Origin of the sequence: Cupriavidus malaysiensis (assembly GCF_001854325.1) — a bacterium.
GTDB lineage: Bacteria > Pseudomonadota > Gammaproteobacteria > Burkholderiales > Burkholderiaceae > Cupriavidus > Cupriavidus malaysiensis.
In genome coordinates, this window is record NZ_CP017755.1 from 509,763 (window position 1) to 567,172 (window position 57,410).

At 62.9% G+C, this 57,410-nt stretch carries 49 protein-coding genes and 2 pseudogenes (2 of these 51 cut by a window edge); 17 read left to right on the plus strand and 34 right to left on the minus strand.

The features are described from left to right. Both BKK80_RS36580 and BKK80_RS22180 read left to right on the plus strand, forming a co-directional pair. Positions 1-434, plus strand: partial view of a hypothetical protein gene (locus BKK80_RS36580; protein ID WP_157903303.1) — the 3' portion only. 562 nt of this gene lie to the left of the window's left edge; the window shows 434 of its 996 coding nt (coding positions 563-996); its start codon lies beyond the left edge, outside the window; its stop codon occupies positions 432-434. A 321-nt stretch (positions 435-755) separates the two neighbouring features. After that, positions 756-1,367, plus strand: a complete 612-nt coding sequence (locus tag BKK80_RS22180; protein ID WP_236903918.1) for a uracil-DNA glycosylase — start codon at positions 756-758, stop codon at positions 1,365-1,367. 1 nt (position 1,368) lies between these two features. On the opposite strand, the gene BKK80_RS35750 is transcribed toward BKK80_RS22180, so the two are convergent. Further along, positions 1,369-2,277, minus strand: a complete 909-nt coding sequence (locus BKK80_RS35750; protein ID WP_162287353.1) for a hypothetical protein — start codon at positions 2,275-2,277, stop codon at positions 1,369-1,371. A 503-nt stretch (positions 2,278-2,780) separates the two neighbouring features. Here BKK80_RS35750 and BKK80_RS22190 point away from each other — a divergent pair. Then, the gene (locus BKK80_RS22190; RefSeq protein WP_071071308.1) at positions 2,781-5,540 is read left to right on the plus strand and encodes an ATP-dependent helicase; all 2,760 of its coding nucleotides are present in this window, start codon (positions 2,781-2,783) and stop codon (positions 5,538-5,540) included. Between the two features lie 189 nt (positions 5,541-5,729). Here BKK80_RS22190 and BKK80_RS36585 read toward each other — a convergent pair whose 3' ends face one another. The 4 genes from BKK80_RS36585 to BKK80_RS36590 form a co-directional block, all read right to left on the minus strand. Beyond that, positions 5,730-6,602 carry a GIY-YIG nuclease family protein gene (locus tag BKK80_RS36585; RefSeq protein WP_157903304.1) on the minus strand — a complete coding sequence of 291 codons (873 nt, stop codon included), beginning with the start codon at positions 6,600-6,602 and terminating at the stop codon, positions 5,730-5,732. A 340-nt stretch (positions 6,603-6,942) separates the two neighbouring features. Next, on the minus strand, positions 6,943-7,824 hold the full coding sequence (locus BKK80_RS22200) for an SIR2 family protein (RefSeq protein ID WP_157903305.1): 882 nt from the start codon (positions 7,822-7,824) through the stop codon (positions 6,943-6,945). 5 nt (positions 7,825-7,829) lie between these two features. Continuing rightward, entirely contained in the window at positions 7,830-8,921 is a 1,092-nt protein-coding gene (locus tag BKK80_RS22205) for a ParA family protein (RefSeq protein ID WP_071071313.1), read from the minus strand. Positions 8,922-9,108: 187 nt separating this feature from the next. Then, positions 9,109-11,523, minus strand: a complete 2,415-nt coding sequence (locus BKK80_RS36590; protein ID WP_157903306.1) for a P-loop domain-containing protein — start codon at positions 11,521-11,523, stop codon at positions 9,109-9,111. A 987-nt stretch (positions 11,524-12,510) separates the two neighbouring features. Between BKK80_RS36590 and BKK80_RS36595 the strand changes: the two genes are divergently transcribed. Then, positions 12,511-12,687, plus strand: a complete 177-nt coding sequence (locus BKK80_RS36595) for a hypothetical protein (RefSeq protein ID WP_157903307.1) — start codon at positions 12,511-12,513, stop codon at positions 12,685-12,687. 34 nt (positions 12,688-12,721) lie between these two features. Continuing rightward, on the plus strand, positions 12,722-13,096 hold the full coding sequence (locus BKK80_RS22210; RefSeq protein WP_071071315.1) for a DUF1484 family protein: 375 nt from the start codon (positions 12,722-12,724) through the stop codon (positions 13,094-13,096). A 73-nt stretch (positions 13,097-13,169) separates the two neighbouring features. On the opposite strand, the gene BKK80_RS22215 is transcribed toward BKK80_RS22210, so the two are convergent. From BKK80_RS22215 to BKK80_RS22230, 5 genes and pseudogenes are all read right to left on the minus strand, one after another. Further along, positions 13,170-13,583 carry a cupin domain-containing protein gene (locus BKK80_RS22215; protein WP_084545696.1) on the minus strand — a complete coding sequence of 138 codons (414 nt, stop codon included), beginning with the start codon at positions 13,581-13,583 and terminating at the stop codon, positions 13,170-13,172. A gap of 80 nt (positions 13,584-13,663) precedes the next feature. Further along, positions 13,664-13,828: pseudogene (locus tag BKK80_RS35760) on the minus strand (helix-turn-helix domain-containing protein); the annotation flags it as partial. Then, a pseudogene (locus tag BKK80_RS22220) lies at positions 13,827-14,519 on the minus strand (IS256 family transposase); the annotation flags it as partial. The pseudogenes BKK80_RS35760 and BKK80_RS22220, both read right to left, overlap by 2 nt. Next, positions 14,485-14,697, minus strand: coding sequence for a hypothetical protein (locus BKK80_RS22225; protein ID WP_071071317.1), 213 nt, complete (start codon positions 14,695-14,697; stop codon positions 14,485-14,487). The pseudogene BKK80_RS22220 and the gene BKK80_RS22225, both read right to left, overlap by 35 nt. After that, positions 14,685-15,893, minus strand: a complete 1,209-nt coding sequence (locus tag BKK80_RS22230) for an MFS transporter (RefSeq protein ID WP_071071319.1) — start codon at positions 15,891-15,893, stop codon at positions 14,685-14,687. The genes BKK80_RS22225 and BKK80_RS22230 overlap by 13 nt, the downstream gene beginning before the upstream one ends. A gap of 75 nt (positions 15,894-15,968) precedes the next feature. Here BKK80_RS22230 and BKK80_RS22235 point away from each other — a divergent pair, with 75 nt between their 5' ends. Then, the gene (locus tag BKK80_RS22235) at positions 15,969-17,015 is read left to right on the plus strand and encodes an AraC family transcriptional regulator (RefSeq protein WP_084545697.1); all 1,047 of its coding nucleotides are present in this window, start codon (positions 15,969-15,971) and stop codon (positions 17,013-17,015) included. Between the two features lie 441 nt (positions 17,016-17,456). Beyond that, entirely contained in the window at positions 17,457-18,221 is a 765-nt protein-coding gene (locus BKK80_RS22240; RefSeq protein ID WP_071039385.1) for a class I SAM-dependent methyltransferase, read from the plus strand. 700 nt (positions 18,222-18,921) lie between these two features. Here BKK80_RS22240 and BKK80_RS22245 read toward each other — a convergent pair. Genes BKK80_RS22245 through BKK80_RS22255 form a run of 3 tightly spaced genes read right to left on the minus strand, consistent with a single transcriptional unit; the run spans position 18,922 to position 21,702 of the window. Beyond that, positions 18,922-19,908, minus strand: coding sequence for an NAD(P)H-quinone oxidoreductase (locus tag BKK80_RS22245; RefSeq protein ID WP_071071324.1), 987 nt, complete (start codon positions 19,906-19,908; stop codon positions 18,922-18,924). 14 nt (positions 19,909-19,922) lie between these two features. After that, complete coding sequence (locus tag BKK80_RS22250; protein WP_071071326.1) at positions 19,923-20,252, minus strand: carboxymuconolactone decarboxylase family protein; 330 nt, start codon at positions 20,250-20,252, stop codon at positions 19,923-19,925. A gap of 13 nt (positions 20,253-20,265) precedes the next feature. Next, complete coding sequence (locus BKK80_RS22255; protein WP_071016984.1) at positions 20,266-21,702, minus strand: NAD-dependent succinate-semialdehyde dehydrogenase; 1,437 nt, start codon at positions 21,700-21,702, stop codon at positions 20,266-20,268. 348 nt (positions 21,703-22,050) lie between these two features. On the opposite strand from BKK80_RS22255, the gene BKK80_RS22260 reads away from it, so the two are divergent. Next, the gene (locus BKK80_RS22260) at positions 22,051-23,007 is read left to right on the plus strand and encodes a LysR family transcriptional regulator (RefSeq protein WP_071071328.1); all 957 of its coding nucleotides are present in this window, start codon (positions 22,051-22,053) and stop codon (positions 23,005-23,007) included. 482 nt (positions 23,008-23,489) lie between these two features. Here BKK80_RS22260 and BKK80_RS22265 read toward each other — a convergent pair whose 3' ends face one another. Further along, positions 23,490-25,385 (minus strand): sensor histidine kinase, encoded by a 1,896-nt coding sequence (locus BKK80_RS22265; protein WP_071071330.1) that lies wholly within the window; start codon positions 25,383-25,385, stop codon positions 23,490-23,492. 11 nt (positions 25,386-25,396) lie between these two features. Further along, positions 25,397-26,104, minus strand: a complete 708-nt coding sequence (locus tag BKK80_RS22270) for a response regulator transcription factor (protein WP_071016978.1) — start codon at positions 26,102-26,104, stop codon at positions 25,397-25,399. Between the two features lie 509 nt (positions 26,105-26,613). Here BKK80_RS22270 and BKK80_RS22275 point away from each other — a divergent pair. Next, positions 26,614-31,395 carry a beta strand repeat-containing protein gene (locus tag BKK80_RS22275; RefSeq protein WP_071071332.1) on the plus strand — a complete coding sequence of 1,594 codons (4,782 nt, stop codon included), beginning with the start codon at positions 26,614-26,616 and terminating at the stop codon, positions 31,393-31,395. Between the two features lie 650 nt (positions 31,396-32,045). Here the strand turns inward: BKK80_RS22275 and BKK80_RS22280 are convergent. Then, entirely contained in the window at positions 32,046-33,284 is a 1,239-nt protein-coding gene (locus BKK80_RS22280; RefSeq protein WP_071016974.1) for a type II toxin-antitoxin system HipA family toxin, read from the minus strand. Continuing rightward, entirely contained in the window at positions 33,281-33,643 is a 363-nt protein-coding gene (locus tag BKK80_RS22285; RefSeq protein ID WP_071039390.1) for a helix-turn-helix domain-containing protein, read from the minus strand. Before BKK80_RS22285 ends, BKK80_RS22280 begins: the two co-directional genes overlap by 4 nt. Positions 33,644-34,186: 543 nt before the next feature. On the opposite strand from BKK80_RS22285, the gene BKK80_RS22290 reads away from it, so the two are divergent. Both BKK80_RS22290 and BKK80_RS22295 read left to right on the plus strand, forming a co-directional pair. Then, positions 34,187-34,438, plus strand: a complete 252-nt coding sequence (locus BKK80_RS22290) for an AbrB/MazE/SpoVT family DNA-binding domain-containing protein (RefSeq protein ID WP_071039391.1) — start codon at positions 34,187-34,189, stop codon at positions 34,436-34,438. Beyond that, positions 34,432-34,782 carry a type II toxin-antitoxin system ChpB family toxin gene (locus BKK80_RS22295; protein WP_071039392.1) on the plus strand — a complete coding sequence of 117 codons (351 nt, stop codon included), beginning with the start codon at positions 34,432-34,434 and terminating at the stop codon, positions 34,780-34,782. Before BKK80_RS22290 ends, BKK80_RS22295 begins: the two co-directional genes overlap by 7 nt. A 161-nt stretch (positions 34,783-34,943) precedes the next feature. On the opposite strand, the gene BKK80_RS22300 is transcribed toward BKK80_RS22295, so the two are convergent. The 8 genes from BKK80_RS22300 to BKK80_RS22335 form a co-directional block, all read right to left on the minus strand. Further along, complete coding sequence (locus tag BKK80_RS22300; protein ID WP_157903309.1) at positions 34,944-35,357, minus strand: cupin domain-containing protein; 414 nt, start codon at positions 35,355-35,357, stop codon at positions 34,944-34,946. Between the two features lie 80 nt (positions 35,358-35,437). Further along, positions 35,438-36,265 carry an AraC family transcriptional regulator gene (locus BKK80_RS22305; protein ID WP_071071334.1) on the minus strand — a complete coding sequence of 276 codons (828 nt, stop codon included), beginning with the start codon at positions 36,263-36,265 and terminating at the stop codon, positions 35,438-35,440. Between the two features lie 102 nt (positions 36,266-36,367). Continuing rightward, positions 36,368-36,784 carry an NUDIX hydrolase gene (locus BKK80_RS22310; protein ID WP_071071336.1) on the minus strand — a complete coding sequence of 139 codons (417 nt, stop codon included), beginning with the start codon at positions 36,782-36,784 and terminating at the stop codon, positions 36,368-36,370. Positions 36,785-36,907: 123 nt separating this feature from the next. Further along, a complete protein-coding gene (locus tag BKK80_RS36605; protein ID WP_157903310.1) occupies positions 36,908-37,357 on the minus strand; it encodes a hypothetical protein in 450 nt (149 codons plus the stop codon). Between the two features lie 59 nt (positions 37,358-37,416). After that, positions 37,417-38,235 (minus strand): hypothetical protein, encoded by an 819-nt coding sequence (locus BKK80_RS36610; protein ID WP_157903311.1) that lies wholly within the window; start codon positions 38,233-38,235, stop codon positions 37,417-37,419. 122 nt (positions 38,236-38,357) lie between these two features. Next, positions 38,358-39,176 carry a hypothetical protein gene (locus BKK80_RS36615; RefSeq protein ID WP_157903312.1) on the minus strand — a complete coding sequence of 273 codons (819 nt, stop codon included), beginning with the start codon at positions 39,174-39,176 and terminating at the stop codon, positions 38,358-38,360. Beyond that, complete coding sequence (locus tag BKK80_RS22330; RefSeq protein WP_157903313.1) at positions 39,163-40,320, minus strand: hypothetical protein; 1,158 nt, start codon at positions 40,318-40,320, stop codon at positions 39,163-39,165. Before BKK80_RS22330 ends, BKK80_RS36615 begins: the two co-directional genes overlap by 14 nt. Continuing rightward, complete coding sequence (locus BKK80_RS22335) at positions 40,317-42,971, minus strand: type VI secretion system Vgr family protein (RefSeq protein WP_071071345.1); 2,655 nt, start codon at positions 42,969-42,971, stop codon at positions 40,317-40,319. The genes BKK80_RS22330 and BKK80_RS22335 overlap by 4 nt, the downstream gene beginning before the upstream one ends. A gap of 101 nt (positions 42,972-43,072) precedes the next feature. Here BKK80_RS22335 and BKK80_RS36620 point away from each other — a divergent pair, with 101 nt between their 5' ends. Then, positions 43,073-43,435 carry a hypothetical protein gene (locus BKK80_RS36620; RefSeq protein ID WP_157903314.1) on the plus strand — a complete coding sequence of 121 codons (363 nt, stop codon included), beginning with the start codon at positions 43,073-43,075 and terminating at the stop codon, positions 43,433-43,435. Positions 43,436-43,609: 174 nt separating this feature from the next. Here BKK80_RS36620 and BKK80_RS22345 read toward each other — a convergent pair whose 3' ends face one another. Then, positions 43,610-44,191 (minus strand): hydrolase, encoded by a 582-nt coding sequence (locus BKK80_RS22345; RefSeq protein ID WP_231908175.1) that lies wholly within the window; start codon positions 44,189-44,191, stop codon positions 43,610-43,612. A gap of 101 nt (positions 44,192-44,292) precedes the next feature. Here BKK80_RS22345 and BKK80_RS22350 point away from each other — a divergent pair, with 101 nt between their 5' ends. Then, a complete protein-coding gene (locus BKK80_RS22350; protein WP_071071349.1) occupies positions 44,293-45,042 on the plus strand; it encodes a TetR/AcrR family transcriptional regulator in 750 nt (249 codons plus the stop codon). Between the two features lie 106 nt (positions 45,043-45,148). Here the strand turns inward: BKK80_RS22350 and BKK80_RS22355 are convergent, their stop codons facing one another. Beyond that, positions 45,149-46,561: a serine hydrolase domain-containing protein gene (locus tag BKK80_RS22355; RefSeq protein ID WP_071071351.1), complete on the minus strand. Its 1,413-nt coding sequence runs from the start codon at positions 46,559-46,561 to the stop codon at positions 45,149-45,151. Between the two features lie 223 nt (positions 46,562-46,784). On the opposite strand from BKK80_RS22355, the gene BKK80_RS22360 reads away from it, so the two are divergent. After that, on the plus strand, positions 46,785-47,738 hold the full coding sequence (locus BKK80_RS22360) for an alpha/beta hydrolase (RefSeq protein ID WP_071071353.1): 954 nt from the start codon (positions 46,785-46,787) through the stop codon (positions 47,736-47,738). Between the two features lie 84 nt (positions 47,739-47,822). Here the strand turns inward: BKK80_RS22360 and BKK80_RS22365 are convergent, their stop codons facing one another. From BKK80_RS22365 to BKK80_RS22375, 3 genes are all read right to left on the minus strand, one after another. Beyond that, complete coding sequence (locus BKK80_RS22365) at positions 47,823-48,239, minus strand: hypothetical protein (RefSeq protein WP_071016952.1); 417 nt, start codon at positions 48,237-48,239, stop codon at positions 47,823-47,825. 87 nt (positions 48,240-48,326) lie between these two features. Beyond that, on the minus strand, positions 48,327-49,007 hold the full coding sequence (locus tag BKK80_RS22370; RefSeq protein WP_071071355.1) for an HAD family hydrolase: 681 nt from the start codon (positions 49,005-49,007) through the stop codon (positions 48,327-48,329). Positions 49,008-49,095: 88 nt separating this feature from the next. Then, positions 49,096-49,857, minus strand: a complete 762-nt coding sequence (locus BKK80_RS22375; protein WP_084545700.1) for a GntR family transcriptional regulator — start codon at positions 49,855-49,857, stop codon at positions 49,096-49,098. An 89-nt stretch (positions 49,858-49,946) separates the two neighbouring features. Between BKK80_RS22375 and BKK80_RS22380 the strand changes: the two genes are divergently transcribed. Both BKK80_RS22380 and BKK80_RS22385 read left to right on the plus strand, forming a co-directional pair. Continuing rightward, a complete protein-coding gene (locus tag BKK80_RS22380; protein ID WP_071071357.1) occupies positions 49,947-50,717 on the plus strand; it encodes an SDR family NAD(P)-dependent oxidoreductase in 771 nt (256 codons plus the stop codon). A gap of 76 nt (positions 50,718-50,793) precedes the next feature. Beyond that, positions 50,794-51,984, plus strand: a complete 1,191-nt coding sequence (locus BKK80_RS22385; RefSeq protein ID WP_071071358.1) for an acyl-CoA dehydrogenase family protein — start codon at positions 50,794-50,796, stop codon at positions 51,982-51,984. A gap of 31 nt (positions 51,985-52,015) precedes the next feature. Here the strand turns inward: BKK80_RS22385 and BKK80_RS22390 are convergent, their stop codons facing one another. The 4 genes from BKK80_RS22390 to BKK80_RS22405 form a co-directional block, all read right to left on the minus strand. Further along, positions 52,016-53,131, minus strand: coding sequence for an AAA family ATPase (locus tag BKK80_RS22390; protein ID WP_232346464.1), 1,116 nt, complete (start codon positions 53,129-53,131; stop codon positions 52,016-52,018). A 302-nt stretch (positions 53,132-53,433) separates the two neighbouring features. Continuing rightward, the gene (locus BKK80_RS22395) at positions 53,434-53,934 is read right to left on the minus strand and encodes an enolase C-terminal domain-like protein (RefSeq protein WP_071071361.1); all 501 of its coding nucleotides are present in this window, start codon (positions 53,932-53,934) and stop codon (positions 53,434-53,436) included. A 183-nt stretch (positions 53,935-54,117) separates the two neighbouring features. Further along, the gene (locus tag BKK80_RS22400; protein ID WP_157903315.1) at positions 54,118-54,675 is read right to left on the minus strand and encodes a hypothetical protein; all 558 of its coding nucleotides are present in this window, start codon (positions 54,673-54,675) and stop codon (positions 54,118-54,120) included. Between the two features lie 72 nt (positions 54,676-54,747). After that, positions 54,748-56,556 (minus strand): peptidoglycan D,D-transpeptidase FtsI family protein, encoded by a 1,809-nt coding sequence (locus tag BKK80_RS22405; protein ID WP_071071365.1) that lies wholly within the window; start codon positions 56,554-56,556, stop codon positions 54,748-54,750. 432 nt (positions 56,557-56,988) lie between these two features. Between BKK80_RS22405 and BKK80_RS22410 the strand changes: the two genes are divergently transcribed. Further along, positions 56,989-57,410: the 5' portion of a flagellar basal body-associated FliL family protein gene (locus tag BKK80_RS22410; RefSeq protein WP_071016936.1), read on the plus strand. 79 nt of this gene lie beyond the right edge of the window; 422 of the gene's 501 nt are visible here — the first part of the coding sequence; the start codon lies at positions 56,989-56,991; its stop codon lies beyond the right edge, outside the window.

The window sequence follows — 57,410 nt, forward strand, 5'->3', positions numbered from 1 at the left end:
ACAAGGAGCCCCTTTGGCGCCTTGCGCCGCAACTCGCGTGGTATCCGCGTTTCATCGCGCAAAACAATATCTTCAAGAGCCAACACGATCTGGCCATGACGCTGACATTGACGGAGCCGGGTAAGGACACCGCTATCGCGTCGTTTCCGCTCGTCCAGAACGCCATCGAAGAAGGCGACCTGACGACAGAACGAGTTCGGTCGATCCGATACCCGTGGGTTCCCATCCCCAAGCCAGCGACCATACCTGCCGACGGGGGGGCGTTCTATCCAGTCAACCTCACGGTGAACTTCATCGAAACTCGTAAGCCAAATGCGTTCGCAAACGCTTTAGGTAAGGCTCTTGCGGACAACAAGAGTTCGGTGACAGGTGCCGTCAGTAGCGAGACGAACAAAGCGCTTGGGGGAGGCTCTAGTAGCGCTGGGAACAAGTAGCGACGGAAGATAAAACGTCCCGTGCAATGCGTGCGAATAGGTAAGTTGCACCAACGAGCAAGGCTCTTGCTGCATGCATGGGACTAGTTCTCCAATTACTGGCTCTGCTTCGTCCCAGAGGTCATATGGACCGCTTCTGGCCGGCCTCGGCCGACTGCTCTACCGGCAAGCCCGGCGGCCTCTACGTGGAACTGCCGTGGCCAGAGCGTACGTGCTGTGCATACCCGAATCGACCGAGGGCCCTGCTGCCTGATGACTCTCACACCCGACGACGCCCCTCGTACACTGCGACACCCGGAGGCTATCGCCAGCCGCCGCGCCATGCTCGCGGAGCCCCATATCGCTCCCTTGGCGTTGTACGTTCAGGGGCTGCGGGCAAAGCACCCGACCTGGGAGTTCCAGGACTTCGACCCGCTCGACGGGGGCATCCACGCGGACATGCTGTTCCTGCTCGAAAAGCCGGGTCCTATGACCTCGCCCAACGGCAAGAAGCGAGGTTCGGGGTTCATCTCGCGGAACAATGATGATCCGACGGCCGAGGCCGTGTTCGACTTCATGAAGGAGGCGGGCATCCCCCGGAAGCGGGCGGTGCTCTGGAACGTCATCCCGGGGTGGAATGAGACGATCAAGTTCAACGGAGCGGAGGTCCGTCGAGGGATCGAGGAACTGCGCGACCTGCTCCCGTTGCTCCCCAAGGTGCGGACCGTCGTGTTGGTCGGTGGGCAGGCGAGGCGTGCGCTTCCGCTGTTGCGGACGGTGCGCCCGGACCTGCGGATCTGTACGTCGGCGCATCCGGGGCGCCAGGTCCTTCGGTTCAACCCTGATCAATGGCACGCCATCCCGGAGCAGTGGAAGGACGCGGGGTTGGTACAGGAGGAAGCTTGGGCCGAACCGGCAGGCGGCAATGGACAGCCCAACGCCTCCGGCGTGTAACTCACGCGGCGCCCTGTTCGTCCCGATAGCGCGCTCGCGCCATCTGTACCACGGCTGCGATGGGGCGCACGGGGTCCGCAACCCACTGCGCCGGCGTGAGGTCTTGCAGGGCGTCTTGCGGGCGGTGCATGAAGCTGTGGATGACCCAGCAACTGGCACCGGCTTCCACGAAAGGCCCCAATGCTGCCGCGAGTCGGTTGCCATCGACAGTCAATTGCCACGACGGGTAGCGGAACCCGCGCTCGCGTCCGGGCAGGACCAACGCGTACACGCGGCCGGCCTGGCGGTCGAGGTTCAGCATGCGGTCGGAGCGGCCGGCCAGTGCGGCGGCTTCCTTCAGTGGCAGATTGGTCGGGCTCTCCCACTCCCGGATGGCTGCGAGCCGCCCGCGTTCTCGGGCGGAATCCAGCGGGTGAGCCAGATCGGATGGCTTGCTAACCGGCAGAGGGGTTGAGTAGCTGCCGGTCTCTCCTCCCGGTATCCCGGCGGCAGCGGCAAGGTCTGCCACGGCGCGGACGGCGGCTGCGTTCAGGTGGCCTGTGTTGGCGAGGATGCGCACCATCTTGCCGAGCAGTTCGTCGAATTCGCGTTCACTGTTTGCGAGCGGGGCGGTGCTGGCGAACGGCTCGTGCGCGTGGAGGATGGTGGTGCGAGGTGGTTCGTCGTAGGTCGGGTGGAGCTCGGATGAAGCTGCTTCGAACGGCGAATCTTCCTCTTCGAATGGGGGCTGCCCCTTGTTCGCCGTGGGCGAAGCTGCGACATCTGCTTGGTGCGTAAGGCGCGCGCCCGAGCGTGTGTCGCGCGGGCTTGGCGCTGAGGCGGGTAGGGCGCTCGGCGTGAGGTGCTTGAGGCTCTTCCGAGAGGGGCGTTTTGCGCTGGTCATGAGATCATGGTAGTTCATGAACTTCATGACTTCAAAGCTAAAGGGCATTCCTTTTTGGATGACTGGCTGCTCAGTACTCGTTCTGGTTGGTTGTCCCGAGCGGATGCTGGAGGCGGTCGAATAGCCAAATTGGCCGATGTCCAGCTGTTTGTTTGTCAGAGGCGGCGACCGACTTCGACCAAGTGCAGCCATACAGCCGCGCTACTGAGTTGTAATTTGAACTGCTGGTCCACCCCGAAACTCGCGACACGGCCTACGCGTGGAACTCGGCCGAAGCGGACGTTTAGGGGTTAAGCCATATCGGTCAGCAACGGGTGGGATACTTGCCGTTCCCATCCGATTGGGCATGCAATGGTTGATATGCTTAACAGATTGCGGAAGTACTTCCGGCTAGGGGCGCGCAAAAACTGCCGGCAGCGTGGGAAGTCCTACAAGCTGTTCGCGCGACTCAGGTAAGGGGTACACCACCCCCGATAGCGGCTTTCGAGCACCCACGAAAAAGCATGTTAGCAACCTGATAGGGGACGTGAATGAATCGGAACACCTACACAACCGCACAGCTAGCTGCAATTGATCACCTGGCGGGCAATCTCCAGCTGATTGCCTGCGCCGGATCCGGCAAAACCGAGGTGGTGGCACAGCGCGTGGTGAGTCTTCTCCGACCGGCGGCAGAAGGCGGTGGCGGCTGCAGGCCTGAAAACATTATCGCCTTCACCTTCACCGACAAGGCGGCCGCCGAGCTCAAGGAACGTATCCACCAGCGCTGTGCCGAGGCGTTTGATAGCCTTACTGGGCTGGCCGACATGTACGTGGGAACGATTCATGGCTTCTGCCTTGAGCTGCTGAAGTCCGAAGTGCCCGAGTACATGAAGTACGAGGTGCTCAACGAAGTGCAACAGACACTGTTTGTCGATCGCCATTCCCGGGCCTCGGGGCTGACGCAAAGCTCTACCCTTACGGGCATCGCACTCAAGCGCTATACCGACACCCGGCACTACGTGTCCTCCCTTTCCATCCTGCGCGAGGACAAGGCGGTCGATCCGACCAAGCTTCAGGGGAACACGGTGGTGAAGGGGCTCGGGACCTACGAGCAACTGCTGCACAACAAGGGTTACTTCGACTACTCGAGCATCCTCAGGGAGGCGGTCAATGAGTTGGGTAGCAATGGCGGGTTGCGTCAGCGCCTCGCGGATCGCGTCCAGCATGTAATCGTGGACGAATATCAGGACGTCAATCCGATCCAGGAGGCCGTGGTGAGCACGCTGCACACGCTTGGTGCCGATGTCTGTGTGGTGGGGGATGACGACCAGACGATCTACCAGTGGCGCGGCAGCGACGTACGCAACATCCTCGGTTTTGAGAATCGCTATAAGGACGTGACGCAGGTCAAGCTGGAAAAGAACTTCCGTTCAAGTGAAGGCGTTGTGGCAGTTGCACGCGATTTCATTCGGCAATTATTGCGACGTCTGCCGAAGGAGATGAAGCCGACAGCGGCGCAAGACTATGAAGCGGGGGATATTGTTGCGCTCGGCTTCGACTCGCCGGAGGACGAGGCCCGCTACATCGCCGAAACCTGCAAGACGCTGCATGGCTTGGCAATTCGCGAGGGCGATGAGACGCGCGGCATTTCCTGGTCGGACATGGCGATCCTGCTGCGATCGGTGCGACGTGACGGCGGCGCCCTTATGGCGGCGCTGGATGCGGCGGGCGTGCCCTACGTAATCACCGGCATGGACAACCTCTTCGCCAAGCCGGAGGCGGAGGCGGCGCGGCAGTTGTTCTATTTCCTCGCCGGGGAGATCGACGACAAAGCCCTGCGAACCAGCTGGCAGGCGGCCGATCTCGGGATTGCGAAGAAAGCCCTCGATCAGGCGGTCCAGGCCGCCGCGCAGGCCAGGAAGGACATGCAGGACGCCCAAATCGGACAGTTCAAGGTCTACAACCTACAGCGCCAGTACATGGCTTTTCTCGAGAGTGCCGGCATCAGAGAGGAGAGGGTGCCCAACGGTCGGGGCGAGGTGGTGTTCTACAACCTTGGCAAGTTCAGCCAAGTGATCTCGGATTTCGAAAGTATCCATTTCCACTCGAACCCGGTCGAGAAGTATCAGAGCTTTGCCGGCTTCCTGCGCCACCATGCCGAGAATGCCTACCCTGAGGGCTGGCAAGACAACGCCTTCGTCAGTCCCGACGCAGTCCGCATCATGACCGTGCACCAGGCCAAGGGGCTGCAATGGCCAGTGGTATTCATCCCGCAACTGGTGAGGAACCGATTCCCGGCCAAGGGCGGCGGCGGACGGACTGCCTGGCACCTGCTGCCAGACGCCGCCTTCGACAATGCAGTGCGCTACAAGGGAGGCGTCGAGGACGAGCGGCGCCTGTTCTACGTGGCACTGACGCGGGCGCAGAAGTTCCTGCACCTGAGCTGGGCGCCGCATGACGGCAACAAACTCGCGCAGCAACCGTCTGATTTCTTCAACGAAGTGCTGGCCTCGAAATTCGTCAAGCGCCGTGCTCAGGATTACGCCGGCCGCAGGCGACTCGCCGCCCGGCCGAAAGCCTCAGTCGCCAACGTCACGTTATCGTTCTCGGACCTCAAGTATTTCTTCGCTTGTCCCTATCAATTCAAGCTGCGCATTCTCTACGGCTTCAACGCGCCGCTGGATGAGGCGCTGGGTTTCGGCAAGTCGTTGCACGATGCGCTGGCGGAAGTTCATGCCCGAGCACTGCAGGGCGAGCAGATCAAACCCGAGGAAGCTGAAGTCCTCGTCGCGCGGCACCTGCGGGCGCCCTATGCCTACCCGGCCCTACGCGAGAAGCTCGAGGGGGCGGCCAAGCGGATCGTCGAGGGTTACATCAAGAGGAACGCGGCCGAGTTCAAGAACCTAGAGTTCTCCGAGAAAGCGATCGAGATCGCGCTCGGTGATGGCGTATCAGTGGCCGGCCGGATCGACCTCGTGCGCCGGATCGACAACGGCGAGGTGACGATTGTCGATTTGAAATCGAACGACCGCGCCCAGGCCGAGGCGGTCACCGAGACCCAGCTCCATATCTACTCGCTCGGCTACCAGGAGCTCACCGGCCGGCCGGCGGATTACGTCGAGATCTACGAACTCGATGAACAAAAACGGAAGCGTCGCTCGGTGGATGATGAATTCATCGCCGTCGTGAAGCGCGACGTGCGGACGGCAGCAACGGCGCTGCGAAGCAATGCGCTGCCGCCCAAAGCTCACAAGAAGACCTGCGGTCAGTGCGATTATTGCAACCTGTGCTCGGCCGCCATCGTGAAGTGATAACGGAGAATTCCATGAATCTCAAGCAAGCCCTGCTCGCCGCGTTGGATAAGGAACAATTTAAGGCACTCTGCGAGACATTCGAGCTTGAAGCCGATCGCCAATCTTTCTCATAGAGGTGGCCTCACACCGCGCCGTTATTTGCATAGTGACCAACTTTTTCTGGAGCAGCCGACGGGGCTGCTCCAATCACTTGCCGAAGCGCTCCATCTTCACGTTGAGAAGGTCATTTGCGAAGCTCCTGACGAGCAAAGCCTCCAACTCGTTAATCAGCGCATCGTCCACCTTATAAGCGGAAAAATATGTGGCGAGGTGACTCAGATGGCGTCTCGTCAGCCTAACCTGGCGGGCGTATTCATCCGAGGTCTTGAACTCGCCGCGTTCTGGATGCTGAACGCGGTACACGCGTTGGGTCGTGTCGCGGTCCCGATTGAATGCAAGATTCATCTCCTTCCACAGACTCTGGCGTTGCGCCTTGCCTACGTACAAACCACGCCCCCGCGAGTCGTAAAAAATGTAGATTCCGTGACTATTCTCCAAAGCGCTCTTGAGGCCAAGTAGCGCCTTGGTTGTGTTCGGCGCACGCGTTGGAAACAGCTCAGCAGTCCCGTTAGCTGATCTTCGGTAAGCCGAAAGCAGGAAATACTCAACGACCGGCGCAATCGCGCATTCATGCGCCGACTTGACTGCGCGTTGCCTTGCCTTCAGTAGCCCATCGGATAACTTCCTACCTGTTAGACCGTACTTCAACCAGTTGTTTACCGTCCCGGCGGAGATACCGAGTTCGTGACTGAATCGCCCGTTCGTGCCGACGTCGAACTTGTTGCGTAGGCTGGCAATTGCATCTGTCGCTATCTTGATGCGCTCATTCTGCTCACTGGACCGTAACGTTTTTACGATGGCACGCGCTAATTTTTCTTCAGTCAGCCCATTTGATTCCCAATCGCGGAAATTTGCCTGACTAAGACCTAATAGTTTCCCGAGTTCCTGTGTGCTTTGAACGTCAAGTTTGCGCTTGAGCGCGATAATAAGACGCTGTGCGTCTATCGAATTATTCTTCACTTTCTCGATTCTCGTCTGATCTCGGGTTTCTGGTGAATGCGAAGTGCGTCAACCGTCTTGTCATCGGTAAATTCCAGATGAAATTTAGAGAATGCTAAAAAACTTTTTCAATTACCTACTTCCAGCGCGTCCGGGTACGGGTGTTCGGTCAATTCTGATCTGGATCGAACGGCTGGTGAGGTTCGCAATCGAGTCGTTCACTTTTCTGCGCTCGACCAGCGGCTTCGGGGTGATCAGAGACGGTTGCAGGTGCGGCTATGCGACGATGGCCGCTAGCAGCCGGTCAAATGCTGGGGTAGGTACTCTCGGAGTATTGGATAGAGAGGCTGGCGTCGGTCTCTCAATAATCTAGCGCGGCGACGTTTGCTGCAATGATTTCGCGCCTCTTCTCATTTGCTGAGCGCGCGAGTTGGTCGATCAGTACAGGAAGTTTTGTGTGGTTTTCTGAGGCATCATACTTTATCATTGAGAGTTTTCGCAGTTTTTTATTGATTTCAGCAATATTCTCTCGACCACCTTCCGGTGCAAATATATAGTGTGGCCTTGCCCCTGGATAGTTGAGTGCATACATTTCCATTAATGATGATATCGCGGGGTCATCCATGGAAAAGCCAACAAACAAGATCGTGTAGTTGAGAAGAATTGCATCCAAGAATGTTGCGTATCTATTGTTTCCGAATGCAAGTCGAATATACTCGGAGCGCGAGAAGATTAGGCTCGATGTATTGTCAACGGACCCGTGTAACTTAATTAAGTAGGGTGTATCGTGATCTTTTAGGCATCTAAATACACTTTCTTCGATCTGCGAGATGACCTTAAAGCTTCTATTTCCTGTGGGGACGCATTGTGCCCAGGCAGTCTCCAGTAACTTATCGAAATTTGTGGTAATGAGGAGTCGCTGCTTGAGCGATATAAGTGACTTGTGGAGGCGAGATGGTTCGGCGGCTTTGCCATATTCTTCGGTTATCAGTTCTTGCCATTCGTCTTCGTAATCGTCTTGCAGCAACTGACAAGCTAGCAAGTAGTCTTTTGATTTAACTAAATCGATAACCTGGTCTCGCAGATGTTCCTGCCTAGATTTTGCTGCATCCTTTAGAAACTCGGGCCACCCCTTAAAAGCTGGGCTGCCGTCGATTGCCGAACTTGCGGAAACCCCAGCTCCCAAGAACAACACAACTCTTTGCTCGGCCAGATCGCGTAGAAGGTCATTGTTGAATATCACGATTATTAGTCGCCAAGATTTTCCAGATAGCGTAAAGCAATACCTCGATAGAGCTCACGAGCCTGCTTTCTCAATCTCGTGTAACTACCGGTGCCCCTAACGGAAATCATGGGGACGTGCTGAGTTTGTGACATCGGGGCCAAACTTCCAAGATGCCGAATATCCCCGAGGTGCGCGTTCATGTCATTGTTGACGAACATGCTTCCCAAACTATTAGAGACCTTCTCTGGGAAGGTTGCGCCGATACTTTCATATGCCTGTACACGGCGCCTAATTTTTACTTGCTCGCCTGTATCTTCCGATATTTCCTCGTCATATCCCGCCCTTTCTTTATGCTGTTGCGTGACGTAGCCAAGAAAGGCTAGCTTTCCCTTAGGTGACAGTTCGGATATCTCTCCGGGGTCTTCTGCCAAAGAGCAGCCAGTTTCAAGTTCCTTTTGCCATATTGTGACAGTTGTTCCAATATTTCGAATCGCCCAAAGTGAAAACACGTCGATGGACATCGGGACAACAAAGAAATCCATTGCGAGCAATACGGCACGGTTGATAGCACCTAGGGATGGCCCCATATCGAAAAATACGAAATCGTATTTTAGCTCTTTTGCGCGTCTTACTAGTTCTGCAAAAACGAATGTGGTGCGAATTCCGCGCATCCCCCCTCCTTTTGCATCTCGCCAATCGCCTGCTAGTAAATCCTCTTGTAACGCTAGGCGGGGGTCACCGATAATGATGTCAAAGCCAAAGTCCTGGGATTTACGGATCGGAAGATCGCTCTCGTAGCCTTTTCCAAGAGAGAGCGGTCGAATAACGCTATATATAGAATCCGGATTGTCGGATGAATATATTTCGTTGGTAAGATCCTCTGGAAGGACATATTGGGTCAGGTTGCATTGGGGGTCGGCATCCACTACCAACACTTTTGCCTGAAAACTTAATGCGAGTTCTGCTGCAAGATTTGCAACAAGCGTCGTCTTTCCTACTCCCCCTTTATTATTAAAAAAACATGTGGTCTTTGTGCCGACCTTCTTTACGTTGGCGAACAGCGTGAGCTGCTCTTTTGATGGCTTTGGATTGGGACTTACAGATCTTTTCCGCATTGAAAGCTGATGAATGATGCTAAATGGTTGTGCTGTCTAAACATGAAACGCAACTACTGCTGCATTCGAGCGTTCCCAAGCTTTTGGGGGGTGCGAGTTTTAGGTGGAAGATCTAAAAAATAAAACAAAGACTTTCGGATCTGTATTTTATAGCGGCTTGGCGTATAGATGCCTGATTTTAGAGTGATCAAAGCCCCCGCTCAAGGCTATCTGCCTCCGCACGATATTTCCACAGCAAAGGATCATGCTTTGGTTCGCTGGCCCTTGATTCGGCCAATGTTGCCCTGGCTAGCGCCTTGTTGGGCGGAGTGTCACGCATATGAGCGGACGCCATCTGAAGGAGGCACAGGTGTTTGGCTTTTCCAAGCGACATAGCGCGAGCGAGTGATATTAATGCATCTGTCACGTGCCTCTCACGCCCTTCAATGATTCCTCGAGTAAACCAAGCGTCGGCGTCAGATGGGATCAATTGCGTGGCTTTCTTTGCCCAATCTAGTGCTTCGGCTCGTCGTGCTGGATACTTCGCTGAAAGAAAAACGGCGTATCTATCGAAAAGCCATCCGTTATTGTTATCGGCGCCGACGGCCAATTCATAGAAAACCGCGCAATCCTCGTCTCGGCCTTCTCGGTAGGCTGTATATGCTGCACGAGCTAGAGCATGGCGATAGGCGCGATCGATACGGTCCGATATTTTCGCCGCACGACTTCGAAGAAACTCATTATATCGTGTTCGTACTTTATCCACCGAATTTGATGTCGGTACATCTGTGCCATCTACGTTGATTGTGCGACCACCACAGAATTTGAGAAACTCCGGTGAGAAGAGAATTTGCGTGTCGTTCTCGAATGTGGAGATTTGTGCAATCCCTCTACTTTCTTCGAGCGCTTCATATGCGGCGACGACGGCAACGCCAGTTTGTGCGCAGCACAATTTAAGTAGTGTATCATCGTGTATTTCCGACACCCGTGTCATCAGCAATAAAAGGTGCTGCATTGATGTCGAAATGCGCTGCCATGCATCTGCGTATAAAAATTCCCCGAGATCCTGAGAGTGCATCCGCTGAACTCTTTGGAAAGCATTTTCAAGCCCAATGCCATGCTCACCAAGTGCACCGACGAAAACCTCTAAGACGAGTGGCTTATTCCCAAGATTGTTCGAGTATTTTATCAACGTACGATCACCCGCATCGAGAATTGGCCTTCGATTGAGCACGGCGGCGCGCGCTCGAAGAAATTTAACGGAGTCGATTTCACTCAACTTCTTTATCTCTATCTGATGGGCCTCGATGGCTTCCCTTCGTCTCGACGTCAACAAGACACGGCCAACGCGCCGTGATAGTTCGCGCAGCTGACGCGCGAGAATTTTCACTTCCTCCGCATTGGAGGCCATCGTTTCCGTGTTGTCTATAACCAGTAGATGTGTGTCCCTGGTAATGCCCCACTCTGTTACCAGATAATTGGAAAGCTTTTGAATGACCTGTTCTGCATCCTTTGAGAACCAAGTCTTGTCGAGTGGTTGACCATCGAGTGCTCTCGGAATCAGTGTCGCTACATCAGCAATGCCAACTTCACTGAGGCGGATTATCTCAAGTCCATTTATTCCCCACCGAGTTTTCTTTGCTGTGTAGAAGGTAATTACTTCCGGGCGATAATTGGAGCGCAGAGATCCATCCAAGAGTCGATGAACAAACTCCACTGCCAAAGTTGTTTTTCCCATGCCGCCGTCGCCATATAGCATGCACGCGCGGGAATCGGTGTCGTTCGCCCAGTCTGCTAGCTCTTCAAGCTCTCCCTCCCTGCCTGTGAACTCAGCGGTAAGACGTCCTGGGAATAGGATAAAAGGCGACCAGTCGTCAAAGTAAGTCTTTGTTATTTCATATTTTTGTCCGGCGCCGTAACGAATCGAGTCAAACGGGTCATCAATCTCATATGAGATTTCCTGTCTACCAAAGGGGCCTTTTTCTATCTGAGCTACGACCATGCATTTCCCGGTCGCCACTCTCCTGATACTTCGATAGCAAATCAAATGACCAGAATAAGGCCTTAACGTCTTGATCGAGTACGCTGCCCCATCCGGCAGTGTCATGTAGAAAGAATCTCCCGAATCAGCAATGTTCGGTAAGACTGCTGATAAGGCGTCTAAGAGCAATCCAATACAATCACTTTCTGCTTCAGTGTCATTTTCTCCAAGTAGCCCATGTCCTTCGAGACCATCATTTCGGTGACTAACGAAACGGCTTAGGAGCCTCTCGACGGTTCGACTATCTGTTGGTTCAAGAAGGCGCCAGCAAGGTCTCTCGTCACTATGAACTTTCCAAAGAGGTCGACTAATTCCTTGGAAAAGTTCGTTCTCTGCAAGGATGGAAAGATCGCATAGCGTGGAAACTAAGGTGCCATCAGAAGGCGCAAGCAAATTCGCAATAGGTGGCTGCGCTGTACTATTGTCCCCTCTGTTGCGCCGGCCCATTGTAACGATTTCCGCCAGCACAATGCTTGCGTGCTGCAGAATTATACGAAAGAGGCCAACATATGCCATGTGACGTTCGATGACGGATTCCGCTGCGTCAACCTCGGCCCGGATAGCTTGAATTCGCTTCTTCACGTTTATAGATCTCCTTTGAACGTAAAGATGCCAGAGTTACTCTTCTTTTCTGCATCTTTCACAACGGATTTCGTGGATTTGTATCAGGAAATCCTGCTGGCACGCTCTTGACAACGTTTGAATCCTTTCGAACGCGGTCATCGACTGCTTGACGTGTTCATGGAGCTTAACGGACCGATTGCACAGCCATTTAGTCCTGCTAGGATGGTGCTGCACATCAAGTGGAGGTCATTGCCACGCCGATTTTTGGATACCACAGTGCATTCGCCAAGGCGTGAACTCCTTGTGCTGGCGCTTGCGGATCTTCTGCGTGAAGGCCCAACAATGCGAGTCGGTAGCGCCCTACTAGAAGAATGGCGTAGTATCGCAATCTGTTCCATCATCAAGCGACTCTCAATTTCGTGAAGCACATGCGATGACGTTGCATTATTGTTGATACGCATCGCGGTGGCGCACGCAACTCTGGTCGTGTGGGGTGCTTGGATTTGGGATTCCTAGGCTCGCTACCGCGGCAAACATCCGTGTCTGGAGCTCGCTTTCGCTGTAGCGGCACGCCTTTGAATCCTATCGATGGGGAGTCCAAGAATTGGACCCCAAGGAGGAGGGGCTTGACAAGCTGCGGCCATCCTTGCTTAGCCTTAATGGGTGTTCTAGCCGGAGCCAACCAGGGACCGGCTGATGCAGAGTGCATGCGGGCCGCCCGGTCAGAGGGGGCTTGATGTCCGAGAAGGCGGGCTGCCTTCCGGGCCTTCCAGCATCGGCGCCTAGTCGCTTCTTGGAAGAAGTCTATCGCGGGGTAGTTAGCTGCTGGCCATATCTTCTAGACGGCAACGGCCCTCTGCTGCGCATCTGGTTACTGGCTGTCCTGTCCGGCGAAGCTGATAGCAGGCAGCGGAGGTAGCGAGTTGTGGATCAGATTCGCCCGATTGACACCATATGACCCCTCCCCCAGACTCCCCAAGCCACCGCCAACAACGGTGACCGGGCGTGGAAACCCGAGATATCCAGACGGACTGCTACACTCGTAGCGATTTTGTGTCCGACGCGTTCGCGCGCGCCAATTTTTTCTACGGCGGGCCGGACGGGGCAGCCTTCGGGCTGGCCGATATCCTGGATCTCGGTTTCCACCCCCGTCGCGGGCCCGCCACCCTCACGTGGAAATGAGCGGCGGGTCTTTGATTTGATCCAGGAGGCCGCTATGACCAACAGCACGGCTCACTTCGAGCCAGATTCTCGTTCTACCCCACCGGCGCACCAATTCGCCATCACCCGCCAATCCCCCCTCATCGCCGACCTGATCGCGCTGACCTACCCCGCCAACGCCAGCGCCAAGGACAGCCTCCGCGCCCAGGAACTCGCCTACGAGCTCGGCGCACTCAGCAACACCATCCTCGACGTGACCCAGCAGGGCTGCGTGGAGCTTTGGCGCGTCAGCGCCGGCCTCGCGGCGGTGCTGCGCTTGCTGGAGGCCGATGAGGAAGCCGACATGGATACGGTGGGCATCCATTGCCTGCTGGCGCCGCTGAAGGCGCAACTGGATGAGGTGGTCAGCCGCGTGCAAGCGATGATCTGAGCGGCAAGCCGCGAGGGCCGCTTGCGGGCGGCCCTCGTGGGATCTTGGTGGCGGGGCGAGGGCGTCCGGTGTTTCAGATCCAGATGTCGTTGGCTGCTGTGCGCTCGCCGCCTTCGTCACCCGTATTCAGCACGCCGCGCGGTTCGATCAGCAACAGCTTGACCTCGGCCGCGGCGTACGGTTTGTGTTCCACGCCTTTCGGTATCACGGCCATTTCCCCGGCGCGCAGCAGCAGGTTGCGGTCGCGCAGGTCGATGCGCAGTTCGCCTTCCAGCACGATGAAGGTTTCGTCGGTGTCGGCGTGCTGGTGCCAGACGAAGTCGCCTTCGATCTTCACGACCTTGAACTGGTAGTCGTTCATCTCGGCGACTACGCGTGGTTGCCAGTGCCCGTCGATGCGGCGGGCCTTGTCCAGCAGGGGGATGGCGATGCCTTGGCCGCGCGTGGCGGGGGCTTGGGTGCAGGTGTCGATGTTGGTGTCGGACATGGGCTTCTCCTTGGTGGGGGATGGATGAAGCCAAGGCTACGCCGGGGCGCGGCGCCGGTCTTGAACGATCTTGCGTGGGCTCAGCGCCGGCGCGGCGCGCTGGCGATCTGCAGCCAGCGTGCGGGGGTGTGGCCGTAGGTCTTGGTGAAGTGGCGGGTCATGTGGCTCTGGTCGGCGAAGCCGGCGGATGCGGCCGCGTCGGCCAGGCTGAGGCCGTGCAGCATCAGCCGGCGCGCGGTGTCCATTGAACACCTTCATCCAGAACTTGGCGCCTTCGGTGGTCTCGATCCACAGGCCCAGGATGTCGCGCGTGCCGTCTGGCAGTACGCCCAAGGCCAGGTAGACGGCCTTGTTGCGCACCACCCCGTCCTCGCGCATCTTGACACGCAGTGCGTCGAAGAACACCACCGGGTACATCACCTCAAGCGGACGGGCCTGCCAGGCGGTCACCTCGTCCATGACCGCATCGGTCACCGAACTGATGAACTCCGGCGAGACCTCGGTGCCGTACTGTTCGGCCAGAAACGCCTGGATCTCTCGCACGGTCATGCCCCGGGCGTACATGGCGATGGTCTTGTCGTCGAAGTCGGTGAGGCGCCGCTCGTGCTCGGGGATCAGGATCGGGGCAAAGCTGCCGTCCCGATCGCGCGGAATCTCCACCCGCAGCGGGTCATCGTCGGTCAGGACGGTCTTGGCGGTCTTGCCGTTGCGCTGATTGGCCGTGCCGGCCGGGCGCTCAGCGCCCGGCGGATAGCCCAGATGATGGCCAAGTTCGGCGCCCAGAGCTCGCTCGATCAGGGCCTTCTTGAACGCCATCGAGGCATCCTGAACCGCCTCGGCGGTCATCGGGCCCTTTACGAAATGGGCAATCAGGTCCTCGGGAATGCTCGGCAGCTCGCGCTCAGCAGCCTGGTTGGTCTTGGTTTTGCGTGGCATACATGCTCGTTAGCGACATGTTATGCCCTAAACACAAAATTTCTGACATGCCCCCGGCATCGATCATGATCCGGCGAACACAAGCCTTGGAAATCTCAATGCTGTGCCGCTCGCGCAGCGTCTCGGCCTCCAGGGCCGGGCCGAAGTCGGCGTAGCTGTCGCGGGTCAGCCCGCGCACGCGCGACTCTCCACTCGTTTCGGCACGCCCGTCACGATCGTCGCAACCGCGATGGCCAGTACGACGGCGGCCCCGACGAACACACCAGCCGCGCCGTTTGCATCAAACATGACGCCACCTGCCGCTGCGCCGGTCGCGATCGCGAGCTGCACGGCCGCGACGATCAGGCCGCCCGCGCTCTCGGCTTCATCGGGTACGGTGCGCGTGACCCATGTCGACCATGCGACCGGCACGCCGCCGAAAGCCATCCCCCAAAGCGCGACAAGCACCGCATCGATCATCGGCGCGCGGCCGAGCGCTACGAGCCCGATCCCGAGCACGACCATTAGCGCGGGCATTGCGATCAGCATGGGCCGCAGCCGGTGCTCAAGCACGCGGCCGGCGAGCGACGTGCCGACGAAGTTCGCGACGCCGTAGCCGAGCAGGATCGCCGATAGCCCGTTTACGCCAACGCCCGCGACCTGTTCGAGGAACGGCCGCAGGTACGTGAAGAACGCAAAATGTCCCGTGAACACGAGCGTCGTCGCGAACATTCCGAGGCCGACGGTCGGCCGGCGCAGCACGTCGATCAGCGTGCGCAGGCGCGTCGTTCCACTCGGCGGCATCGACGGCAGCGTCGCGACCTGCGACAGAAACGCGACGCCGCCAAGCGTGGCTGCTAACAGGAACACGTTGCGCCAGCCGATCAGGTGGCCGAAGTAGCTGCCGAGCGGGGCTGCTGCGATCGTCGCAACGGCCACGCCGCTGAAGATAATCGACAGTGCGCGCGGCACCATCGCAGCAGGCACGAGCCGCATCGCGGTGGCCGTCGCCATCGTCCAGAAGCCTCCGAGCGCGATGCCAAGCACAATGCGGCCAATCAGAATCGCCATGAGGTTGGTCGCAAACGCAACCGCGAGATTCGACGCGACCAACAGCACCGAAAACGCGAGCAGCACGCTCCGCCGGTCGATCGTACGCGTCACGGCAGCGGTCAGCAGGCTCGCGACGAGCGCGACCATTGCGGTGGCCGTCACCGTCTGTCCGGCGACACCTTCGGTCACACCGAGGCTGCCAGCCATCGGTGTGAGCAGGCTCGCGGGCAGGAATTCGGCCGTGACGAGGCCGAACACGCCAAGCGACATTGCGAAGACCGCACCCCAGGCGGGTTCGCTGGGGGCCGCTAGCGGGGCGGCCTTGGAAATTCCGGGATTCATGCGTCGTTCCGTGAGAGGAAAAATCGGGAAAAGTGCAATGACGGCATATCGTAAGCAGCGATGGCAAGACGGTATATGACATACAATCCGCAATCATTGATCAATCGTCCGGATCCAATGTCCGCTTCCCTTCCTGCTCCCGTTCCCGACGTGCGCGATCTCGTCAGCGAGCTGCTGCTGGGGATGCGCCTGAGCGGCGTCCAATATCGCCGCATCCAGGTCCCGCGCCCGTTCGGGTTGAGCTTCGGGCACGTCCCGGGACGCGCGCAGTTCCATTTCGTCGGACGCGGGCCGGTCCTGCTGCGCGAAGCGGCTGGCGCAACGATGAGGCTTGAAACCGGTGACGCGATCCTGTTGCCGCACGGCAGCATGCACGCACTTGTGTCCGATCCAGACGCGCTGTGCCGTCCCATCGGTGCCTTCGAGACCGAGAAGATCTGCGACTCGATCGCGTCGGTCGGTACGCCACCGCCGTGCACGGGATCTGATCCGACGGGCGGCGACGCGCTGATCTTCAGCGCGTGCATGGAGTTTGATCTTGGCGGAATGCAGCCGCTCGTCGGCACGATGCCGGAGTTCATGCACGTCGGCACACTGCTCGCGCGCTACCCCGAAATCCGTCCGATGCTCGATGCGATGGAGCGCGAATCCTGCTCGGAGCGCGCAGGCTTCGCGGGGATCCTCGCGCGGCTCGCGGACGTAGTCGCCTCGTTCATCGTGCGCGGCTGGGTCGAGTGCGGCTGCGGCGACGCAACGGGCTGGGTGCAAGCGCTGCTCGACCCGAAGCTCGGCCGCGCGATCGTCGCGCTGCACCGCGATCCGGGCCAAAACTGGAGCGTCGCGGAATTGGCCGCCGAAGCGGGCGTGTCGCGTTCGGTGTTCGCCGAGCGATTTCTCGCGGCGACTGGGATGACGCCCGTGCGCTACCTGACCGAGCTGAGGATGCGGCTCGCCGCGCAATGGATCGCACGTGATCGCGAGGCGATCGAATCCGTTGCGTACCGGCTTGGCTACGGGTCGCTCGCCGCGTTCAGCCGCGCATTCAAGCGGGTGGTCGGGCGGCCACCGGGGGCGGTGCGTGCGGAGGCTGACGCGGCCTACGCCACGCGTGCCGTGCCGTAGGCCGAGCAGCCAGAGCAGCCAGCGGATACGGATGACGGCTGCGCGCCTCCGGCTCAGTGCCTGTTTTCGAGCCTGGAGCGGCGCTTGATGACGTGCCAACGGCTGTCGGATACTGACCGTCAGTCGCCATCTAAGGTGTCCGGCCAATCCGGTCGGAGTCAGCGAAAATGCCCGTCGCGCACCTTCTCCAGCGATGCCTTGTCGCCCGTCTCTGCTTCGATTTCTCCGATGCATACCCAACAATCGCCACTGCGACTCGCTGACAATCGGTCACCGTCTCGATTCAGCTCGCGCCCGCAAATCTGGCATTTCATGGTCAAACTCCCCTGGTGGGGACGCTTGGCTCCGATCGGTGGCGACCGGTCGGGTGCCGGCCGGGTTCGGCCACTAGCAGACATTGAAATGCTGATCTGCTACCGTAGACATTTCGCAGGAGGAAAGATGAATTTCTATGATGAAATTTCACCGTTATATCATCTGATTTATCCAAACTGGACGCGCAGTGTGGAGCTTCAAGGGAGGCAATTAGACAACATCATTCAGCAAAATTGGCCTGGCAGTACGCGATTGCTTGATGTGTCTTGTGGCATTGGGACCCAGGCTCTTGGACTGGCTGAATTAGGCTACTCAATTAGTGCGTCAGACCTTTCGGAAAAAGAGATTGAGCGAGCAAAAAAAGAAGCTGAGCGGCGCAAACTAGCCATTCAATTTTCTGTGGCTGACATGCTAAACGCTCATGCGCAACACGGGGCTGGATTCGATGTACTAATTTCCTGCGACAACAGCGTTCCACATTTGCTGACAGACGATGATTTGCTTAGCGCATTTCGGCAATTCTTTGACTGTCTGAAGCCGGGGGGAGGGTGCCTAATCACCGTTAGAGACTACGAAAAAGAAGAGCGAGGCAAGAATCTGGTGAAGCACTACGGAGCTCGCATAGAGGATGGCAAACGCTATGTGCTATTTCAGGTCTGGGACTTCACTGGAGTCCACTATGACCTGGCGTTCTTCATCGTGGAAGAGGAACTGACAACCGGCATCATCCATACTCACGTTATGCGCTCAAGGTACTACGCTGTATCCGCAACTCGACTGTGTGAATTGATGTTGAATGCTGGCTTCGAAGACGTTCAGCGATTGGATGGGCAGTACTTTCAACCCGTCATTGTTGGTACAAAGCCATCGGAAGATTTGCTTGGGATTTGACTGACTGTTTAGGGTCGATCTGTATGAAATCCGTTAATTGTGGTGCCCCAGAAACGTCTCTGGTACGTACTTGGCTGGTCCACGTGATGCGTGCGTTGTGCGCGACCGCAAGTCTGCTAAGCTGCCAGGAGTTTCGTTCTCGTGGATCTTCATAATGCGTCGCGCATCGATTGCAATCCGGATATTTTTCGCGTTGTGCTTGCTCGGCGCAACGTTCAATCATCTCAGAACGATCGTGCAACATGGGTTGCTTTGGGATTACGGCTACGGAGCCACAATTTCCCCACTCAGTAAGGTCTACTGGGATACATTGGCAGTCCTCGATCCGTTGGCTGCCTTACTTTTATTTCTCAAACCACGAGCGGGTGTGTGGCTGACGGTACTCATAATCGTGAGCGACGTTCTGCACAACACCTATTACGTTGCCGTGCACAATCAGTGGTCCGCTTCGTTCTATCTAGCGCAAGTCGGATTTCTTGTTGTTGTGCTTTGTCTCGCGCCTGTTGCAGCGCGAGGCGTATCGCCGCGTAGCCGAGTGACGGCGTTCAAGTATTCAACTGGTCGACGCTCCAGGGCGCACTAGCGTCCGACGACCGAGTCCGGCCAAGCTGCGACACCCAACCGGCAGCGATAGGTGGCTGAAACTCGACAAGTTCCAGCCATCCAAGCCGGAGCGCATCCGACAGCCTGTCGCCGCACCTTAACTCGTCGTCAGGATGATTTTCCCCACATTCCCCGCAGATTCCATGCGTCGATGGGCGTCGGCAGCTCGCGCCAGAGGAAACGTACTGTCGACAACGGGCTCGAGGCACCGGCCACCGGAAAAGCGGTTGAGCCAATGGTCACGGAAACGCCGCACCATAGCGTGCTTTTCAGCCGGGGCGCGCGACTTCATGACCGTGCCGATAATCTGGATGTGGCGGTACAGAATAGTCTCCATGTCGACACTTACCTGCCCGCCTCCACCCAGAATCCCAACTTGCACAAGACGCCCCCCGTGCGCGAGGGAAGCGATATTGCGTGCAAAATACGGCTCCCCGATGAAATCAATCACAACGTCGACGCCCCGTCCACCTGTCTTCTGGGCCACGACAGCTGCAAAATCCTGCGTGCGGTAGTCGATCACATGGTCGGCGCCCAGTTGAACAACGCGTTCGTGCTTCGTTGCCTCGGCGGTCGCGAACACAGTCGCTCCGGTCGCGTATGCGAGCTGAACCGCGGCGGAACCCACGCCGCCCGCCGCCGCATGGATGAGCACGGAATCGCCTTGCTTAAGCCGTCCGAGATGCATCATCGCTTCATGCGCCGTGACGAACACTTCGGGGATGGCCGCCGCGTGCACGTAATCGAGCGGCTCCGGAATCGGCATCGCCATGCGCCAGTCGATGCGCGCTAGTTCAGCATACGCGCCGCCGCCGACGACACCCATCACACGGTCGCCGACCTTGTAGCCTTCGACCAATGTGCCTACTTCCAGCACCTCACCGGCGATTTCCAGCCCCATGATGGTCGAGTCTCCGAAATTCGGGCGGCCATAACCGCCGCGTCGATGCGTGAGGTCAGCGCGGTTCACGCCTGCTGCGTGTACACGGACCAGAAGATCGTCGGGGCGCAGCTCCGGGTCGGGAACGTTGGCGAGTTTGAGAACATCGGCGTCGCCGAATTCGTTGAAGGTGATGGCTTTCATGAATGCCTGTCCTTTTATGCCTGTACTTCGCCGAAGGTCGATTGCGCAACGGCAGAAGCCGAGATAGCGGCCGGAAAACCTGCGTAGAACGCGAGGTGGGTAATGGTTGCTGCGAGTTCCTCACGCGTGACGTGGTTACTCAGGGCACGTCGCAGGTGTGCGGGAAGTTCGTCGTGGTGGCCTCCCATAATCAATGCGGCGACGGTCACAAGGCTGCGATCGCGCGGCGAGAGCGCTGGGTCTGCCCAGACCTGCGGAAACAGCACGTCGTCGATGAGTGCAGCGAGCTTCGGCGTGAACGCACGCGCGGCTTCGCGCGGGCTGTCGAAATTGACCTTTGACATGATTGGGCGCTTCTCACACTTGGCTGATGAATTTGTTCGTGAGATAGAACTCGATACCTTCGGCGCCACCTTCGGAGCCGATTCCACTTTCCTTGAGCCCGCCGAACGGAAGCTCGGTGGACACGATGCGGTACTGGTTAATGCCGATCATGCCGGCTTCCAGCCCGTCGCCCACGTCGATGGCGGTGCGCGCATTGCTCGTGAACGCATAGGCCGAGAGGCCGTACGGCAGGCGGTTCGCTTCGGCGAGACCGTCTTCCAGTTCGTCGAAACGCATCAGCACCGCAATGGGACCGAACGGCTCCTCGTGCATCACGCGGGCGTCCATCGGCACGTCGGCGAGCACGGTCGGTTCGAAGAAGTAACCATCGCCCGCAATGCGCTTGCCGCCGGCGAGCACCTTCGCACCGCGCGCAATCGCATCGGCGACGAGTTCTTCCATCTTGGCAATCTGGCGCGCGTTCGCGAGCGGGCCGACCTGCGTGCCGGGCTGCATCCCGTCGCCCACCTTGAGCGCCTGGGTGGCCGACACGAAGTGGCCGACGAACTCGTCGTAGACCTCGCGCTGAATCAGGAAGCGAGTCGACGAGATGCAGACCTGGCCGGTGCCACGGAAGCGGTTCGCAGCGCCTTCGACTGCGGCCCGTTCGACGTCTGCGTCCTTGAACACGAGCACAGGGCCGTGGCCGCCAAGTTCGAGCGTAATCGGCTTGACGCCTTCGGCGGCACGCGCGGCAAGCAGTCGGCCGATGGGAACGGAGCCGGTGAATGTCACCTTGCGGATAACCGGCGACGCAATCAGCGTCTTCGACACCTCATCGGGCACGCCGAAGACCACCTGCAGCACGCCCTTGGGCAAACCTGCATCGTCGAGTGCGCGGGCGAGCGCGAGCGCAGTCGCGGGGCTTTCCTCGCCCGGCTTGATGATGACGCTACAACCGGCAGCCAGCGCTGCCGAGAGCTTCCGGGCAGGCGTGATAGCCGGGAAATTCCACGGCGTAAAGGCGGCCACCGGCCCGATGGCCTGCTTCTTCACCAGTTGTTGGACGCCAGGGCGATTCGACGGGACAACGCGACCGTCGATACGACGCGCTTCTTCCGCGAACCATTCGAAGTACTCGGCAGCACGCAGCACTTCATCGCGGCTCTCGGCGAGCGGCTTGCCCTCTTCAAGCGTCAGCAGTTCCGCAATGCGAGCGGCGCGCTCGCGAATCAGGTCCGCGCCGCCTTTAAGAATACGTGCGCGTTCCGCCGGCACCGTATTGCGCCATACGTCGAACGCGCGCTTTGCCGTCCGCAGCGCATGGTCGAGGTCAGCCGCCGTTGCAAGCGGCACCCGGCCCAGTTCCTGCAGCGTAGCGGGATTGACGACCGGGGCAGTGCTGCGTTCGCTGGCAGCAATCCATTCTCCGTTGATGAAAAGATAGAGGGAGTCGTAATGAGCGTTCATTTTCCCAACCTCAATATAGTCAGTAAATCGAAGCAATCAGCTTTCATGCCCAGGCCGAGAACTGAGCTGGTCAGGCCCGGCGACACTGGAGGAAGCGGCCTTGGCTTGCGGCTGTCAGTAAATGTCTGTCTGCGGAACGCAGTCTAAGCGGGAAGCCCGGCCGGTTTTAGCCTGGGTAGAAGGAATGACTCTTTCCGTGAGAGGGAAAATCCGTGCGCTCCGACCGGTTACGCTTACCAACACACAAGGCGGCGATCGCCTATGATGGCCGGACGCCCGCGCACCATGGCGCGTGGACCGCGCGGCGCGGGGCCGAGACGATGAATTCAGACGAGTGGGACAGGTGGGATGGATAAGTTATATACCATGTCGGTATTTGCAAAAGTCGTCGAAATGGGGAGCTTCACTGCGGTTGCGAACCACCTCGATACGACTGTGGGAAACATCTCTCGCGCCGTTTCGGTGCTTGAGGGGTCACTCGACACCCGGCTCATGCAACGCTCGACCCGCCGCCTCGTCATCACCGACGCAGGACGGCGGTTCTACGACCGATGCGTGAGCATCCTGGCCGACTTGGAGCATGCTGAGGCCGAGGCGCGCGACGCGCTGCTCGAGCCCCGCGGCACGCTGCGCGTCCACTCGGTCCCTGGACTAGGACGCAATCTGGTGACTCGCGCCGTCATGGCGTACCGCAAGTCGTATCCTGAGGTCTCGGTCGACCTTCTGCTGTCCCAGCGCATGCCGAATCTGCTCGAAGAACAACTCGACGTCGGAATCGTGATTACACGGGCGCTACCCGACTCCGGATACATCAGCCAGAACATCGGCGCCAGTCATTGCATTCTCGCGGCATCACCGGCCTATCTGTCTGCGCATCCAGCGCCAGAATGTCCAGAGGACCTCATCGACCACCAGTGCGTTCAACTCGGGACCGTCGACTACGCGCCGGACGAGTGGCATCTCGAGAGTCCTGCCGGTAACGCGGTCTTTCGCGCTACGGGGCCGCACTTCAGCGTCAACGATATGGACTCGATGTCACAGGCGCTGCGTGACGGTGCGGGCATCGGCTTGCTCGCCGCGTTCTCGGCAATCGACGACCTGCGCAGCGGCGCGCTCGTTCGCGTGCTGCCGGAGTACCACACACATGTCCGCAATGTCTACGCCGTCTATCCGTCGCGCCAGTTCGTTGACGCGAAAATCAAGCGATTCGTCGAGACGTTGAAGGCCCATGTAGGAGAGCATCTAGACGCTTACGCGAGAGAACTCGACCTCGCTCCGGCCACGATTCCGCCCTCGGGTCGCTAGTTTCAGGTATGGCGAATCTGCGCGAAAGCCGCACATCGATTCGAAGCAGATGTGCAGCCCGATAACCAGGCGCCGATCGCCTTGGTGCGCCGAGTCGGACTCGAGAAGGAAGGACTTTCGTCGCGCTATCTTTGCATCAACGGTGAATGGCGAGATCACGAGCGACGAGCGTTGCTCCCCGACATGCCCATGCCCGCTGAGACCTTGACTTTGAATACATGCAGGTAGGTTCCTATACTGTGGCCGCAGTTCGCCAACTGGGGGGCTACTCAATCCAGGCACGCGCGCCGACGTTCTGGAATCGGCGTCGAAATGCCAATGGCGTCGATCCTACGATTTGCCGAAACCGCTTGGCAAAGCTATTCGGCTCGTCGAATTCCATGCTTTGCCCGATTTTGGCGGCGGAGGAGATACTGAAGTCCTAAGAGGCCAATTGATAGAGCCTGCTCGCTACGTCTGAACACGTTCCGAGCCACCGAGTTTCAAGAATGCCTCGCAATGTCTGTGCGACGATCAGACACTGGCGGACCGCTGCTATGGTCGACCCGGGACACCGGAAGATGCAGCGTGATGAGCGTCGAGCCCGGCGCAGATTGGATCTCGAACGTGCCGCCCAATCGGCCAACGCGCGCCCGCATGCTCTGCATGCCGGTTCCCCGGTGTGCCGGATTCGCTTGCGCGGAGAAGCCTGTGCCGTTGTCATGGACTGTCATTCGCAGGCCCTGCTTGTCATAGCACACCCCAACGTCGACATGGCTTGCGCGGCTGTGCTTGAACACGTTGGTCAGCGCTTCCTGCAGGATGCGCATGATCTCCAGGCTCTTTGCCGCCGGCAGCATGCAGGCTTCGATACCGATTGGGTGCCAGCGGCATTCAATGCCCCGTGTCTCGAGCAGGCGCGTGAGGCGGTGGCGTAGCGGTGCGATCTGATCTGCCAGCGTGGTTTCGCCGTAGTGCTGGCTGGTGGCCGAATCGATGATGATGCGCAGATCGTCGCGCAACTCCTTCAGGATGGACAGGAATCGCTGGGGCGGAACCTCCTGCGGCGCGCGTTCCAGCGCCACGATGCTGCTGACCAGCGTGCCGCCCAGGCCGTCATGCAGGTCATGCGCAAGATTGAGCCGCTCGCCGAGGCGCGCGTTGGCAATCTCCAGCTCGTGCTGGCGGTGCAAGGTGCGTGTGAGTTCGGATCTCGCGTCTTCGATGCCTCGGGTCAGGTCCTTGTTGAACCCTTCGATGCGGCGCAGGTTTGTGACAAATTGCCGGCCAAGCACGAGCGCCATGCCAATCACCAGCACTTGCGACATCAGCGCCGTGTAGTAGGTGTTGTCGTGGAGGACCGTGAGAAAGGCGAGCAGGTCATGCACGCCCGCCGCCACGAAGACCAGCACGCAATAGGCGAGGATCCGGTGTTCAGTACGCCCGTATCGGAATGCAAAGACCACGAAGGCCAGGCTGACCGCAAAGAACTGGCCGGCCTGCGCGATAAACAGCAGCGATCGCACGTCGTCGATCCGCTGGTGTGGTGTGCAGATCAGTACGACGCTGGACAGGGCGACGAACAGCCACAGCCCACGTTCAGCGCGTGGCCAGCTCCGCTCACAGAAACGCAGGATAAAGAGGGTGTGCGCGGTGCAGTACACCGAGAACGCGACGGCGTTGGCGATCTCCCAGCCGTCGGTACTGCCAAACGGCCACGTGCTGGCCGCAATCTGGTTGTAGCCGACCGCCCACCACGCGAGCGTTGAGAAGGCAAACCAGCTATGGACGGTTTCCCGACGCCGCATCATCCACATCGCCAGGAAGAAGCAGCCCAGCGTGGCGTTGACCGCCAGGCTCACCAACTGAATGTCGAGCCGGAGCCAGCGTGCATCGTCAAAGCGGGCCCGCATCAGCGCGGGCGGCCCGAGTGCCGTGGGGCCAAGACCGGCCTGGTACATGGCCATGCCCGACACACGCACCAGCAGCGTATTGGTGCCTTGGTGCAGCAGGGCCGCCGGCAGCAGCAGATAGCGCGGAGTATTCCAGGCGCGCGTCAGCGGCTCGGCGAGATTCGTATCGCGATTGAGCAGCGTACCGTTCAGGTAGATCGCGCCTGCCATATTGAGATAGTCGAGCAGGGCCGCGACGGGCGTATCAGCGCGCGCTTGCTGCCAGCTCAGGCGATACCACACGACGCCGTCGAAACCAGGCCAGCGTGTCGCCCAGAAATCGGGCAGCTTGACGTCGACCCAGCCCGTGGCTGGTGGTTGATCTTGCTCGATGGGGAGGGCGGGTTGCGCGTCCAGTACGTGGGCGCGAACGGCCTGGACGCTGGAAAACGGCAGTTCCGTGGCGGGCGCAGCCGGTGCGGCAGCCCACGCGGAGGATGCGAGCATCCACGCGCAGACTAGGGCAGCCAACCATTCGAGCGCGCTTCGAAAATCGCTTGCGTGCGTGAATTGACGGCGAGCTTCTTGTAGATATTTCTGATGTGGCATCCGACCGTCAGCTTCGACAATGACAGGACATCGGCGATTTCGCGGTTGGTCAGCCCCTTGGACACCAGCGAGAGAATCTCGATTTCACGCCCGCTCAACGGTGACGCGCCACCTTCCCGCGATGCCGTGGGCGCTTGATTTGCCAGCAGCGTCCCCCCGGTACCGATCAGTTCAAGAATGCGCTTGGCGACAAACGGATCGATCGGTGCACCGCCGCGCAATGCGCTGCGGATCGACAGCGAGATCTCGGCGTCGTCGCGTTCCTTGAGCAGGTAGCCGGTCGCGCCGGCCTGCAGCGCGGTCACGACGACCTGTTCGGTATTCCACGTCGAGATTACCAGAATCGGCAGGGTTGCATCCCGCTGATGCAGCACGCGGATGAGGTCGACTCCGTTGCCGTCAGGCAGGCCCACGTCGACCAAGGCCATGGCGATCGGCTGGTCGGCAAGAAGCGCCTTGGCCTGCGCGATGCTGCCCGCAAACAGCAACGCCTCGGGCGTGTATCCGAGCACCATCAGCAGGTCGCGCAGGCGCGCCTGCATCAGCAGATCGTCTTCCACGATCAGCATTGGGGCGGGCAGCAGCGAGTCGTCGGCGTTCGGGGCGGTGTTGGTCATGGGCGAGGGTGGCGGTGTCCGCCGGGGCGGTTTCGTAGTGTTTGCTCACTTGCGCAGCGTGCGCGTGTGCCGGCGGCAGGCAGGCTTTGCCTTGCCCGGTAGCAGCATAGCCACGGGCGCTCGGGGTGCAATACCTCGTTTGTGGGATGGGCAGGGCGCCGGCCTGCCCGCCGGCCGAGCGCTGGCAGATTCCTACCGTTTTTTAGGTATTCGCCGCCAGGGTTCCGTGTCCTACCATCGGGGCGCGCATCACGTTCGGAGGCTGGCTCGAAAGCAGCGGCGCCATTTCAGCGTGCCCTTCACGAGGTACGGGAATACGCGACCCTGCCAACCGAGCGCGATGGCCGGGGATTGGGGTCAAGGGTCAGTGTGCTGCAAAAGGCATTGCTTGCTTCGGGAAGCGAGCCAGGCCGTTCTTGAAGAAGGGCGCAGGATCGAGGTCTCTGCACGCGCAATGGGGGAGCGGTACGCCGCTGGAATGAAAGCCGGAATACAACGAGCACGAGCCAATGAACCGCATCTATCGAGTCGTCCGGAATCCCATCTCGGGGCTTTCTCAAGCCGTTTCGGAAATCACCCGCTTACGCGGTCGAGGTGGACGCCGCCGTGGATGCGTTGACGGCCGGAGGCTTGCCGGCGCGCTGGCGATGACGCTTGCGTCCGGCGTGGCGCTGGCAGATGGGGCTGGAGGCGCCGGCCTGGCTGCGCTCCCCGGCGCGAGTGGCGGTGCTGGAACCGGAGCCGGTACGCTCGGAAACGGTGGCGGTGGCGGCTATATCTCTGTCTATCCGGCTAGCGGCGGCACGGCCGGAACGTTTGGCGGGACGGGGGGCGCAGGGGGATTCGATGCAGAATCGACTAACGGTACCAGTACGCCAGCACAGGACGGTACAGCAGGTGGCGTTTCAGTCGCGGCTTCTGGCAGCGGCAGCAATTCCAGCGCCATCGTCGGCGGCGGTGGTGGTGGCGGGGGAACCAGCGCGGCCTTCAGTGGTGGGACATCTGGGTCTGCAAGCGGCGGCGCCGGTGGCGTGGGCCTGTCGCTGAGCGGAACGGGCGGCACCTACTCGAACAACGCGGCAGGCTCGATTGTCGGCGGTGGAGGCGGCGGGGGCGGATTCAGTGTGAACAACAGCACGACGAGCGTGATCGCCAATGGTGGGGCGGGAGGCGCCGGCGTTGCCTGGACAGGCAGCAATCAGACATTCAGCAACGCGGGCTCCATCGTGGGCGGCAGTGGTGGCGGCGGTGGGCTAGCCGAAAACAGGTCAACCCCGGTGGTCAATGCCAGCAACAACGGCGGGGATGCCGGCGCCGGCGTCATGGTTTCCGGTAGCAGCAATGCCCTGACGAATATAGGCGTGATCGCAGGGGGAAACGGCGGGGCTAGAGGGTCCGCATATTCTTCGGGGGGAGACGGCGCAGGAGGCGCCGGCGTCATCGGTGCGGGGCTCACGATCACCAACGGCGGCACGATCTCCGGCGGCATGTCGGGCGACGGTCAAACGCGGGCGGATGCCGTTACCTTCACCGGCGGCGCCAATTTCCTCACGCTGAACAGCGGTTCGGTGCTCAACGGCGTCGTGGATGTGACAAGCGGTGCTACCGCGACGATCACGGCAGGTGCCAGCGGTCTGAATATCACGGGCGGTGCGTCCGGCGGTCTTGCGCTGATCGTGAACGGTGCGACCACGATCGATACCGGCACCAACGGACTCACCGTTTCTGGCGCCATCACCGGCAGCGCGGCGCTGACAACGACGGGGGGCAACCCGTTGACGCTTGGCACGGTCAATGTGGGTTCGCTGACCAGCAACGCACCGACCACGCTGACCGGCAATGTCACAACCGCCGGTGCGCAGACCTTCAACGAAAGCGTCATGCTGGGCCCGGCGTCGAGCATCACCTTGCAAAGCACTGGCGGCGGCGCGATTACCGCTGCCAATCTGGGGAACAGTCTTGCTGGCACGGTGAGCTTGATTGGCGGCGACACACAGTTGACCAACCACGGTGACACGACGCTGGGCACCCTGAGCACTGGCGCACTGACGGTCAACAGCAGCGGTGCGCTCAACCTGGGCACCGGTACCATTGCCGGCAATCTCATGGCGACCAGCAGCGGTGCCATGATCCAAACGGGTGCCCTGTCGGTCAGTGGCACCAGCGCGTTCAATGCGGGCAGCGGTGCGATCACCCTGAGCAATGCAGGTAATGCGTTCAATAGTCCGGTCAGTCTGACCGGCGGCGACACGCAACTGACCAACAACGTCGACACAACGCTGGGCACCGTGAACACCGGTGCGCTGACGGTCAACAGCAGCGGCGCGCTCAACCTGGGCACCGGTACCGTTGCCGGCAATCTCAATGCGCTCAGCAGCGGCGCCATGACCCAAACGGGCGCCTTGTCGGTCACTGGCACCAGCACGCTCAATGCGGGTAGCGGCACGATCACGCTGATCAATGCAGCGAACAGTCTTGCCGGCGCCGTGAGTCTGACAGGCGGCAACACGCAACTGACCAACCACGGTGACACGACGCTGGGCACCGTGAACACTGGCGCGCTGACGGTCAACAGCAGCGGCGCGCTCAACCTGGGTACTGGCACCGTTGCCGGCAATCTCAATGCGTTCAGCAGCGGTGCCATGACCCAAACGGGCGCCGTGTCGGTCAGTGGTATCAGCACGCTCAATGCGGGAAGCAACGCCATCACGCTGACCAATGCCAACAACGTCTTCACCGGCACGGTATCTGCGACAGGACAGGGCATAGCGCTGACTGCCTCCGGAAATCTCAGCATCGCCACGCTGACCGACGTCAACAACGGCAACGTCAACCTGAGTGCAACCGGTGCATTGACACTACCCACAAGCGGTGTCAACACGGGCACCGGCGATCTGACGCTGCATTCCGGCAGCACGTTGACGGCAAGCGGCAACCTGAGCGGCGATGCGGTGGTGTTGTCCGCGGCGAATGGGATGACGCTGACCGGCACGGTTTCCGGCACCAGCGTGAATCTGTCTTCGTCGTCGGGTGCGGCGGTGCTGACGGGGACGCTGTCGGCCGGGAGTGGCGTCACGATCGGCGCAGGGACATTGCAGGTCGGCAATGGCAGTACGTCGGGCTCGATCACCGGCAACGTTGCAAACAGGGGCGCACTGGTGTTTGACCGCAGCGATGCCGTCGGATTCTCGGGCGTCGTCTCCGGGACGGGGTCGTTGACCCAACAGGGGGCGGGTACGTTGACGCTCAACAGCCTCAATACGTACTCCGGCACCACCACCATCAATGGCGGTACGCTGGCATTGGGCGCTGCGGGCAGCATTGCGGGCTCGAGCGGAGTTGTGAACAACGGCACGCTGGACATTTCCGCCGTGAGCGGCGGTGCGACGATCACCGCGCTTTCCGGCACCGGCGTGGTCAATCTCGGCAATCAGACGCTCACGCTGTCGAGCGCCAACGGCACGTTCAATGGTGGCATCAACGGTGCGGGTGGGTTGACGCTCGCGAGCGGTACCGAAACCCTGTCTGGCAACAACGCTTATCGCGGCACAACGACGATTCATGGCGGCACGCTAGCACTGGCGGGTGCGGGCAGCATCGCGAGTTCGAGCGGGGTGATCAACAACGGCACCCTGGATATCTCCAGCACGAGCAATGGCGCCACGATTACGAATCTTGCGGGCAACGGCACGGTCAACCTGGGCAGGCAGACGCTGACGCTATCGAATGCCAGCGGCACCTTCAACGGTAATCTTGCCGGTTCGGGCACGTTAGCCAAACAAGGGTCTGGCCTGCTGATCCTGAACGGCAACAGTTCAGCGTTCAGTGGGGCGACGCAGGTGGGGGCAGGCACGCTGGAGGTGGGCGATATCAATACGCCCACAGCCGTGCTGGGTGGCACGGTCAATGTCGGCGCGAATGGCACGCTGCGCGGCCATGGCACGGTGCTGGGCGATGTCACCAACGGTGGATCGGTTGCGCCGGGCGGCTCCATCGGCACGCTGAATGTGGGCGGCAACTACACGCAGGCGAGCACGGCAACGCTGACAGCCGAGGTCAGCCCGACGGCCGCTTCCCAGTTGCGGGTGGCAGGATCGGCCGCGCTTAACGGCACGTTGGCGATTGTCTACGCGCCGGGTACCTATGGGCCGACACAGTACACGCGTCCGGGCGCCTACGCGGGCACGCAATACACGCTGTTGACGGCCGCAAATGGGATCACCGGCACATTCCGCCAAGTGACCAGCGTTGGCGCACAAAACGTGGGCGTCCTGACGCCGTCGGTGGTCTACGGCGCGAATACAGTGCTGCTGACGTTGGCCGTCCCCGTGATCGCACCGACCAACACGAGCATCTACACCGCCGTCGGCACCGCTGCGATCCTGGGCGCGCAGGCGGACAATGCCGTGCTGCTCGACCGGCTCGACCGGCTCGACCGGCTCGATCGGCTCGATCGCGCATCGTCGGTTATTGCGGGGTCTTCGTCCGGCTGGGCAGTCGCCACCGGCAGCCATACCAAGGTGGGTGGATCGAGCGGGGCACCCGGCTTCCAATCCAACCGCTACGGCTTCCTGGCCGGGTTCGATCAACGCATGGGCGATAACACCGTGGGCGTGGCCGGCGGTTACGCACACACCGACATCAACGAAGCGACCACGGGCGACTCAGGGACCATCGATACGCTGCGTGCGGCGCTGTATGCAAGCCGCGCAGCGGGACCGGTGCAGCTTGCGGGAACCGTCGGCGCCGGGCTGGATTTCCTGTCGCAGAAGCGGCCGTTCGGCGCGCTGGGCACAGCCAAGGGCGACCATGTGGGGCAGGAGGTCACGGCAGGCGGCCAGGCAAGCCTGCCGATGCCGCTCGGCGGCGTGACCGTCACGCCGCGCGTTGGCGCACGCTTTGCATACTTCCACGCCAACGGGTTCGGCGAAAGCGGTGCGGGTGGGCAGAACCTGAACGTCGGCACCGACAACGTCCGCAGCTTGCAGCCGTATGTGGGCGTGACGTTCGACCGGACCTTTGGCGAGGTGCACCCGGTGGATGCACAGTTGCGGCTCAGCTATGCGCGCGAGGTGCTCGACGCCAACCGCGTGCTGAACGTGGCGTCGCAGGACGGCACGCTGTTCGCCGCACCGGGGACGAGCTTGCCTCGCAGCTATCTGACCACCGGCGTGAGCGTGAGCATGCAGACGACCAAGGCGTTGTCCGTCGCGTTGGGCTACAACGTGTTGTTCAATACCACGCATGTCTCGGCACAGGCGGCAAGCATCAAGCTCGGCTATCGGTTCTGATCTGGGGGGCGCTGCCACAAAGGCCCCTTGGTTTCACGACCAAGGGGCTTCTTGGCTTACCGTTCCAGCCACCACCAACGCTCGGCGCCGGCACATTCCCTTCGAAGTTTCCAGGCTACCGCCTGCTTCGCTCATCGCGTGCTGCGAGGGCGCACATGCGAGTAACGACTGCGGCAACCCGGTTGCTCCGGCCGAAGTCGCGGTGTGCGCTAACCACGAAAGTCTTGCGGTGGAGCAGAGGTTGATTGCGGTCTATTCGCAAGTTCTTGGGGGCCTTAAGATTGAAGCGGAGAACGTTCGCTCTATTTATCCTGCAGATGTGGGATGGCACCCCCCTATCTGAGCGACTAGTTGTGAAGCTTCAATACGTTGTATTCATGGTTCATCCGAACTGATTCTGGCCGGCCTCGGCCGACTGCTCTATCGGCAAGTCTCTATCGGCAAGTCCGGCGGCCTCTACGTGGAACTGCTGTGGCCGGAGCGTACGTGCTGTGCATAACAGAATCGACCGAGGGCCCTGCGTGAGGTCTTGCAGGGCGTCTTGCGGGAGGTGCATGAAGCTGTGGCTTAGGAGCGAACGAGATAGACCAGGTAGGCCGCCAGCATACTTCGGGATCATGAAATGGGCGACTCGTGCGTTTGAGCGCGGCTCAGCCGCTTGAGCGCCCGGAGCGACGCCTGCTCGGCTGCGGCGGCAGTACAGCGTCACGCAACATGAAGGGCTCAAGCTCGCGGATATCACGCTCACTGACGCCAGATTCGAGGAAAACCTCTCGCCAGCGTGACACGGTGTCCAGCAACTGCTCGGCCTCGGTGTATGCCTCAGCCGGCGTTAGCATGAACCGCCCTGCTTGCGAGAGCGCATTTGCCAAGCTCGGGTCCGTGCCCGCGTCGCCGACGATGAGCTGCTGGTAGGGAATTCCCTGTAGCTGCGGCTGGATGTCATAGACGGGCGACAGTCGCCAGCGATCGCCGCCGCTATGCAGGAACGCGTGATTCTTAGCGTGGTCGTCGGTATTCTCGATGAGGATGTTCAGGACCATCCGCCGGAACACCTCGCGACTGTCCTCGGCTGGCGTGGGTGAGAAGCGGCGGGCGAACTCGGCGATATCCGCATAAGCCATCTGGTCTTCTTGAATCCCTTCACCGAGCAGCATCGTCCGGGCACTGGCGAAGTGAATGCGGCTGCCGTCTGGCTCCCGGTCAAAGCGCTTCACCAGGAGGGTTTGACTGCGCCCCAATTGCAAATAGCGCGACTCCGGCGTCTCGATACCGCACAGGCGAGCCAGGCGTAACGAAGCATGCTCGATTGCGCAGAAGTCGACATCATCGCCTTCGGCGGGGAATTTCGCGATCCACGCAATACCGTCGTCTTCAATGACTGCCTTGGGGCGGGCTCCGCCGGCGGTGCCGCCCGGGCGAAGGAGGCGCCGAAGCCGATCGTCGATCGGCATCTGCAGTTCTACCGCGCGTGCGGCCTCGATGAGGCTCGGTAGATCCCCGCGGTGAAAGACCGGCGCGTGATTGACCTGGTAGACCCCATCCGACTCTGAGAAGCCAAGGGCACCGATCCGGTCCTCCCCTGCGAGAGCGAGATAGTCGATCGCGGCCCGCCGCCGGGGGTTGTACACCCGGTCGATGACGCGGCGCCCCCATCGATCCGGTCCGGCGTCCTCGAAAATCGGATGCAGTTCCAAGCTGGCAGGCGCGGTGTACTGGCCAGGGCGCAGTGGAAGGTCGGGGCAGAGAGCGGTAGCATCCTGCCGGCTCAAATACTCGGGCGCGTAGGAGAAGAGACATTGCCGCCCACCGATCAGATCCAGGCGGCCGCACAGGCGCGGCTCGTGGCCCTCGGGCGGATAGAGCCAGACATACAGGTGGTCACTCATGGCTTCGTCCACTTGGCTTGCGACTTGACCGCCGGCCGCTGCAGGCGCGAGAGCTCCAGGTCGAGCGCCACATCATCGGCGGCAGGGTTGGCGATCTCTGGAAGCCACTTCAAGCGGCCGACCAGCCAGAGCGCCATCGCATAGACAGCCACCGACACTGAAGGATCGCCTTGCTCCATCTTCCGGAGCGTGGGAACCGAGACTTGCATCCGCTCTGCAAAGGCGGCCATTGTCTCCTTGCGGCGCTTCCTGGCGACCTGAAGGTTGAGGCCGAGCTGAACCAGCGAGCGGCTGACCGGTCCAGGAAGGGTCGTGACGGCATTGGCTTTTCGAGGCATGATGCAAGAAATAATATCCATCTTGCTCAAAAACGGAAACTATTATTTGCTTTTTTTGCCATGGGGTGCGATCCATCAGGGGGGGCAGGACACTCTACACGTGCCCCGCAAGACGCACGGGACGGGTGGATAATGCGACGGGCCACCGTCCCGGCCATCGATCCGCGCCAGCTGGGTTTGCCCTCTCCTGCCAGAGTCGCGCTGGCGCACGCCGGGCGATTACAGGCCAGTGCCATCGCCGCGATAGAGGGTCGGGCCTCCAGGCCTGGCACGCCCGATACGGTTCTCGTCCGTATCGAAGGCAGCATGGCGACTTACCGCTGCCCGCATTCGATTCGCTTCGGATCGGTGATCAGGGCGGGACGCGCTCATCCCATTGTTGGGCGTCACCTGGGGCATGTGGGTACTGGCTCACATTCCGCCATATCTGGAAATCTCTGCCTGGGAACTCAGAGAGGTGAATGTGGCACTTTGGTGTTTCATCTGATATCTACATTGTAGATACATCGTCTTGATGCTCGGAGTATACGTATCTACAATGGATCTACACATGGGAGTGTAGCGATGGAACTGTCGATTCAGAAATGGGGTAACAGCGCGGCCGTGCGCCTGCCCACGACCTTGCTTGAACAACTCAAGGTGGCGTTGGGCGACAAACTGTCCGTGGAGGTGCGTCCGGATGGTGTCATGCTTAAACCAGCCAGGCACAAGTATTCACTCGATGAACTGCTTGCGCAGTGCGACTCCAAGGCGCCGACGCCTGAAGGGCTGGATGATTGGAGCGGGGCTAAGCCGGTTGGGCGCGAAGTATGGTGAGGCGCGCGAAGTTCGACCGGGGCGACATTGTGCGGGTGAGCCTGAACCCAACGGAGGGGCGTGAGCAGCAAGGGGATTTCCGTCCCGCGCTCGTGCTGTCACCGGCAGCATTCAACGCTCTGGGTGTTGCCCTGGTGGCACCGATTACGCAGGGCGGCGATTTCGCTCGATTCGCCGGATTTGCCGTACCGTTGTCCGGGGCGGGCACGGAGACTCAAGGCGTCGCGCTGGTGAACATGGTGCGCACTCTGGATCTTGAGGCTCGCGGTGCGAGGAAGATCGAACGGGCACCTGCCGAGGTCGTGGAAGATGCGCTCGCCCGTCTTCAAACCATCCTGGATTAGCGCCATTCCCTGTGGCATCCGTTGCCTGCTGGCGCCTCTGAAGGCGCAGTTGGATGAGGCGGTTAGCCGTGTGCAAGAGATGATCTGACCGGCAAGGCGCGAGGGCCGCTTGCGTGCGGCCCTAGTGGGATCTTGGTGGCGCGGCGGGGGCGTCCAGTGGTTCAGATCCAGATGTCGTTGGCTGCCGTGCGCTCGCCGCCTTCGTCGCCCGTATTCAGCACGCCGCGCGGTTCGATCAGCAGCAGCTTGGCCTCGGCCGCGGCATAGGTTTTGTGCTCCACGCCTTTCGGTACCACGGCCAATTCGCCGGCGCGCAGCAGCAGGCTGCGGTCGCGCAGGTCGATGCGCAGTTCGCCTTCCAGCACGATGAAGGTTTCGTCGGTGTCGGCGTGCTGGTGCCAGACGAAGTCGCCTTCGATCTTCACGACCTTGAACTGGTAGTCGTTCATCTCGGCGACTACGCGCGGTTGCCAGTGCCCGTCGATGCGGCGGGCCTTGTCCAGCAGGGGGATGGCGATGCCTTGGCCGCGCGTGGCGGGGGCTTGGGTGCAGGTGTCGATGTTGGTGTCGGACATGGGCTTCTCCTTGGTGGGGGATGGATGAAGCCAAGGCTACGCCGGGGCGTGGCGCCGGTCTTGAACGATCTTGCGTGGGCTCAGCGCCGGCGCGGCGCGCTGGCGATCTGCAGCCAGCGCGCGGGGGTGTGGCCGTAGGTCTTGCTGAAGTGGCGGGTCATGTGGCTCTGGTCGGCGAAGCCGGCGGATGCGGCCGCGTCGGCCAGGCTGAGGCCGTGCAGCATCAGCCGGCGTGCGGTGTCCAGGCGGCGCATGACCAGGTAGCGGTAGGGGGTGGTGCCGTAGAAGGTGCGGAAGTCGCGGCACAGGCTCCAGCGGTCGCGGCCGGTGGCGTGTTCCAGTTCTTCCAGTGTGACGACGCGGTGCGCTTGCGCGTGCAGGTACTCGCGCGCACGCCGGGCGCTGGGGAAGTCGCCGGTGGTGCGCATCGGGCGCTGGCCGGACACGGCGGCGAGCGCGTGGGCCAGTTCGGCCAGGGCGTCGCTTTGCTCCAGGGGTTCGAGCGGGTGGCTGACTTGCTGGAGCAGGGTGTCGGTGGCGGCCCGCAGGCGGGCGTCGGTGCTGATGCCGCCTTCGATGAAGGGCAGGGCCGTGCCGCCCAGCACGTCCTGGAACAGCGCGGGCTCGACGTAGATCATGCGGTAGCGGAAGCCGGCGTCGGTGCCGGCCTGCCCGTCGTGCGCTTCGTCGGGATGCAGCACCAGGGTCTGGCCGGGCAGGCTGTGGCGCATGCCGCGCCGGTACTGGAAGCTCTGCACCCCGGCCAGGGTGCGGCCGATGGCGTAGGTGTCATGCCGGTGCATGGCGTAGGCCTTGCCGTGGAAAAAGGCTTCGATGCGTTCCACGCCGGCGATGGGTGTGGCGCGGTGGACCCAGTCGGGGCGGGGTTGCGCTTGGCGGGCGGTCATGGTGGCGGGCTTGGCCGCGGGGAGACTGGCGGCGATGGGGCATGGTAGCGCACTGGCTGGCGCATTGTGCCGGGCGGGGGGCGGGCTGTACCCGGAACAACGCTAGGGCATCGTCGCGAGCCGCTCGGAGATGGTCGAGAGCGCATCGCGGAACAACCCATGCCATCGATCCGACGGCACCTGATCCAATGGGTGCCAGAAGAAGCGGAAGTCATGGCCACCATCGTCCTGCGTGTGATGCACCCAGGTGTCCGGCAGCGGATGGGCGACCTGGCAGAGGTGAAGCGACCAGACCTGGCCCTCATAGCCGGATTCCCACAGGCCCAGGTCGACCGCTGCCACGCCTTCAATGCCGGACTCCTCGTGCAATTCGCGGACGGCGGCATCCGCCGGGTGTTCGCCGGCCTCGATCGTGCCCTTGATCAGTTGCATGCCCGCCAGCGGATGTTCGAATGCGAGGATTTCGAGGTGGTTCTGCACGGCTCTCAGTACGATGGGGCAGGCTTTGGTGGGTGTCATGTCGGAATGGCTGCGGGAAGTTCGGGGGGGGCGATGGCGTGCATGAGCGGTGCGCCTGGCTGCGCCGCGCCCGAATGCCGATTAGTTCGCACGATGGGCATAAGCCGATGTGCGTGAGCGCCATCACCGCCTTTCTATTGGCTCAGAGCCAAGGCAACACGGATGGGGGCATCGCGGATGGATGGAGATGCCGGCAGTGTTGAGGTACTCAAGCACCTTCGGCCTCAGTTCGGCACTACGCAGATGGGCAGAGTCGATGGCCCGGTCCACGATGCCAGGCTTCTCCATCTCCTCTTCCGTGATGCCGAGATTTCGGAGGAGGCCAAGCAACGTGGCCAGCCTCGCCTCGGCCAGCTTGTGCGGTACCCCGGCTTCCGTGTTGGCTTGTACCTCGGCATGGATTTCGCCGCCATTCGGATAGCGCTCGCGCTGATCTGCGCGCCATTCTGCGAGCCGCAGTACCTCCGTGCCAGACAACTGCGATCGGCCGGGCTCGAATTTGGGCTCGAAGTCAAGATTTCCCGGAGTGCATGCCATTGAGGCAGTGGCGGTGATCGGGTTCAGGCAGAGCACAAGCCAACCCCAATGGGCCAACCATGACGTCGCAAGCGAACGGTAAGCCGCGCAGCGTGTCATTCCCCGACCCAGGTCCATAAGACCCTGGCTTCCTGCGCCGGCGAGCCGATCCCGACGGAAAGCATCTGCTGCCCCTTTTGGACCCGTTGGGCATAGGCCTCGTGGCGCTTGAAATACTCGGCATTGGGCACATCGTGCGGAATCGTCGGCTTCCACAGGCCCGACCGTGGTGCTGGTTGCCGGCTTCGGCATTGGGGCACGCGGCGCGCGCGCACCATGGTTTCTTCCGGGGTCATCCAGGCGCGCTCGATGAGGACCGGCCCCAGGTACTTTGCCTCCTGCTCCGCGCGCGGATCTAAGGTGGAGTAGGCTTCGTCCTTGAAATAATTCAGGAGTACGGTGACCGGATAGCAGGAGACCGAATCCATGCCGATTTTATATCCGAAATTAATATGGGATTGTCTGTCCAGGTTGATCGCCAAGTTTTTTTTTGCTAGCGGTAGATCCATCTGCTCTTCCAGTGCTTGCTTGTCGATGCCTGCTAGTCGTTTTCTTACTCCAATGTAAAATCGGATTGTCGATGTGGATGAGGAGGGGGCTGAACCGGATAATCTGATTGAAAATAGAATGCCATTGAGTTCTGGCCTGGCGTAGGTGTACTCGTTGTCATTCTTGTCATAAGAAACTTGCCGACCAAATATCTGCTTCACCTCATCAAAGGGCTCATCGTCGCGCACCAGCCGAATGCCGGCCTTAGCAATCTCCAGGTACAGCGCAACCTGCTCCGGGGTCAGATGATTGAGGTCTTCGGGCTTCGGCGTATGAAGCAGCGGCTGGCCGCACCAGGGGGCGGCATCGGCACTACAGGCTGGCATCGGGCTGTTCTCCTGCACGGAGGTCGTAGAAGCGGTTGCAGCGATCGGGCTCAGGCAGAGCACGAGCCAACCCCAACGGGCTAAGCACGACGTTGCAAGCGAACGGCAAGCTGCAAGGCGTGTCATTCCCCGACCCAGGTCCATAAGACCCTGGCTTCCTGCGCTGGCGAGCCGATCCCGACGGAAAGCATCGGCTGCCCCTTTTGGACCCGTTGGGCATAGGCCTCGTGGCGCTTGAAATACTCGGCATTGGGCACATCGTGCGGAATCGTCGGCTTCCACAGGCCCGACCGTGGTGCTGGTTGCCGGCTTCGGCATTGGGGCACGCGGCGCGCGCGCTCCATGGTTTCTTCCGGGGTCATCCAGGCGCGCTCGATGAGGACCGGCCCCAGGTACTTTGCCTCCCGCTCTGCACGTGAGTCCAACGTAGAATAGGCTTCGTCCTTAAAATAATTCAGAAGCACGGTGACCGGATAGCAGGAAACTGGGTCCATGCCAACCTCGTACTCAAAATTAATATAGGGTTGCCTGTCCAGGTTGATCGCCACGTAGTTTTCTGCTCGCTGCAACTGCAGCTGTTCCTCCAGTGCTTGCTTATCGATGCCTGCTAATCGTTTTCTTACCCCAATGTAAAAACGAATCACGGAATTAGATGATCCGTTTTCTGGTTTGGCTAGTCTGATTTTAATCGATACTCCGTTCAGCTCCGGTCTAGTATAAGTAAACTCATTGTGATGTTTGCCGTGAAATATTAGTTCTCCAAAGATCTCTTTTTCCTCATCAAACGGCGCAGCGTCCCGCACCAGCCGAATGCCGGTCTTGGCAATCTCCAGGTACAGCGCAACCTGCTCCGGGGTCAGATGATTGAGGTCTTCGGGCTTCGGCGTATGAAGCAGCGGCTGGCCGCACCAGGGGGCGGCATCGGCACTACAGGCTGGCATCGGGCTGTTCTCCTGCACGGAGGTCGTAGAAGCGGTTGCAGCGATCGGGCTCAGGCAGAGCACGAGCCAACCACAGTTGACTAACCACGAAATCGCACGCGAACGCATCGTCCTCCCAGGGGCGGATCCGGTATCCCACAGTGCTGGGCAACTGCTTGTAGTCGATCGGCCGTCCGTTCCTGCCGACGCGGAGGAGCAGTTCGGCCGCCTGCTTGTCGCAGATTTCCAGTTCGCGCTGATATTCAGCCAGTTGGCCTTGAGCATTGGACTGTTTCTCCAGATCTCGGATTTGCGTGACTAGCAGGGCGTAGTAGTACCCGATCACCATGCGCTTGATGGCAACGCGCGAAGTCGGTTCGTCGGGGAGCGGAGCGGTATCAGCGATACTGGGAAGAGATTTTTTGAAAATTTCCGGGAATACCGTCTGCAATAGCGCAAGACCCGGGTAATCCATCGGGAACTGCTTCACCATCGCCAACATCCAGAAGAACTGCTGGGCGTGCCGCGCCTCGTGATACAAGGTTGCGGCCAGCAGGGCCAGCTTCAGATCCCGGCTACTTGGCTCCCGGCTTTTGCAAATTTCCTCGATCAGTGAAGGATTGATTTGCAATTCCCAGTACTTGTAGTCGAGCGTGCCGGCTGCTGACGTCTGCTTCTTATCGTCGAAAAAGGCAATGGCAGGGATTGCCGGCGCCGGTAGCCGAAACGCCGTGGCTTGTAACGCAGCCTCTACAATGGGAACTATCGCCTCAATAAACGCATCTGTCTGTTTTCCAGTTACCGGCCAAGTCATCCTTATCCCGCTTGGCTTTGCCTTAGCCCTCAACCCTTCACGCCCAGCCGGCAAAAACGGCCCCTTCGCCCCAGGGATCGCCGGCCATTCGATGCCGAACGTCAACAGCGCCTGCATCGCATCCGTATAAGCCTCTGCCACCGGATACCGGTACTTGTGGAGACCTCCATCGGTGGCAGGCTCGGCCAGCCGCATCCCGAAGGTATAGGGTTCGCACAGGGCATAGCGGGGAGGCCTGCCTTCGGTGGTCAGTTGATCCGTGTCGAGCGGCATGGGCTTGCCGCCGATGGTGCGGGTTGGCGGGTTCTTGGCTTGTGGCCGCTTCTCGGCCTCGGGTGCGGATGGGGTCATTTCGGGGTGATCACCATCTGGGTCAGTACGGCGATGACGCTGTTCGGATCCGTATTGCGCAGGATTTCGATCTTGGCGATCTCGCTGGCGTTGCTGGTGGCTAATTCCGTTTCACCGTGGGCATTCGTCTTTCCCTCGATGACGCGGCCGCTGGTCAAGGTGATGCGATAGCACTGATTCACCAGGCGGGTGCCTGCGTGGTGGTCCGCCAGCACGAAATGCTCGACTTGCCGAAAGTCTCCATCGGGCATGACGGGTATCGCCTGCCCGGCGGTCTTCGGCCCTGGCATGGCGTGACTGGCGGCGTGAGCCGTCCATGTGCCTGCGGTGCCGAGTTCGATGCCGCTTTCGTTCAGGCGTACATAGCTGCCATTGCCGACGATCAGCACTTCCTTGGCGGCAGTGATCTCGACGCGGTCCTGCGCGCTGATGAGTCTCAGCACCTTCTGCGCGATGATCTCGATGGCGTCGTTCTGTGCCTGGATCTCGATCTTGCCTTTGGCGGCAAACAGCCGCATTCCCGCTTTGTGTGCGAACAGCACGATGCGGTCCATGGCGCTGGCTAACAGGCTTTTGGCGGTGGCCAATGACAGATGTTCTCCCGTCGTCAAGGCAGTGTGCCCTTGGCTGTGCAGGTGAATGTCCTGCGCGGCGGTGGCGGCGATCGCGGCCGGGGCCGCCAGCACCAGGTGTGGCGCGGCGAATTCTCCTTGTTCGCCTTGCCCTTGCAGGGTGTCGTGCTGTGCCGCCAGGGCCTTGGCTACATCCAATTGCTCGGATGCCTGGGCGCCCAGGTGGTCGGCGGCGTCACCCAATGCCTGGTGGACTTGGCAGGCGCCAGCCAGCCGCTTTGTCGTCTCGAAGATATCCTTGTGATAGCTGACCGCGTTCGGCCGCACTTCGGCAGTCAGCAGCATGCCGGAGCCAGCGCGCAGCACGCCCCAAGCATCGGTGCGCAGCTCGTATCCCTCGCCGCGCTTCTCGCGTCGCCCGCTGTGATCGGCCACTCGCACGATATGGCCCATGCTGAGCATCGTGGCCTGGTGGTCGCTGCCGATCTGGGTCTGGATCTGGCCCTGGGTGTCGTCTTGCAGGAAGGTGTTGTGGCGCTCGCCGAACAGTTCCTTGCTGCGGAATCCTGACAGCGCGTGCTGGTCGGGCAGGTGCCATGGCGACTGGTTGACACGGTTCGCCAGCCGCCCGGTGACGAGCGGGCAGTCCGGATCGCCGTGCGTGAAATGGACAATGACCTCCTGCCCGATACGCGGCAGGTGGCTGGCGCCGTACTGATCCCCTTGCCAGGCCTGTGCCACGCGCACCCAGCATGAGCTGTTGGCATTGCGCTGGCCGATCCGGTCCCAGTGGAACTGGATCTTGACGCGGCCGAACTCATCGACCCAGAGTTCCTGTTCATCCGGCCCCACGACCGTGGCGGTATGCGGGCCGAAGGCGAGCGGCTTTGGCAGGGTGAGGTCGGGCCGGAAAATCTCGGTGCTCGACTGGGCCTGGAAGGCGGCCACACAATGCCACGAGTGACCCTGGCCGGAGGCCTCGGCCACGTCTTCCAGTGTCAGTTCCGTGGCGATGACCAGGTACTCGCGGTTGGCGGCGGCCTGGGCAAAGCCTTGGAGGGCGAAAGTGGTACCCGCCACAATGCATCGCACATTACCGGCGCCGGCGACGCGGCTGCCGTGCTGCCGGATCGCTTCCATGCGGATACGGGCAAGCATGTCGCCTTCGCGCCAGGGATCGTTGCCCGTGGCAGGCTGGGCATGGTCGCCAGGATAGCGGTAGATCTCTCCGCCGGCATGGGCCGTGTCGCGCGGATCGTCCGTGGCCACGGCCAGGTCGGCCCTCGGCTTGACGAAGTCGTAGTCATTGCTGCACCACTTGCCGGAAACCAACTGGTCATGCACGTGAAAGTCGTACAGGTGTTCGGCGTCGGCGCGGTCCGGCGAGGGACGCCAGAGGAGCGTGTGATAAGCAGGGCTGGCGCAGCGACGGAATGCTCCATTGCCATCGGTCAGTACCAGTCGGTGGCGGCGTTCCGAATGCGCGAAGAAGAAGGTAATCCCCCATTCTTCAGTGAGGCGCTTGAAGAAGGCGTAGTCGGTTTCACCGTACTGGACCTGATATTCGCGCTTGGGATAGCGCGCAACGTCCAGGCGATTGTCCACCGGGAATATGTAGTCCGCCAGCAGCTCGCTCAGGATCTCTACAACAGTCTTCTGCTGGAAGAGCCTGTAGTCGGAGGTGAGCGTCGCCAGGAACAGCCATGGCTGCAGCGTGAGGCGATAGACATAGTGCCGCCCTTCTGAGATCGGCCCGATGACCTGGGTAACGATGCCGGTGATCTCCCTCGTGCCGGCACCGACGTTGCCGGCAAGGCCCCTGCCGTAGCCCTCCAGTTGAATCTCCAGCGTCAGTTCCTTGCCCTGGAGGGACGGCAGATCGAGGTTCGCTGCCGGCCCACCGGGGCCCCACTGAGTATCGGGGGTCTTGAGATCGATGTCGTAGGAGAACAGGTCGTTCAAGCTTTCCTTGCCCGTGACGCGTGCAACTGTCAAGGTGGCTTGTTCGAGAATCTCGGACAACCCGTCACTACGCAGGGTGACGGTGCGGGGACTCAAGAACGGCAGTCGATGGCTCATGCGGTGGCGCTCCAGCGAGAGTCAAAAGGACTAGCGAAGGGTCCGCACATACCGATGCATCAAGCAGGGTCAAGCACGGGATAGGCAAGGAGGCTACCCCGGTGAAAGCGAGATTCCTATTGGATGATTCCGGAAACGGCCTATTTCAGCAAACACTCGCTGTTTTGCGGAATCAGCCGACGGAGGATTCTTGGTATGACGGCTGGCATGTCGTTCGCCACCCGGTCGAGCAACCGGCCGCGCGTCATGGCCGCTTGCGCCGGGTCGTTGTCGAAGGCGATGGTGACTTCGGGCTGGGCCAGCTGCATGTGCGGGAAGTGGACGATGTCGCCCCAGACCAGCAGCGCGTGCGCGCCGTCGCCGAGCAGATAGCCGGCATGGCCGGGTGTGTGGCCGGCAGCGGCACGGCCTGGATGCCCGGCAGGATCGCTTCCTGGCAGAACGGCACCGGCTTGTCGCCGTAGGCGTCCAACGCGTTGCGGGCTACGTCGAAGAAGGGGCGGAAGGCGTCCGGTGCGCTGGTGTAGACGGAGATGGCATCGTCGCGCCGGAAGGCGAGTTCGATCTCGTGCACGAGCAGTTGCTGCACGTTGGGCGGGCTGCGCAGGGCCGGCGCGGCGATTGCCCGCCGCCCGCCCTCATTCCGCCAGGGCTTCCAGCACCTCGCCGGACTGCCGCACCCGGCCCAGCCGCGGGAAGATGAAGTCCAGCGATGCCTGGTGCTGCTCCGTCGCGGCGCAGCTCATGGCGTCTTCGACCAGCACCAGCGAGTAGCCGAGTTCGTACGCGGCGCGGGCCGTCGACTCGACGCCGATATTGGTCGAGATCCCGCCGAGCACGATGGTCTGGATGCCACGGCGCCGCAGTTGCAGGTCGAGCTCGGTGCCGTGGAAGGCGTTCCACTGGCGCTTCGTGATCTGGATGTCGCGCGCTTCCGGCGCGAGTTCGGCGGGGTAGTCCCACCAGTTCGCCGGCAGGCCGCCGGGGGGCAGCGGCGTGGGCTGGTCGATGGGCTGCTTGAGCGCGTCGCCGAAGTCTGCGCTCCAGCCGACCCGGACCAGCACGACGGGCGCGTTCACTGCGCGGAAGCGCCTGGCCAGCGTGGCCGCGGTGGCGACGACGGCACTGCCGGGGCGCGGCGCCTTGCCGAAGCCAAGGATGCCTTGCTGGAGATCGATCAGGACGAGGGCGGTGGTGTTGGGGTCGAGTTTCGGCAGCACGATGCGGCTCCGTGAAGGGGGAGAAGGCGCCTGGCGTGGCGCCTGGGTGGGGATGGCTTGCTGGTATATTGTGAGGGTATGCTCACAAATAGTATATGAGGATGAACTCACAAAAGTCAACGCAGAAGCCAACGCCGCTACCGGGTGAGCCCAAGGCGCCGCGCCGCGCGCGCGGCCATGCGCGCGTCGCCACCTTGCTGGAAGCCGCCAGCGCCGAGTTTGCCGACAAGGGGTTCGAGGCCACGACGATGACGGCGATCGCCGCGCGCGCGCAGTCGTCGATCGGTTCGCTCTACCAGTTCTTCCCGACCAAGGAGCAGGTCGCCGCGACACTGCTGGAGCAGTACGTGGGCGAGCTGGAAGCGGTGCTCGACAGATTGCGCGAGGAGGTGCCGTCGCTCGACGTGGCCATCGTGGCGGGGCGGCTGGCGACGCTGTTCCTGGCCTTCCGCGCCACGCATCCGGCCTTCGTGGCGCTGGCCGATGTGCCGGCCCTCGTTTCGGCCGAGGCGACGGGCGCGGCCGGCGTACGCGAGCGCATGCGCGGCGGCATCGCCGCGGTGCTGGCGGCCCTCGCGCCGGGTTTGCCGGCGCCGGAGGCCTGGTTGCGCGCGGTGATCGTCCAGCACCTGATGAAGGCGGCCGTCACGTTGGGACTGGATGCGACGGTGGATGATCCCGGCGCGGCGATGGCCGAGTTCCAGCGCGTGGTCCAGGGCTACCTGGAGGATGCGATGGCGGCCGGCCGCGCCGCGCAGGCCGGCGCCGCGCGGCGCGGCGCGGCATCCAAGGGGCGCGCCGCGTCAGGGGGGGGCGCGAGGCGCCAGGGCAAGTCGGGCGAGTCGGCTTGAAGATAGCGTTGGGGCCGTGCTGTGGCCTTCGGCGCCATCCACGTGCGACGCCGTGCGGCAGCTATGCGTGGCACGGACCTGAGTGCCACGTCGCCCATGGCCGGCTTCAGCGCGAGATGGCCGCGTAGATGGCCTGGATCGCCGCGATGAAGGTTGTCTCGGATTCCAACGACCGGTTGTTGGCCGCCGCGTTGGCCGCCACGCTTCCTGCTTCCGCCGTGGCGGCGCGCGGGGCCGAATCCGGGCTCGACGAGAACTTCACCACCGTCAGTTCCCGCTTCGGGTTGATGTAGATCTTCTGCCCGAAGCGCCCGCCGGCCTCGACCGAGCCGTCGCTGTCATTGACCTGGTACCAGTAGTCGCCATAGGTGTAGCCGGGCCGGCCGGCCGCGAGACGGCCTTTGGCGAAGCCCGCCTGGTTGGCGCGCGGCCGCAGGGCGCGGCGCACGGCGGCCACCGGCAGGCCCGCGCCGGCATCGCCGGCCTCGGCGCGGCGCACGGCTTCGGCGAAACGGGCCGCGTCGCGCAGCGTCGTGCTGAGGCCGCCGCTGGCCATCTCCGTGCCCAGCGGATCGACCTGGATATAGGCGTCGTCTTCCGCCAGCCTGGACCAGATCCGTTCCTGCGCCAGCTCCGCCCACGATTGCCCGGCGATGCGGCGCAGCGCCCAGGCGACGGCTTCCGGCGATCCGTTCTGGTAGAACCAGTAGTCCGGCGCGGCAGGCGCCTGGGCAGCCGAGACCGTCTTGAGGAACGCGTAGATATTGTCCGGCGCGCCGGCGCGGCGCGGGATCAGCCCGACCGCGCCAAACAGCCCCAGGTCGGGCGGAAGCTCCGGCGCGTAGGCGACCGCCACTTCCATGTCGAGGTTCTTCTGCAGCGTCGCGTCGCCGAAGGGGGTGCCGGCCAGCTCGGGCACGTAGGCGGACAGCCTGGCGTCCGGGTCGAGCCTGCCGTCGACCATCAGCATGGCCGCCATCAGGCCCGTGACCGACTTGGTCATGGAAGCCCAGATGTGCGGCTGCGCCGGTCCGAAACCTTCCAGGTAGCGCTCGAAGACGATGCGGCCCTGGTGCAGCACGATGAAGCCGTCGGTGTGAGTGTCGCGGAGGTAGTCGGCCAGTTTCACCGGCTGCCCGTCCAGCGGGAATTGCAGATCGTCGAGATCACGCGCGGGACGCTCCGGCAGCGGCATGGGCGTGCGGGCATGCCGGAGTCCCGCGGTCGGCGAGGTTTCGCGGGCATGGCGGAAGGACCAGCGCAGATAGGGCGGCAGGAAGGCGTTGGCCTTGTTCACGCGCATCGGCGGCGGAGGAGGAAAGCCCTGCATGACGCCGCCCGCCTGCGGGCCGATCCCATTACCGGCAGTGGCAGTGGGAACGGCAGCGGCAGCGGGATCGGGGGCCGGCGACTGCGCCACCGCCGCCCCGCCAAGCGCCATCAGGAATGCCATGGCGGCCGCTGCCCGGTCCTTGCGCGGCCGATGCGCGCGGCGGCGGGATGTCTTTTCCTTCTCCATGCGTTGTCTCCTCCTGTGCCAAGGACGCTCAGGAGTGTGGGGGGCGGGGATCGGTTCCGGCAATGCGCTCCTGGGCATCGGGCCATAACCGGCGGGAATCCCTCCGCCCGCTTCTCCCTCAACGCGTCGTTGCGGCAAGCGACTGCGGGCACTTCATCATGGAGGAGGCAGCCGACGCCTTCATCGGGCACCTGCTGCCCTTCCTCCAAGGCGGGGTGTGACCATGCCGCTCGATGCCGGGATAGAAGGCCTGCTGCGCCAGTGGGCGGCGGCAGGCGAGAGCGCGGCGCCGGCGGATATCGCGCGCCTGCGCGCCGATACCGATGCCGGCCTGCGCCAGCTGCACGGGCCGCAGGCGAGCGTTGGGCGCGTGGCGGTGTTCGAGGTGCCGGCGCGGGACGGGGCCACGCTGCGCGTGCACGGCTATTGGCCCGAGGCCTGCATGGCGCGCGGCATGGCGCAGCCGGCGCTGGTGTTCGCGCACGGCGGCGGCTGGTGCCTCGGCTCGGCCGAGGTCTACGACAACCCCTGCCGCGAGCTGGCCAACGCGACCGCCAGCGTGGTGCTGTCGGTGGACTACCGGCTCGCGCCGGAGCACCGCTATCCGGTGCCCCTGCACGATGTGTTCGACGCCCTGCGCTGGGTCTTCGACAACGCCGCGCGGCTCGGCCTCGATCCCGGCCGCATCGGCGTGGCCGGCGATAGCGCGGGCGGCAATCTTGCCGCTGCCTCGTGCCTGCTGGCGCGCGACGACGGCCGCATCGCCATCGCCCACCAGCTGCTGATCTATCCGGTGCTGAGCCACCGGATGGATGGCACGTCCTACCAGCGCTTCGGCGAGGGCTACTACCTGACGCGCGAACTGATGCGGTACTGCTTCGCGATGTATCTCGCCGACCCGGGCGACGGCGAGGCCCCGACCGTGTCGCCGCTGCTCGCGCCGCGGCTGCAGGGGCTGCCCGAGGCCACCATCCTGACGGCGGAATTCGATCCGCTGCGCAGCGAGGCGGAGGACTACGGCGCGCGCCTGGCCGCCGCCGGCGTCAAGGCGAGCGTGCGGCAGCTCGATGGCATGATTCATGGCTGCCTCCACATGAAGGGGCTGACGCCCGCGGCCGGCGCGGTGTTCGAGGCGGCGGGGCGGGGCGTGCGGGAGGCCTTCGGGACGCGGCGTTGAGTGAGACGGGAGCCGAGACCGGCTTGATGGCACCGGCTGGCCGATGTACGGCGCGAGTCAGGATGTCCGGGGCCATCCGGTGGTTCAGTCGCTGGCTCTACCGTGCGGGTCCTGATGAAGCGGCGGCATTCGCGCTGGGGCCGGATCGGCCGGCGGCGCAATCTTCATCCGCACGTCTGGCGAGATCTTGCCCTGTCCCCTTTGCTGCGGGATATATGCGCCGGAAAACCCAGGGCCGCCATCGGTGCGCTGGCAGATCACGACGTCCATCGAATTCGGGCCGGGCGTCGGTTCTCCCTGGTGCGTGACGTCGATGCCGCCATGCTTCCGGCACCAGCGCGCGCGCCGCGCGTCGTCTTCCGGCGATGACGGCATGCCCGGCTTCGCGCGGGCGCCGTCCGCCTGCTGGCTGCCGGGGTCCGGGGCCGGCTGGCCCTGTGCCGTGGCCAGCGGGAGCAGGGTGGCGAGCAGGCCGATGATGGCGTGAGGCAGGGAGGACATCCGATCTCCTTCGAGTACGCGGTCAGCGCATGGGCGCAAGCAGGCGGGATGGCGCTGTCCTGTGGCCGGGACGGCGCTGCGCCCGCCTCAGGCCATCCCCACCCCGCCACGGCCGGCAAACCACACCGGCACATGCTCCACCGCCTCATCCAGCCGCCCCAGCAGGCGGAAGCTCATCCCCGCGACTTCCTCGGTCGGTACCTTCAGGTCGGGCACGGTGACCACCCGCATGCCGGCGCGATCCGCCGCGCGCGCGCCGTTCTCGCTGTCTTCGAAGGCCAGGCAGGTGGCCGGCGCAGCCTGCAGCCGGCTGGCGGCGAGCTGGTAGACGGCGGGGTCGGGCTTGCCGCGCGGCACTTCGTTGCCGCCGGCCAGGGCGCGGAAGAAGCCGAGCACGCCGACCTGGTCGAGGCGGGACTCGATCTCCTGGCGGTTCGACGATGAGGCCACGGCGCAGGGGATGCCGGCCTCGGCCAGGGTGGTCAGCAGGGTGTGCGCGCCGGGCTTGAGCGGGAACAGCGGTGTGTCGGTCGGCGCGTGCAGGCGCTGGCGCACGCGCGCCTGGGCCTCGCGGAAGAGGCTTTCGCTGCCGAGCATGGTGGTCAGCATGGCGAAGCATTCGGGCGCGGCGCGGCCGACGATCTCGAGGTAGCGCGCCGGCGCGATGTCGACGCCGAAGTCGCGCGCGACGGACAGCCAGGTGTCCATGATCGTGCGCTCGGAGTCGATCAGCAGGCCGTCCATGTCGAAGATTGCTGCAGAGAACATTGGGTCCAACCGTGAGGCTCGATGGGTTGCGCGGCGCATGGCCGCGAGGGTTTGCCGTGATGCCGCGGCCGCCCTGCCGCGGCCAAGCCTAGCGCTTTGCCGCGCGGGTCGCGGGCGAGGTTGCCGCCGCCCTTGCTGTTTCGACGCCGATGGCTTCCCTGACGTTCCGCACATGGGCCGTTCCCGCCGCATCGGCCGCCTCGGCCCGTCCCGCCAGCACGGCCTCCGCGATCACCCGGTAGTCCCGCAGGCGCAGGGCCTGCAGGGAGCCCAGCCGGTGTTGGGCGTAGACGATGGGCATCTGGATGGCCGGGAACAGGCGCCGCAGTTCGCGGTTGCCGCTCATCTCCAGCAGGGTGCGGTAGAAGCGCCGTCGCGCCGAGGCGAAGGCGGCGCTGTCATGCGCGGCGTCGGCGTCGGCGAGATCGTCGATGGCCTGGCGCAGGGCCGCGGCGCAGTCCGCGTCGGCGCTGCCGCGCGCGGCGCTGCGGGCGAGCAGGCCGGTGATGCGTTCGGCCACGTCGAGCACGTCGAGGGTGTCCTGCGGGCTCAGCGCGCGGATGGCGGCGCTGCGGTGGCGCGGCAGCTCGACGATGCCTTCGGCGGCCAGGCGCTGCAGGGCTTCGCGCACGGAGTTGCGGCCCACGCCGAAGTGGGCGGCGAGGTCGGTTTCGACCAGGCGCTGGCCGGGCACGAAGCGCTGCAGTTCCAGGCCGTTGACGATGCCGTAGAAGACGGTGTCGGAGGCGCTGCCGTCGCCGGCCGGATCGAGCCCGGGGGCGGTGGTGTGGTCGCTGGCCGGACGGGGTTCCTGGGGTGGTGCGGAGGTGGGGAGGCGGCGCGGAGGCATCGGGGCATTGTAGCCGAGGGCCGGATGGGGCTGGCTTCTTCCTATTAAATCGTCCTACAATCTGAGGGAACAATTGTCAGGAGGCAGGCATGCCGGTGGTGTCGGAGCAACTTCGGGGCAAGCGCGCCCTGGTGACGGGGGCGTCGAGCGGGCTGGGGGCGCATTTCGCGCGCGTGCTGGCCGCGCACGGTGCGGAGGTGGTGTTGGCGGCACGCCGGGCGGAGGCGCTGGAGGCGCTGGCGCGCGAGATCGGGGCCGCCGGCGTCGTCGGCGCCGATGGCGCGGTGCGCTGCGTGGCGCTGGATGTGACCGATGCGGCATCGCGTGCCACGCTGGCCGACGCGGCCGGGCCGGTGGATATCCTGGTCAACAATGCCGGGGTGGCGCGCGAGGGCGCGGCCCTGCGCCATCCGGAGGCCGACTGGGATGCGGTGATGGACACCAACCTCAAGGGCCTGTTCTACGTGGCGCAGGCGCTGGCGCCCGGCATGCGCGAGCGCGGCGGCGGCAGCATCGTCAACGTGGCGTCCATCCTGGGGCTGCGGCAGGCCGGCGGGGTGGTGTCCTACGCGGTGTCCAAGGCCGGCGTGGTGCAGCTGACCAAGACGCTGGCGCTGGAGTGGGCGCGCTATGGCATCCGCGTCAATGCGCTGGCACCCGGCTACTTCGACACCGACATCAACCGCGGCCTGTGGGAGACCGAAGCCGGCAAGGCGATGATCCAGCGCATTCCGCAGCGGCGCCTGGGGCAGCTGGAGGACCTGGACGGTCCGTTGCTGCTGCTGGCTTCCGACGCCTCGCGCTACATGACCGGCTCGGTGCTCGCCGTCGATGGCGGTCACCTGGTCAACACGCTCTGAGCCGGGATAGGACCCGATCTCCGCTCCCCCATCCCTGTTTCCTATCGTGAAGACAGACATCGAGAGAAGGACAGCCATGTTCACCCCTTGCCCCACCGAACGCAGCCGCATCATCGCGGACCGTGTCGAAGCCTTTGTGCGCGACGTCGTCATTCCCTACGAGCGCGATGCGCGCCTGGGCGCGCACGGTCCCTCCGAGGACCTGGTGCACGAGCTGCGCGCCAAGGCGCGCGCGGCCGGCGTGCTGACGCCGCATATCCTGGCCGACGGCAGCCACCTGAACCAGCTCGAGACGGCCGCCGTGCTCAAGCGCTCGGGCCTGTCGCCGCTGGGCCCGGTGGCGGTCAATACGATGGCGCCCGACGAGGGCAATATGTTCCTGCTGGGCAAGGTGGGCACGCCCGCGCAGAAGCAGCGCTTCCTCGAACCGCTGGTGCGCGGCGAGGCGCGCTCGGCCTTCTTCATGACCGAGCCGGCCGAGGAGGGTGGCGCCGGGTCCGATCCGTCGATGCTGCAGACCACCGCCGTGCTCGACGGTGATACCTGGGTGGTCAACGGCCGCAAGATGTTCATCACCGGGGCGGAAGGCGCCGCGGTGGGCATCGTGATGGCGCGCACCGGCAGCCTGGACAAGGTGCAGGCGACCATGTTCCTGGTCGACCTGCCGCATCCCGCCATCCGCATCGAGCGCGTGCTCGATACCATCGACAGCTCGATGCCGGGCGGCCATGCGCTGATCGCCATCGATAAGCTGCGCGTGCCGCAGGACCAGGTGCTGGGCGAGGTCAACGAAGGGCTGCGCTATGCCCAGGTGCGGCTGTCGCCGGCGCGGCTGTCGCACTGCATGCGCTGGTTCGGCGCCACCGCGCGCGCCCATGAGATCGCCGCCGGCTACGCCACCACGCGCAAGGCCTTCGGCAAGCTGCTGATCGACCATGAAGGCGTGGGCTTCATGCTGGCCGACAACCTGATCGACCTGCAGCAGGCCGCGCTGATGATCGACTGGTGCGCCGGCGTGCTCGACGGCGGCTCGCTGGGCACCGCCGAAAGCTCGATGGCCAAGGTGGCGGTGTCGGACGCGTTGTTCCGCGTGGCCGACCGCTGCGTGCAGATCCTGGGCGGCCTGGGCGTGTCGCGCGATACGGTGGTCGAGCAGGTGTTCCGCGAAGTGCGCGCCTTCCGCATCTACGACGGCCCGACCGAGGTGCACAAGTGGTCGCTGGCGAAGAAGCTCAAGCGCGAGTTGCTGGCGGGGACGGGGCATTGAGGGGGGCTTGCCCCTTCCCGTCCCCACGGCGCTAGCGGATTTCCGGCTCGGCCGCAGGCGGCCATTGTCCTGTCGCCTGCAGTTCGCCGAACCATGCGTGCATGGCGGCATCGTCCGCCGAGTACTCCCCTCGTGCCGACTTCCAGATCAGCGCCGGCGTCCGCGCCCGCAGGCTTTCGAGCGCGGCCTGCACTTTCTGCGCGGTGATGCTGAGACCGGCGCACTGCTGGCGGTAGAACGCCAGCGCGTCTGCATCATAGGGACGGAAATTCTGGCCGACGGCCAGGATGCGCCACAGCACGGCTTGCTCCAGCGGCTTCAGGCCCAGGTAGTCTGAGCGCATCTGCGCCGCATCTTGCGCCCGCTTTTCCTTTGCCGCGGCCAGCACGCCTTGCTCGAACCCCTCGCCGCTCGTGGACTCCAGGGGGTTCAAGGCTTGGCCGATGGCTGCGTGGAAGAACTGGGGGCGCTGGCCGAAGAGCTGGAAGGCTTCGAGCAGCGTGAGGTGGTCGACGGGTTTCAGCTCAGGCCGCTGGGCTTCGATCAGCGCGGTCACATGGTCGACATAGCCCTTGCCCAGCGTTGGCATCTTGTGGATGGACGAACCGTAGAACGGCGCTCCATTGGTATTGACCAGGCGTAGCAGCTTGTCGCGATCCGAGCCGGACATGACCAGCATGAGGGCGACCTCCGCGGGCGTATTGAGCTGGTCGCGCGCTGACTTCAGCGCTGCCATGGCCGTCTCCCCCGCCTCGCTGGTCAGGGCATGCTGTGCTTCGTCGATGATCAGCGCGATGGGGCGTCCGGCGGTTTCGTGCAAGGTGCGCAGTGCCTGGACCAGGGTTGTGCCGTCGATCTTCCCAATACCCGAGGTGTCGACCTTGAGCGTGCCGGCGATGGTCACGCTTGCCAGGCCGGCCTTCCTGGCGGTTTTCGCCACGACGCCCAGATGCTGTTGGAGTTCGCGCGCAATGGCTTCGGCGATCAGGTCGCCCGGGTCGCGGCGCTGGTCGGACCAGAGATCGGTGTAGATCACGAGCACGTTGCGTGACGCCAGTTCGGGTTTGAGATCGTGTTGCAGGAACATCGACTTGCCCGTGCGGCGGGGTGCGGCCAGGAACAGCCCGTTCTGGGCGTCGCCGAACACAGCCCTGCCTTCGAGCTGGTCCGCCAGCTCTGCCGCCAGCGATGGCCGTGCGAAGTAGAGCATGCTTTTATCCTCTTTTATCCAAGGTTCAATAATTTATTATTCTGAGGATAAAAGTCAATAAATGCATTGTTAAGTTATCTATAAGGCATATTTATGCGATGCGGCCCTTTGCCCGACGAGGAGCCAAGGGGGCAGTGCACGGATCGGGGCGCCAGCCGGGGCGGCGGCTGCCTTCCCCTGTCCGCCCTGCCTCAGGCCCCCGCGCCGAATACCCGCCGAATACCCGCTGCATCACCCCCTCAGGCCTCCCCATGCCCCTCGAAGCCGATGCCAGGCGCCTGCGGCAGCTTCGCCATGCCGGCGTCGACACAGCTGCCGTCGGCCGCGCCGCGGAAGGGCGCGAAGGCGAGTGGATTGACCTCCGCCCCCCAGCCCCAGGGCTGCCACCACGTGCAGCGCGAACAGGTGCCGCCGTGCGGCCAGAAGGCGTGGCGCGGCCAGCCGCCGGTGGCGAGGCGGGCGTCGAGGATGCGCAGGTGGCCCGGCAGGCCGTAGCAGTGCGCCGGGTCGAACACCAGCACGCCGTGCGCGCGGCGCAGGCCGCCGTGGCGGTCGAACAGGTGAGCCTCGGCGTCCGAGAAGAGGGCCTCGCCGGCGGCGATGGGATGAGGGTGACACGCGGCCACAGCGGCCTGGGTGTCAAAGTCGAGCGGGTCGCAGAGGTCCTCGAACCACCAGAGTCCGTACTCACATAGCGCATCGGCCGCGGCCGGCGCGGTGTCGGCGCGATAGCTGTTCATGGCGTCCAGCGCCAGACAGGCGCTGCCGGCCAGGCGGGCGGCCGTCGCGCACCGCGTCGGTGGTGATGGCGAGCAGGTTGGTGGTCAGGCCGCCGGCGGGCAGGAGGGATCGTCGTAGCGTGAGACCGGGATGGGGTGCTCGCGGATCTCGGTGATGCGCATCGGAGCCCTCGGGTCCGGAGGCTAGGTCGCTCGGGCGCGTCCAAGCAGAGCGGTCACCGTTGCGGCTGGGACATGGAATGACTTCAGTGCTAGTGATGCCGGCGAGCGGGCTCTGGCGAGGTGGGTCGTGATTTGGACGTTGGCACCGATGGTGCTCCCCTGGGTAAGGATCTCCCCGACCCTGGCCTTGGGGATCAGGAAGAACACGTACGGCGCATCGTCCAGGTACTGATTCGGATAGCGCATGTCCTTTTCGCCGACGAGAACGAGGAAGTCGAAGCTTTTCCCCTTGTCTTTCCAGCCGAGGGGTTTGCTCCAGTTCCAGCGCCTGGTTGCCGCTCGCGCGACCGGTGTGTTCAGTTTGCTGAATTTCACCTCGACGGTGACGGAGCCACCCACGACGATATCGTGCTCAGCCGCAAAGTCCGTCAGTTCTCCGCCTGTAAGGTCGGCGACCAGCGTTTCCCCCTTCATGCCCTGCAGGACGGCCGTATGCATGCGCAGGAAGGACAGCTCGCTTTCCAGCGCAGAGACGCGCGCCCGTAGCGCGCGGTTCTCGGTTTCCAGGTCGCTTGTCATGATCGTCACGATGGGCACGCATGGGAGCGGGGGCGCCTGGCGTGGCCGGCCCGGCCACGCGGGGATCCTGCTTCAGGCGTGGCCGCCCAGCGGCCCGCCGGGCTTGCCGGCCGGCAGGTTGTCCTGCGGCATGTCGGTCGGCGCCGCCAGGATGGCGCCGGGCTTGAACGGCAGGTCGGGACGGATGCCCAGCAGCGGCAGCGCCTGCGAGGCGATCTCGGCGAAGGCCGGGCCGGCGGCCTGGCCGCCGAAGTGCTGCGAGGCCTTGGGTTCGTCGATGGACACGGCGATCACCAGGCGCGGCGCGGACAGCGGCGCGAGGCCGACGAAGGAGGCGCGGTACTTGGAGTGGTCGTAGCCGTGGGCGCCGGCCTTGTAGGCGGTGCCGGTCTTGCCGCCGATGCTGTAGCCGTCGACCTGGGCGGTGGTGGCGGTGCCGCCCACGCTGACCACGCCGGCCAGCATCTGGCGCATCTCGGCGGCGGTCTTGCTGTCGATCACGCGCACGCCCTTGGTTTGCGCGGCGGGGTCGCCCTGGAGGATGGTGATCGGGGCCAGCATGCCGTCGTTGGCGAAGATGGTGTAGGCGCGCGCGAGCTGGAACAGCGAGGCCGAGATGCCGTAGCCGTAGGCCATGGTGGCCTGTTCGATGGGGCGCCATTTCTTGAACGGCCGCACGCGGCCGGTGACCGCGCCGGGGAAGCCGAGCTTGGGCGCCTGGCCCAGGCCGATCTCGGTGAACATGTCCCACATCTCTTCGGCGTGCAGCATCGTCGAGACCTTGGTCATGCCGATATTGCTGGACTTCTGGATCACGCCGGCCGCCGTCAGCACGCCGTTGGCGCTGTCGTCGGTGATGGTGGCGCCCTCGAACACGTAGCGGCCCGGGCCGGTGTCGATCAGGGTGGCAGGCGTGAGGCGGTGCAGGTCCAGCGCCAGCGCCATGGTGAAGGGCTTGAGGATGGAGCCCGGCTCGAACACATCGGTGAAGACGCGGTTGCGCAGCTGCTCGCCGGTCAGGTGCTCGCGGTCGTTGGGGTTGTAGGTGGGCAGGTTGGCCAGCGCCAGCACCTGGCCGGCCTTGACGTCGATCACCACCGCCATGCCGGCCTTGGCGCCGGTGCGCTCCAGCGCGTTCTTCAGCGCCTGGTAAGCGACGTACTGCACGCGCGTGTCGAGCGTCAGGCGGACGTCGGCGCCCACGCGCGCCGGCGTGGAATCGTCCAGGTCCTCGATGGTGTGGCCGATGCGGTCCTTGATGACGTGGCGCACGCCCGAGCGGCCTTCGAGCTGGGTTTCCTCGCCCAGTTCCATGCCTTCCTGGCCCTTGTCCTCGACATTGGTGAAGCCGACCACGTGGGCGGTCACTTCGCCTTCGGGGTAGAAGCGCTTGTACTCGCTGCTTTCGTAGACGCCCGGAATGCCGAGCGCCTCGATCTGCTTGCCGACCTCGGGCGAGACCTGGCGCTTGACGTAGACGAACTTGCGCTCGCCGATCAGCTTGCTGCGCAGTTCGTGCACCGGCATCTCGAGCAGCTTGCCGGCCTGGGCCAGCTGCTGGTCGGGCAGGTCGGCGGGGACTTCGGCGGGCACCGCCCAGATGGTGCGCATGGGCAGGCTGGTGGCCAGCACGTGGCCGTCGCGGTCCTCGATCTTGCCGCGCACGGCGGGCATCACGATGGCGTGCTCGTAGCGCTTTTCGCCCTGGGCGATGAAGAAGCTGTTGCCGGGGCCGGCGATCCAGAAGGCGCGGGAGACCAGTCCGCCGAAGGCGAGGGTGATGAAGCCGACCACCAGCTTGGAGCGCCAGAGCGATGTACGGGTCTGCAGCACGGGGCTGGCTGAGAACTTGACGTTCCTGTTCGGGCGGTTCCTGTGCATGGCGATCGCGGGGAGGCGGCTACGGCATTGTATTTTCGCGAGATCGTAGCATGCGGGCAGGCCGCGTGGCCGCGCCATCGGCCGCTTTGCGCGCAGTGGCGTGCGAAGTCGGCTGGGCGCCGCCCTGCGCGGCGCCCAGGGCTGCCGGGGCGTTGCGTTATTGCCATGCAAGGTGCGCCGGGACGGGCCGCCCGCGCCGGCGCGCCGGACTCAAGCCGGGCCGCTTCCTGCCGTTAGACGATGGTGCGCCGATGATGTGCGGTACATGTGCCGAGCATGTGTTGAACATGTGTTGAACATGTGTTGAACATGTGTTGAACATGTGCTCCGTATGTACCGAGCATGTGCTGCCCATGTTGCGGGTACGCACCATGCATGCGCGGACCGGTGGCGTCCCGGTCCCGCCTTTTCGTTCACCAAGACCACCTTACGATGTCCAAAGCTGCCACTCTCCAATCGAAGCCGACGTCCACCGCACCGGGTGCCGGCAAGACCGGCACGCGCCTGCTGCTGGCCGTCCTGGCCGTGCTGCTGGTCGTCGCGGCCGCCGGCGCGGGCTACTGGTGGTGGGGGCTGCGCGGCAAGGCGGCGGGCGCCGCGCCGGCACCGGCCGCGGCGCCGGCCTACCTGCCGCTCGATCCGCTGGTGGTGAACCTGAGCGACGACGGCTCGGCGGCCCACCTGCTGCGCATCGCCATCACCCTCAAGCTGGCCGGCCCCGACGCCAAGGAGGCGCTGACCGCCCGCATGCCGGAGATCCGCGACCGCGTCCTCAACACGCTGGCGAGCCAGCATGCCGACCGCATCGTCTCCGCCGAGGGCAAGGCGGCGCTGCGCGAGGCGCTGCTGGCGCA

Coding starts and splice junctions, on each gene's coding strand:
- BKK80_RS22205 (WP_071071313.1), bottom strand. CDS start 8,921: ATGCGGAAAAGATCTGTAAGTCCCAATCCAAAGCCATCAAAAGAGCAG.
- BKK80_RS36610 (WP_157903311.1), bottom strand. CDS start 38,235: ATGCCAGCCTGTAGTGCCGATGCCGCCCCCTGGTGCGGCCAGCCGCTG.
- BKK80_RS22380 (WP_071071357.1), top strand. CDS start 49,947: ATGCCGGTGGTGTCGGAGCAACTTCGGGGCAAGCGCGCCCTGGTGACG.
- BKK80_RS22295 (WP_071039392.1), top strand. CDS start 34,432: ATGGTGAGGCGCGCGAAGTTCGACCGGGGCGACATTGTGCGGGTGAGC.
- BKK80_RS22405 (WP_071071365.1), bottom strand. CDS start 56,556: ATGCACAGGAACCGCCCGAACAGGAACGTCAAGTTCTCAGCCAGCCCC.
- BKK80_RS22305 (WP_071071334.1), bottom strand. CDS start 36,265: ATGACCGCCCGCCAAGCGCAACCCCGCCCCGACTGGGTCCACCGCGCC.
- BKK80_RS22385 (WP_071071358.1), top strand. CDS start 50,794: ATGTTCACCCCTTGCCCCACCGAACGCAGCCGCATCATCGCGGACCGT.
- BKK80_RS22240 (WP_071039385.1), top strand. CDS start 17,457: ATGAATTTCTATGATGAAATTTCACCGTTATATCATCTGATTTATCCA.
- BKK80_RS22365 (WP_071016952.1), bottom strand. CDS start 48,239: ATGTCCTCCCTGCCTCACGCCATCATCGGCCTGCTCGCCACCCTGCTC.
- BKK80_RS22285 (WP_071039390.1), bottom strand. CDS start 33,643: ATGGATATTATTTCTTGCATCATGCCTCGAAAAGCCAATGCCGTCACG.
- BKK80_RS22310 (WP_071071336.1), bottom strand. CDS start 36,784: ATGACACCCACCAAAGCCTGCCCCATCGTACTGAGAGCCGTGCAGAAC.
- BKK80_RS35750 (WP_162287353.1), bottom strand. CDS start 2,277: ATGAAGTTCATGAACTACCATGATCTCATGACCAGCGCAAAACGCCCC.
- BKK80_RS22370 (WP_071071355.1), bottom strand. CDS start 49,007: ATGTTCTCTGCAGCAATCTTCGACATGGACGGCCTGCTGATCGACTCC.
- BKK80_RS22375 (WP_084545700.1), bottom strand. CDS start 49,857: ATGCCTCCGCGCCGCCTCCCCACCTCCGCACCACCCCAGGAACCCCGT.
- BKK80_RS22245 (WP_071071324.1), bottom strand. CDS start 19,908: ATGAAAGCCATCACCTTCAACGAATTCGGCGACGCCGATGTTCTCAAA.
- BKK80_RS22290 (WP_071039391.1), top strand. CDS start 34,187: ATGGAACTGTCGATTCAGAAATGGGGTAACAGCGCGGCCGTGCGCCTG.
- BKK80_RS22270 (WP_071016978.1), bottom strand. CDS start 26,104: ATGACCAACACCGCCCCGAACGCCGACGACTCGCTGCTGCCCGCCCCA.
- BKK80_RS22360 (WP_071071353.1), top strand. CDS start 46,785: ATGCCGCTCGATGCCGGGATAGAAGGCCTGCTGCGCCAGTGGGCGGCG.
- BKK80_RS22255 (WP_071016984.1), bottom strand. CDS start 21,702: ATGAACGCTCATTACGACTCCCTCTATCTTTTCATCAACGGAGAATGG.
- BKK80_RS22230 (WP_071071319.1), bottom strand. CDS start 15,893: ATGAATCCCGGAATTTCCAAGGCCGCCCCGCTAGCGGCCCCCAGCGAA.
- BKK80_RS22180 (WP_236903918.1), top strand. CDS start 756: ATGCTCGCGGAGCCCCATATCGCTCCCTTGGCGTTGTACGTTCAGGGG.
- BKK80_RS22300 (WP_157903309.1), bottom strand. CDS start 35,357: ATGTCCGACACCAACATCGACACCTGCACCCAAGCCCCCGCCACGCGC.
- BKK80_RS22275 (WP_071071332.1), top strand. CDS start 26,614: ATGAACCGCATCTATCGAGTCGTCCGGAATCCCATCTCGGGGCTTTCT.
- BKK80_RS22355 (WP_071071351.1), bottom strand. CDS start 46,561: ATGGAGAAGGAAAAGACATCCCGCCGCCGCGCGCATCGGCCGCGCAAG.
- BKK80_RS22330 (WP_157903313.1), bottom strand. CDS start 40,320: ATGACCCCATCCGCACCCGAGGCCGAGAAGCGGCCACAAGCCAAGAAC.
- BKK80_RS22260 (WP_071071328.1), top strand. CDS start 22,051: ATGGATAAGTTATATACCATGTCGGTATTTGCAAAAGTCGTCGAAATG.
- BKK80_RS22335 (WP_071071345.1), bottom strand. CDS start 42,971: ATGAGCCATCGACTGCCGTTCTTGAGTCCCCGCACCGTCACCCTGCGT.
- BKK80_RS22210 (WP_071071315.1), top strand. CDS start 12,722: ATGACCAACAGCACGGCTCACTTCGAGCCAGATTCTCGTTCTACCCCA.
- BKK80_RS22215 (WP_084545696.1), bottom strand. CDS start 13,583: ATGTCCGACACCAACATCGACACCTGCACCCAAGCCCCCGCCACGCGC.
- BKK80_RS22395 (WP_071071361.1), bottom strand. CDS start 53,934: ATGAACAGCTATCGCGCCGACACCGCGCCGGCCGCGGCCGATGCGCTA.
- BKK80_RS22190 (WP_071071308.1), top strand. CDS start 2,781: ATGAATCGGAACACCTACACAACCGCACAGCTAGCTGCAATTGATCAC.
- BKK80_RS22350 (WP_071071349.1), top strand. CDS start 44,293: ATGAACTCACAAAAGTCAACGCAGAAGCCAACGCCGCTACCGGGTGAG.
- BKK80_RS22235 (WP_084545697.1), top strand. CDS start 15,969: ATGACATACAATCCGCAATCATTGATCAATCGTCCGGATCCAATGTCC.
- BKK80_RS22250 (WP_071071326.1), bottom strand. CDS start 20,252: ATGTCAAAGGTCAATTTCGACAGCCCGCGCGAAGCCGCGCGTGCGTTC.
- BKK80_RS22280 (WP_071016974.1), bottom strand. CDS start 33,284: ATGAGTGACCACCTGTATGTCTGGCTCTATCCGCCCGAGGGCCACGAG.
- BKK80_RS22265 (WP_071071330.1), bottom strand. CDS start 25,385: ATGCTCGCATCCTCCGCGTGGGCTGCCGCACCGGCTGCGCCCGCCACG.
- BKK80_RS36615 (WP_157903312.1), bottom strand. CDS start 39,176: ATGCCAGCCTGTAGTGCCGATGCCGCCCCCTGGTGCGGCCAGCCGCTG.
- BKK80_RS22400 (WP_157903315.1), bottom strand. CDS start 54,675: ATGACAAGCGACCTGGAAACCGAGAACCGCGCGCTACGGGCGCGCGTC.